At 68.6% G+C, this 56819-nt stretch carries 49 protein-coding genes (2 of these 49 only partly in view); 18 read left to right on the top strand and 31 right to left on the bottom strand.

The window, feature by feature from the left end:
- The 5 genes from ACSQ2B_RS14975 to ACSQ2B_RS14955 all read right to left on the bottom strand — a co-directional run.
- Positions 1-899, bottom strand: partial view of a hybrid sensor histidine kinase/response regulator gene (locus ACSQ2B_RS14975; RefSeq protein WP_436050976.1) — the 5' portion only. Its footprint begins 1747 nt before the window's first position; 899 of the gene's 2646 nt are visible here — the first part of the coding sequence; it begins with the start codon at positions 897-899; its stop codon lies beyond the left edge, outside the window.
- A gap of 149 nt (positions 900-1048) precedes the next feature.
- Complete coding sequence (locus tag ACSQ2B_RS14970; RefSeq protein ID WP_436050975.1) at positions 1049-1423, bottom strand: response regulator; 375 nt, start codon at positions 1421-1423, stop codon at positions 1049-1051.
- Positions 1420-2583, bottom strand: a complete 1164-nt coding sequence (locus ACSQ2B_RS14965) for a sensor histidine kinase (protein WP_436050973.1) — start codon at positions 2581-2583, stop codon at positions 1420-1422. Before ACSQ2B_RS14965 ends, ACSQ2B_RS14970 begins: the two co-directional genes overlap by 4 nt.
- A 129-nt stretch (positions 2584-2712) precedes the next feature.
- Positions 2713-2883, bottom strand: coding sequence for a hypothetical protein (locus ACSQ2B_RS14960; RefSeq protein ID WP_436050972.1), 171 nt, complete (start codon positions 2881-2883; stop codon positions 2713-2715).
- A gap of 48 nt (positions 2884-2931) precedes the next feature.
- Complete coding sequence (locus tag ACSQ2B_RS14955) at positions 2932-4329, bottom strand: MmgE/PrpD family protein (RefSeq protein ID WP_436050970.1); 1398 nt, start codon at positions 4327-4329, stop codon at positions 2932-2934.
- Positions 4330-4627: 298 nt separating this feature from the next.
- Between ACSQ2B_RS14955 and ACSQ2B_RS14950 the strand changes: the two genes are divergently transcribed.
- The gene (locus ACSQ2B_RS14950) at positions 4628-6106 is read left to right on the top strand and encodes an aldehyde dehydrogenase (RefSeq protein ID WP_436050969.1); all 1479 of its coding nucleotides are present in this window, start codon (positions 4628-4630) and stop codon (positions 6104-6106) included.
- Between the two features lie 247 nt (positions 6107-6353).
- Complete coding sequence (prpB, locus tag ACSQ2B_RS14945) at positions 6354-7283, top strand: methylisocitrate lyase (protein ID WP_436050967.1); 930 nt, start codon at positions 6354-6356, stop codon at positions 7281-7283.
- Between the two features lie 15 nt (positions 7284-7298).
- Here the strand turns inward: prpB and ACSQ2B_RS14940 are convergent, their stop codons facing one another.
- Together ACSQ2B_RS14940 and ACSQ2B_RS14935 are read right to left on the bottom strand one after the other, a co-directional pair.
- Complete coding sequence (locus ACSQ2B_RS14940) at positions 7299-12773, bottom strand: DUF4011 domain-containing protein (protein ID WP_436050966.1); 5475 nt, start codon at positions 12771-12773, stop codon at positions 7299-7301.
- Positions 12770-13957, bottom strand: coding sequence for a M48 family metallopeptidase (locus ACSQ2B_RS14935; RefSeq protein WP_436050964.1), 1188 nt, complete (start codon positions 13955-13957; stop codon positions 12770-12772). The genes ACSQ2B_RS14940 and ACSQ2B_RS14935 overlap by 4 nt, the downstream gene beginning before the upstream one ends.
- 264 nt (positions 13958-14221) lie before the next feature.
- On the opposite strand from ACSQ2B_RS14935, the gene ACSQ2B_RS14930 reads away from it, so the two are divergent.
- A complete protein-coding gene (locus ACSQ2B_RS14930) occupies positions 14222-14458 on the top strand; it encodes a hypothetical protein (RefSeq protein ID WP_436050962.1) in 237 nt (78 codons plus the stop codon).
- Between the two features lie 40 nt (positions 14459-14498).
- Here the strand turns inward: ACSQ2B_RS14930 and ACSQ2B_RS14925 are convergent, their stop codons facing one another.
- From ACSQ2B_RS14925 to ACSQ2B_RS14890, 8 genes are all read right to left on the bottom strand, one after another.
- Positions 14499-15263: a ParA family protein gene (locus ACSQ2B_RS14925; RefSeq protein ID WP_436050960.1), complete on the bottom strand. Its 765-nt coding sequence runs from the start codon at positions 15261-15263 to the stop codon at positions 14499-14501.
- 360 nt (positions 15264-15623) lie between these two features.
- The gene (locus ACSQ2B_RS14920; RefSeq protein ID WP_436050958.1) at positions 15624-16409 is read right to left on the bottom strand and encodes a GntR family transcriptional regulator; all 786 of its coding nucleotides are present in this window, start codon (positions 16407-16409) and stop codon (positions 15624-15626) included.
- 53 nt (positions 16410-16462) lie between these two features.
- Positions 16463-17965 carry an FAD-dependent tricarballylate dehydrogenase TcuA gene (tcuA, locus tag ACSQ2B_RS14915; RefSeq protein WP_436050956.1) on the bottom strand — a complete coding sequence of 501 codons (1503 nt, stop codon included), beginning with the start codon at positions 17963-17965 and terminating at the stop codon, positions 16463-16465.
- Between the two features lie 76 nt (positions 17966-18041).
- Entirely contained in the window at positions 18042-19184 is a 1143-nt protein-coding gene (locus ACSQ2B_RS14910; RefSeq protein WP_436050954.1) for a 2-methylaconitate cis-trans isomerase PrpF family protein, read from the bottom strand.
- A gap of 20 nt (positions 19185-19204) precedes the next feature.
- Positions 19205-20188 (bottom strand): NAD-dependent epimerase/dehydratase family protein, encoded by a 984-nt coding sequence (locus tag ACSQ2B_RS14905; RefSeq protein WP_436050953.1) that lies wholly within the window; start codon positions 20186-20188, stop codon positions 19205-19207.
- A gap of 97 nt (positions 20189-20285) precedes the next feature.
- A complete protein-coding gene (locus ACSQ2B_RS14900) occupies positions 20286-20552 on the bottom strand; it encodes a metal-sensing transcriptional repressor (RefSeq protein ID WP_436050951.1) in 267 nt (88 codons plus the stop codon).
- 12 nt (positions 20553-20564) lie between these two features.
- A complete protein-coding gene (locus ACSQ2B_RS14895) occupies positions 20565-21695 on the bottom strand; it encodes a nickel/cobalt efflux transporter (RefSeq protein WP_436050950.1) in 1131 nt (376 codons plus the stop codon).
- Between the two features lie 52 nt (positions 21696-21747).
- Positions 21748-22230: an Lrp/AsnC family transcriptional regulator gene (locus ACSQ2B_RS14890; RefSeq protein WP_436050949.1), complete on the bottom strand. Its 483-nt coding sequence runs from the start codon at positions 22228-22230 to the stop codon at positions 21748-21750.
- Between the two features lie 107 nt (positions 22231-22337).
- On the opposite strand from ACSQ2B_RS14890, the gene ACSQ2B_RS14885 reads away from it, so the two are divergent.
- The 3 genes from ACSQ2B_RS14885 (at position 22338) to ACSQ2B_RS14875 (ending at position 24514) form a co-directional block, all read left to right on the top strand.
- On the top strand, positions 22338-22595 hold the full coding sequence (locus tag ACSQ2B_RS14885; RefSeq protein WP_436050947.1) for a DUF6356 family protein: 258 nt from the start codon (positions 22338-22340) through the stop codon (positions 22593-22595).
- Positions 22582-23616 (top strand): YeiH family protein, encoded by a 1035-nt coding sequence (locus ACSQ2B_RS14880; RefSeq protein ID WP_436050945.1) that lies wholly within the window; start codon positions 22582-22584, stop codon positions 23614-23616. Before ACSQ2B_RS14885 ends, ACSQ2B_RS14880 begins: the two co-directional genes overlap by 14 nt.
- Positions 23617-23716: 100 nt before the next feature.
- Positions 23717-24514: a UTRA domain-containing protein gene (locus ACSQ2B_RS14875; protein ID WP_436050943.1), complete on the top strand. Its 798-nt coding sequence runs from the start codon at positions 23717-23719 to the stop codon at positions 24512-24514.
- A gap of 3 nt (positions 24515-24517) precedes the next feature.
- Here the strand turns inward: ACSQ2B_RS14875 and ACSQ2B_RS14870 are convergent, their stop codons facing one another.
- The 4 genes from ACSQ2B_RS14870 to ACSQ2B_RS14855 form a co-directional block, all read right to left on the bottom strand.
- Positions 24518-24862 (bottom strand): DUF3088 family protein, encoded by a 345-nt coding sequence (locus ACSQ2B_RS14870; RefSeq protein WP_436050942.1) that lies wholly within the window; start codon positions 24860-24862, stop codon positions 24518-24520.
- A 3-nt stretch (positions 24863-24865) separates the two neighbouring features.
- Entirely contained in the window at positions 24866-26344 is a 1479-nt protein-coding gene (locus ACSQ2B_RS14865; protein ID WP_436050940.1) for a PepSY domain-containing protein, read from the bottom strand.
- 10 nt (positions 26345-26354) lie between these two features.
- Entirely contained in the window at positions 26355-28517 is a 2163-nt protein-coding gene (locus tag ACSQ2B_RS14860; protein WP_436050938.1) for a TonB-dependent receptor, read from the bottom strand.
- 157 nt (positions 28518-28674) lie between these two features.
- Positions 28675-30042, bottom strand: a complete 1368-nt coding sequence (locus ACSQ2B_RS14855) for a formimidoylglutamate deiminase (protein ID WP_436050936.1) — start codon at positions 30040-30042, stop codon at positions 28675-28677.
- Between the two features lie 61 nt (positions 30043-30103).
- Here ACSQ2B_RS14855 and hutI point away from each other — a divergent pair, with 61 nt between their 5' ends.
- From hutI to hutU, 4 genes are read left to right on the top strand one after another with little or no spacing between them, the layout of a single operon-like run.
- Complete coding sequence (hutI, locus tag ACSQ2B_RS14850; protein ID WP_436050935.1) at positions 30104-31330, top strand: imidazolonepropionase; 1227 nt, start codon at positions 30104-30106, stop codon at positions 31328-31330.
- Positions 31315-32865, top strand: a complete 1551-nt coding sequence (gene hutH / locus ACSQ2B_RS14845; RefSeq protein ID WP_436051040.1) for a histidine ammonia-lyase — start codon at positions 31315-31317, stop codon at positions 32863-32865. Before hutI ends, hutH begins: the two co-directional genes overlap by 16 nt.
- On the top strand, positions 32858-33679 hold the full coding sequence (gene hutG, locus ACSQ2B_RS14840) for an N-formylglutamate deformylase (RefSeq protein WP_436050934.1): 822 nt from the start codon (positions 32858-32860) through the stop codon (positions 33677-33679). The genes hutH and hutG overlap by 8 nt, the downstream gene beginning before the upstream one ends.
- Positions 33676-35355: a urocanate hydratase gene (gene hutU / locus ACSQ2B_RS14835; RefSeq protein WP_436050932.1), complete on the top strand. Its 1680-nt coding sequence runs from the start codon at positions 33676-33678 to the stop codon at positions 35353-35355. The genes hutG and hutU overlap by 4 nt, the downstream gene beginning before the upstream one ends.
- A gap of 3 nt (positions 35356-35358) precedes the next feature.
- Here hutU and ACSQ2B_RS14830 read toward each other — a convergent pair whose 3' ends face one another.
- From ACSQ2B_RS14830 to ACSQ2B_RS14810, 5 genes are all read right to left on the bottom strand, one after another.
- Positions 35359-36171: an SDR family oxidoreductase gene (locus ACSQ2B_RS14830; RefSeq protein WP_436050931.1), complete on the bottom strand. Its 813-nt coding sequence runs from the start codon at positions 36169-36171 to the stop codon at positions 35359-35361.
- 97 nt (positions 36172-36268) lie between these two features.
- Complete coding sequence (locus ACSQ2B_RS14825) at positions 36269-37534, bottom strand: cytochrome P450 (protein ID WP_436050929.1); 1266 nt, start codon at positions 37532-37534, stop codon at positions 36269-36271.
- Between the two features lie 55 nt (positions 37535-37589).
- Positions 37590-38840: an MBL fold metallo-hydrolase gene (locus tag ACSQ2B_RS14820; protein WP_436050927.1), complete on the bottom strand. Its 1251-nt coding sequence runs from the start codon at positions 38838-38840 to the stop codon at positions 37590-37592.
- Positions 38837-39859 carry a zinc-dependent alcohol dehydrogenase gene (locus ACSQ2B_RS14815; RefSeq protein ID WP_436050926.1) on the bottom strand — a complete coding sequence of 341 codons (1023 nt, stop codon included), beginning with the start codon at positions 39857-39859 and terminating at the stop codon, positions 38837-38839. The genes ACSQ2B_RS14820 and ACSQ2B_RS14815 overlap by 4 nt, the downstream gene beginning before the upstream one ends.
- 28 nt (positions 39860-39887) lie before the next feature.
- Positions 39888-40682: an SDR family NAD(P)-dependent oxidoreductase gene (locus tag ACSQ2B_RS14810; protein ID WP_436050924.1), complete on the bottom strand. Its 795-nt coding sequence runs from the start codon at positions 40680-40682 to the stop codon at positions 39888-39890.
- 333 nt (positions 40683-41015) lie between these two features.
- Between ACSQ2B_RS14810 and ACSQ2B_RS14805 the strand changes: the two genes are divergently transcribed.
- The 8 genes from ACSQ2B_RS14805 to ACSQ2B_RS14770 all read left to right on the top strand — a co-directional run bounded on the left by ACSQ2B_RS14805 (position 41016) and on the right by ACSQ2B_RS14770 (position 50388).
- On the top strand, positions 41016-41906 hold the full coding sequence (locus tag ACSQ2B_RS14805; protein ID WP_436050923.1) for a helix-turn-helix domain-containing protein: 891 nt from the start codon (positions 41016-41018) through the stop codon (positions 41904-41906).
- 114 nt (positions 41907-42020) lie between these two features.
- Positions 42021-43163 (top strand): sulfotransferase family protein, encoded by a 1143-nt coding sequence (locus tag ACSQ2B_RS14800; RefSeq protein WP_436050922.1) that lies wholly within the window; start codon positions 42021-42023, stop codon positions 43161-43163.
- A 495-nt stretch (positions 43164-43658) separates the two neighbouring features.
- A complete protein-coding gene (locus ACSQ2B_RS14795; protein WP_436050920.1) occupies positions 43659-46013 on the top strand; it encodes a TonB-dependent receptor in 2355 nt (784 codons plus the stop codon).
- 248 nt (positions 46014-46261) lie between these two features.
- On the top strand, positions 46262-47311 hold the full coding sequence (locus tag ACSQ2B_RS14790; RefSeq protein WP_436050918.1) for a helix-turn-helix domain-containing protein: 1050 nt from the start codon (positions 46262-46264) through the stop codon (positions 47309-47311).
- A 24-nt stretch (positions 47312-47335) separates the two neighbouring features.
- On the top strand, positions 47336-48241 hold the full coding sequence (locus tag ACSQ2B_RS14785) for a dihydrodipicolinate synthase family protein (RefSeq protein ID WP_436050917.1): 906 nt from the start codon (positions 47336-47338) through the stop codon (positions 48239-48241).
- Between the two features lie 259 nt (positions 48242-48500).
- Complete coding sequence (locus ACSQ2B_RS14780; RefSeq protein WP_436050915.1) at positions 48501-49457, top strand: TauD/TfdA dioxygenase family protein; 957 nt, start codon at positions 48501-48503, stop codon at positions 49455-49457.
- Positions 49458-49484: 27 nt separating this feature from the next.
- Positions 49485-49838: a hypothetical protein gene (locus tag ACSQ2B_RS14775; protein ID WP_436050914.1), complete on the top strand. Its 354-nt coding sequence runs from the start codon at positions 49485-49487 to the stop codon at positions 49836-49838.
- Between the two features lie 115 nt (positions 49839-49953).
- Positions 49954-50388, top strand: a complete 435-nt coding sequence (locus tag ACSQ2B_RS14770) for a cupin domain-containing protein (RefSeq protein WP_436050913.1) — start codon at positions 49954-49956, stop codon at positions 50386-50388.
- 36 nt (positions 50389-50424) lie between these two features.
- Here the strand turns inward: ACSQ2B_RS14770 and ACSQ2B_RS14765 are convergent, their stop codons facing one another.
- From ACSQ2B_RS14765 to ACSQ2B_RS14735, 7 genes are all read right to left on the bottom strand, one after another.
- A complete protein-coding gene (locus ACSQ2B_RS14765; RefSeq protein WP_436050912.1) occupies positions 50425-50904 on the bottom strand; it encodes a DUF6644 family protein in 480 nt (159 codons plus the stop codon).
- 3 nt (positions 50905-50907) lie between these two features.
- Positions 50908-51258 carry a DUF6152 family protein gene (locus tag ACSQ2B_RS14760; RefSeq protein WP_436050910.1) on the bottom strand — a complete coding sequence of 117 codons (351 nt, stop codon included), beginning with the start codon at positions 51256-51258 and terminating at the stop codon, positions 50908-50910.
- 77 nt (positions 51259-51335) lie between these two features.
- On the bottom strand, positions 51336-52196 hold the full coding sequence (locus ACSQ2B_RS14755) for a TIGR03619 family F420-dependent LLM class oxidoreductase (RefSeq protein ID WP_436050909.1): 861 nt from the start codon (positions 52194-52196) through the stop codon (positions 51336-51338).
- On the bottom strand, positions 52193-53953 hold the full coding sequence (locus ACSQ2B_RS14750) for an FAD-binding protein (protein WP_436050907.1): 1761 nt from the start codon (positions 53951-53953) through the stop codon (positions 52193-52195). Before ACSQ2B_RS14750 ends, ACSQ2B_RS14755 begins: the two co-directional genes overlap by 4 nt.
- Positions 53950-54354 carry an EthD domain-containing protein gene (locus ACSQ2B_RS14745; RefSeq protein WP_436050906.1) on the bottom strand — a complete coding sequence of 135 codons (405 nt, stop codon included), beginning with the start codon at positions 54352-54354 and terminating at the stop codon, positions 53950-53952. The genes ACSQ2B_RS14750 and ACSQ2B_RS14745 overlap by 4 nt, the downstream gene beginning before the upstream one ends.
- Positions 54355-54392: 38 nt before the next feature.
- Positions 54393-56639, bottom strand: a complete 2247-nt coding sequence (locus tag ACSQ2B_RS14740; RefSeq protein WP_436050904.1) for a TonB-dependent receptor — start codon at positions 56637-56639, stop codon at positions 54393-54395.
- 108 nt (positions 56640-56747) lie between these two features.
- Positions 56748-56819: the end of an aromatic ring-hydroxylating oxygenase subunit alpha gene (locus ACSQ2B_RS14735; RefSeq protein ID WP_436050902.1), read on the bottom strand. The gene runs 1281 nt beyond the window's last position; the window shows 72 of its 1353 coding nt (coding positions 1282-1353); its start codon lies off the right edge, out of view; it ends in the stop codon at positions 56748-56750.

Raw genomic sequence — 56819 nt, 5'->3', positions numbered from 1 at the left:
ATCTCGCGCCCGAGGGACTCATTGGCCGCGGTCAATTCGGTGGTTCGCTCCAGGACGCGGCGATCGAGGTCGGCGTTCGCCTGGGCCAGCGCGGCCTCGGCGCGGATCCGCTGCAGCATGTCCCGCGAGGCGATCTGCGTCACCGACAGGAACAGGACGAGGAAGCCGCTGATCCGCCCCACGTGCGAGGCCATGGCGAGGCCGTCGGGCGGCGCCCGCGAATAGAGGATCACCAAATCGGCGATACACAGCACGGCGGCGGTCCAGGCGATCGGACGAAGCAGCCGGTCGCGGTCGCGCATCAGCCACGCTGGAATGGCGACGAGCCCCGAGAGCAGGGGCGCGGCGGCCAGCGCCGGCCGCGTGACGCCGACAAGCGTCGGCGCGGTGTAGGTCGGCGTAAGCTGGAAGAGAGCGAGCAGGCCGACGCCCAGCACAGCCATCAACAAGCTGAAGCTGAGCACGCCGGCGTCGCCGCGCAGCAGCCGCCAGAGGGACAGACCGAAGCCGAGGGACAGGACGTGGATGGACGGCGGCCAGGTCGCGGGGCGCAGAACGCCGCGCGTCTGGGCGATGCCCGAAAGCTGTCCCGACCATTCGACCGTCACCAGGACGTGGACCAGCGTCAGGACGAAGGTCACCGCGAAACACGTCGCCAGCCATTTGGGAAACGGATGCCCGATGTGCTGGCCCATATCCCAGAGCGCCAGGGCGAGCATGCCGGCCAGCAGCGCCACGCTGGTGTCCAGAATGGTGTGCAGATCGGGGAAATTCTTGTCGCCCATCGCCAGCAGCGGCCAGGAGATCAAGACGCCGAGAACCAGCACGCCCCAGGCCGCGCGAGGCAGGTTGGTTGTTTCGATCCCTAGGTTCGGATTGGCCGATTCCGCGGATACCACGGCACACGCCTTAGCTGTTGTGCTGGAAACACTACAACCTTCGCTAGCGGTGAGGAAGCCTTCGCCGACGCCGCCTCGCCGCGCTGGCTGCGGTCGCCCTCACTATCCCGCCGCATCCCTCCGCCGGCTTCTGCCACGCCCGCGCTCGACTAAGACGCGCCCGCCGCTTCGATGGCGGTCCGGAGCTGACGATCCGACACGGGCTTGAACAACACGCCGGCCGGGTGATCCAGCCCAATCCGGTTCAGGGTCGCAGGCTCCCGCGAACCGGTGAGGAAGATCACCTTCGAGCCGACCTGGTCGTGAATCGCCAGCGCGGCGTCGACGCCGTCCTCCAGGCCCTGCAGGCGGACGTCCATCAGCACGAACATCGGCCGATGCGCGAGCGCCGCGGCGACCGCGTCGTCGGCCGTCGCCGCCGTTCCGCAGACGGCGAGGCCGATGTCCTCCACCTGCAGGCAGAGGCCCTGGGCGATCAGGAACTCGTCTTCGACGACGAGGACGCAGGTTTGCAGGTCGTTCATGCAGTCACCGGGGCCGGGAGGTGAATCTCGCTGCGAGTGCCGTTCTCATGTCGCACGACCATGGTGCCCTTCAGCTGGGCCACCAGGCCGCGAATGATGCTGGTCCCCAGCGCCGGGCGGCCGTCGTTGGCGGGCGCCGCGGTCTTGCCGCCGCCGCCATTGTCGGCGACGACGAGCGCGACGGTGGCGTCGTCGTTGCGCTGCAGGAGGACGTCGATGGCGCCCTTCCCATCGGGGAAGGCGTGCTTGAGCGAGTTCGTCACCAGCTCGGTGACCAGCAGGCCCAACGGAATCGCGAAATCGAGGCCGACGTTCAGCGGTACGGCGTCCACGGAAAGGGTCACGTCGCTTCCCGCGCCGCCCTCGACGATATTCTCGGAGAGCTCCCGCAGGAAGGGCGCGAAATCGAAGGTCTTGAGGTCGTCTGACCCCATCAGCTGTTGATGGACGAGGCCCAGCGCGAAGATCCGGCTGCGCAGGTTCAGGAGCCCCTTCTTCGCCTCGGGATCCACAACTTGCCGCGCCTGCATGACGATTAGCCCGTCGACGGTCTGAAGATTGTTCTTCACGCGATGGTAGACCTCGCGGAGAAGAAGATCGCGCTGCGCGAGTGCATCGGTCAACTGTAGATTCGCCTCCAGCAACTCGGCGGTCCTCTCCGCAACCCGGCTTTCGAGCTCCAGGTTGGACTGACGGACCCTGGTCTCGCTTTCACGCAACAGGGCGGTGGTGCGCGCCTGCTCCTCGATCGTCGTCGTGAGCTGGGAATTGAGGCTCGCCAGCTGGGCGGCGGAGGGCAGGGCCACGGCCTTGGGGATCAACGGCCACAGGAGCGCGGCGGTGACGATCGACAGGACGGCGGTCAGCACCTTGATCAAGCCCTCGACGCCATAGGCCGGAACCCACAGGGTGAGGATCGCGAGCAGGTGGGTCGTGCCGCAGGCCATGATGAAGGCGACGAAGAGATAGGCTACCCAGCCGTATTGGATGTCCCGTCGTTGGCCGATGAACGAGGCCAGGGCCAGGGGGATCGAGAAATAGGCCAGGCCGATCACCGCGTCTGACGCGGCATGCAGCCCGACCAGGCCTGGCGCCCAACTCAAACAGAAGCCATGCGGCGTCAGGCCCGTTGGGTTCAACAACCAGTCGGTGATCGACATTCCGGGACCTCAAGGCTGAAGCCGAGAGTCAACACTACCTTGGGATGCTGTCGAGGAACATCGCGCTCGGCGCGAAGGACCCGTCGGGACGTTGCAGGACCTGAAACGAGGTCGGCCCATGTTGAAGGGTTACTTCTCGCCGTCGCGTTCCCGCTGGCGGAGCTCGTCCCACACGAGCGCGCCCATCAGGCCAAAGGCGCAGGACGTCGCCAGCGCCGGCTGGATCACGCCAAGCTGCTGCAGCAGGAACAGGTTCATGACGCCGCTGACGAACAGGGGAAGGCGAAGATGAATTCCCATGCCGGCTCCTCCCATTGGATGGCGTATCCGCCTTGATCGGCGGCGCGGTCAGTCGCCTCCGCGCAAGGTCGCCGCCAGCTCGCGCGCCGAGATCCGGTCGAGGTCGAGCACCGCCGCGCAGACCCGCTCGGCCTTGGCGGCGGGCAGGGTGAGGGTCGCCGATCCCATGAACTTCGCCACCACGGCCTCGGTCGTCAGCGACCGCTCGCCGGCGCCGCTGTTGACCCTGACGTGGCGCTTCACAACCCGTCCGTCGCGCAAGGTGACTTCGACGCCGCCGGAGAAGTAGGTTGGGAAGGCCGTCTCCGGATCCGCCGAACACTTCACCGTCGCCGTCAGCGCCCGGATCGCCGGATCGGCGAGGGCCTCCGGCAGGAGGTCGGCCATGCCGAACGCCCCCTTGAGCAGGCAGGTCGCGATCACGAACTGGGCGCTGAACTTGCCCTCGTAGTCAGTGGTCGGACGTTCCTTCTGCTCGGCGGGCTCGGCGACGATGTGCAGGGTCGGTTGCGGCAGGAAGGCGCGCACCGAGGCGATCTCAGCGCCGGCGATCTCGGCGTGCAGCTCGATCGCCGCATCGGCGCAGCCGTGGATGAAGTGGCAGACGGGATAGGGTTTGAGCGCGGTTTCGCCGAAGCGCCACAGTTCGCCGAGCTTCGCCGTCAGGGCCTCGGTCTTGGCGTGAGCCGCCTCCTGCTGAAGATGGGTCTCGAAGAGGCCGAAGCGGCCTTCATAGGGACGCGAAGGCCCCTTGAAGCCATGCTGCGCCAGGCGCGCGGCGGTGACGCCGGCCACGGCGCCCCAGCCCGGATGGAAGCGCTTGGTCCAGGCGCCTTCCTCGAGGAAGACCTGGATGCCCGAGGCGGTGCTTCCGGCGATGCCCTGGGCGGCGACGATCTCGTCCTCGCCGAGCCCCAGCAGTCGGCCCGCCGTGACCGCCGAGGCGAAGTGGGCCACGATGCCGGTTGCGTGAAATCCGACGTGATGCAGGCCGCCGTCGACGGCCGCGCCGATGCGGATACCGGTCTCGGCGCCGAGCAGGAAGGCGGCCAGCAGGTCCTCGCCGCTCACGTCAAGGAACTCGCCGAGGGACAGGGCGGTCGGCAGGCTGGTGGCGGTCGGATGGATGATGCTGGCCAGGTGTGTGTCGTCGAAGTCGAGGCCGTGGACGAGGATCCCGTTGAGCAGCGCCGCATCGCGCACCTCGAAACCCCGCGCCAGGCCCAGGACCGTGCAGGCGCCGCTGGCCCCGATGGCCTCGACCCCGGCGATCGAGCGGCTCGCGTAGTCGTAGGCGTGGGAGGCGAACCCCTGGCCGATCGCATCGAGAATGTGCAGCTTGGCGCGCTCGCGGACCGGATTGGGCACGTCGGCCAGGCGAAGGCCGACGGCGAGCCTGGCCAGGCTGCGGCTGGGGGAAACGGGCTCCGGGGCGACTGCGTTCAAACCGTTTCCTCCCGTCCGAAAGCCTGTGCTCCTGCGTATGCCGAACGCCCCCTCCGTCTCGCTGCGCGAGCCACCTCCCCCGCTGCGCGGTGGAGGATCTGGGCCGAAGATGCTCCACCGCGCAGCGGGGGAGCTGTCGCGAAGCGACTGAGGGGGCGCTCGGCGCATATGCAAGGCCCCTGCTTATGCAGGACGGCGACACCCTGAACGCCGGTTCGCAGATAGTCAACTGTTGACACTTTGGCCGCGGGTGCGAAAGATGCGGCTAGCCTCCAGACGTCCGACGGGAGCCTGTTCCTTGGCCGAAACCTATCAGCTGTTCATCGACGGCGCCTGGCGCGCCAGCTCGACCGGCGAGACCCTTTCGGCCGTCAATCCCTTCAACCAGGAGGTCTGGGCGCAGGTCCCGTCGGCCGGCGGGGCGGACGTCGACGCCGCCGTGGCCGCGGCGCGCCGGGCCTATGAGACCACCTGGCGGCGCACGACGGGCCTGGAGCGCGCGACGCTCCTCAACCGCCTGGCCGATCTGCTGGAGGCCGACGCCGAGCGGATGGGCCTTCTGGAGACCACCGACAACGGCAAGGTGATCCGCGAGACCCGCCCGCAGATGGTCTATGCCGCGCGGGTCTTCCGCTTCTTCGCCGGCTACGCCGACAAGATCTACGGCAGCGTCATCCCGCTCGATCAGCGCGGCATGCTGGATATGGCGCTGCGCGAGCCCTACGGCGTGATCGCCGCCATCACCGCCTGGAATTCGCCGATCGCCCTGATGGCCAACAAGGTTCCGGCCGCGCTCGCCGCCGGCAACTGCGTGGTCATCAAGCCGTCCGAACACGCCTCGGTCACGACGCTCGAGTTCTGCAGGCTGGTGGAGAAGGCGGGCTTCCCGCCTGGCGTCGTTAACGTCGTCACCGGCGACGCGCGGGTCGGCAAGGCTCTGGTGGCCTCACCCGGCGTCGACAAGGTGAGCTTCACCGGCAGCCCGGCGGTCGGGCGCGAGATCGCCGCCATGGCGGGCCGCAACCTTCGTCCGGTGACGCTGGAGCTCGGCGGCAAGTCGGCCAACATCGTCTTCGCCGACGCCGACATCGACAAGGCGGTGGTCGGCGCCCTGGCCGGCATCTTCGGCGCCACGGGCCAGACCTGCGTGGCGGGCTCGCGCCTCATGGTGCAGCGTCCGGTCTACGAGCAGATGGTCGACCGGCTGGCGGCGCGGGCGGAGAAGATCGTGCTGGGCGATCCGCGCGATCCGGCGACCGAGATGGGCACGGCGGCCAACGAGCCGCAGTTCCGGCGCATCCTGGACTTCATCGAAGGCGCCAAGACCGAGGGCGCGCGGCTCGTCGCCGGCGGCGGGGCGGCGCGCGACGGCGACCTCGCCAAGGGCTTCTTCATCAAGCCGACCATCTTCGCCGACGTGCGCAACGACATGCGCGTGGCCCAGGAGGAGATCTTCGGGCCGGTGCTCTCGATCATCCCCTTCGACGAGGAGGCCGAGGCGGTCGAGATGGGCAACGCCTCGCAATATGGCCTGGCCGCCGGCGTCTGGACCCGGGACATCTCCCGCGCCATGCGGATGATCCACGCCATGCGGACGGGCGTGGTCTGGGTGAACACCTACCGCGTGGTGGCCGCCCAGGCGCCGTTTGGCGGCATCAAGGACAGCGGGTTCGGGAGGGAGCGGGGCGAGCAGGGGCTCTTGGAGTTCACCACGGTCAAGAACGTGATGATCGACTTCTCCGACGAGGCCCGCGACCCGTTCGCGATCAAAACGTGAGCTGGGCGATGCACGAAACATCATTACGACTGTCATCCCGGTTTTTCGCGAAGCGAAAAGACCGGGACCCAAGAACACGGCGTTTCAAGACAGATCGCGGCCGCGTCGTACAAGCTCTCGCTCGCCGGTGTGCATGGGTCCCGGTCTTCGCTGCGCGAAACCGGGATGACAGTCGTAGGGGAAGCGCTCACCTGACCCGCCAACGGGCATCGCCTTACTTGCCCGGCCCAGACCTCTCGGAGCTGCGATGACCTACCTGGTCGCCGAAAACCTCGCTGTCGAGCCGGCGGGCCTGCGCCTGCGCGGCCTGCTCGAACGCCCCGGCATCCTGCAGATGCCCGGCGCCTACAACGGCCTGTCGGGGCTGCAGGCCAAGGCCGCGGGCTTCGAGGCGCTCTATCTGTCGGGCGCGGCGATGTCGGCCTCCATGGGCCTGCCGGACCTCGGCGTGGTGACGATCGACGACGTCTGCTTCTTCCTGCGCCAGATCGCCCGGGTGACGCAGCTGCCCATCCTGGTGGACGGCGACACCGGTTTCGGCGAGGCCCTGAACGTCATGCACATGGTCCGCGCCTTCGAGGAGGCGGGCGGCGCGGCGGTGCAGATCGAGGACCAGCTGCTGCCCAAGAAGTGCGGCCATCTCAACGACAAGAAGCTCGCGGCCCCGCAGGACATGGCCGCCAAGATCGCCGCCGCCGCCAAGGCGCGCCGGCATCTGCAGATCGTCGCCCGCACCGACGCGGTCGAGCGCGAGGGGCTGGACGGCGCGATCGCCCGGGCCAAGCTCTACGTCGAGGCCGGCGCCGACGCCATCTTCCCCGAGGCCCTGACCGACGCCGAGGCCTTCGAGAAGTTCCGCGCCGAGGTGAAGGTCCCGCTGCTGGCCAATATGACGGAGTTCGGCCGCACGCCCTTCATGACCGCCTCGGAGTTCGAGGCCCTCGGCTACAAGATGGTGATCTGGCCGGTCAGCGCGCTGCGGATCGCCGCCAAGGCCCAGGAGGGACTCTACGCCCATATCCGCGACGACGGCGGCGCCCATCGGCTGGTTGATCGCATGCAGACCCGCGCGGAGCTCTACGCGACCATCGGCTACCACGACTACGAGGCGCTGGACTCCTCGATCGTCCAGTCGGTCGTGCCGACGGGAAACCCGCAGGCGGCGGCGGAGGGGTAGACGGGCGCCTGGCCGCTACGACGGCTCCACCTCCACGTAGCCCTTGCGCAGCTTTTCCGCGATCAGCTTGTCCATCTCGCGCCGGGCGCGCTCGGCGGTGTCATAGGACTTCACCATCGCCTGGCCCTTGGTTCCGATGCGGCCGTAGGTGACCGTGACGTCCTGGTCCTGCAGCCCGATGCGCCAGAACTTGTTGGAGCCGCCCTGCTGGAAGCGGAACTCGCGCATGCCGGCCGGCAGCGCCGCAAGGGGGAGGGGCTGGGCCGCCATGTCGGGCCCGTCGAGGCGGGGGCCGGCGGCCTCGACCGGGGCGTCCAGGCCGGTGAGCAGGGGATCGTCCTCCTCATCCTCCTCGGCGTCAGCGCCCTTGGCGAGACAGGCCTCGATCCGCTCGACCACGCCCAAGGGGTCGCGCAGCCAGTCGGCGGAAAGCACGTCGACGACCCGCCAGCCGAAGCTGCGCAGCACGGTCGGCCGGAAGACGTAGCGTTCGCGCACCCGCGTCTCCTCGGCGTCGGGCGCGGGGTCGAGCAGGACGCCGAGCGTGTAGCTCTCCCCGTCGGCCCCGGCGATCGCCAGGTCGCAGCGAAACTGCGAGCGGCCGACGTGCTCGCGCACGACATGGCCGCGCGCCCGCAAGGCCTCGGCCAGCGACGCCCGCAGGGGATCGTTCGGCGGCGGCGCGGCGAAGGCCTGCCGCGCGCCCGGATTGAGCGCCCCCAGCACCGCCTGCGACCGCTCGCCCTCGCCCCGGGCGCTGGCTTCTGCGAACTGCAGGAAGGCCTTCAGGGCCGCCGCGCCGTCGTTGTGGGTGTTGGTGATGGCGTCGGCGCGGATCGTCGAGACGACCGCCATGCGATGCTTGGCGCGGCTGAAGATGACGTTCAGCCGCTTCTCGCCGCCGCGCTGGTTGATCGGCCCGAAGTTCATCAGCATCCGGCCGTCCGGTCCGGGCGCGTAGCAGATGCTGAGCAGGATGATGTCCCGCTCGTCGCCCTGGACGTTCTCGAGGTTCTTCACGAACAGGCCGTTGAACTGGTCCTCGTCCTCGCGGACGTATTCCTTTTCCAACCGCGTCGCGAAGGCCGCATCCTTGGCGGCCAGGGCGTCGAGAGCGCTCTCGATCTCGTCCTGCTGGGCTTCGGAGAAGGCGACCACGCCGAGGCTCATGCCGGTGTCGCGCAGCAGGAGCTCGCGCACCATGCCGGCGATGTGGCGCGCTTCCGGCAGGTTGCGGCGGGCGACGTAGACCCCGTCTTCCACCGGGTGGAAAGTGAGCGGCCGCTCCAAAAGCTCGTCCACCGCCTGGTGCGCGGCGTCCTCGGCGTCCGAGCGCAGGGCCGGGATCTCGCCGGCCTGGCCCTCGATCCGCAGGTCCGGGATGGTGATCAACCGGCCCTCGTAGAAGGCGGCGTTGGAGAAGCTGATCAGCGACTCATGCCGGCTGCGATAGTGCCAGGCCAGCAGCGTCGCCGGCAGATTGCGGGCGGCCTGGTTCAGCAGGCTGTCGGCGTCGAGGGTGATGGCGATGCGCTCGCCGTCCTCTTCGGCCATGACCGTGCTGTCCTCCTCGTCGACCGAGCTGGAGAAGAAGCTGGTCGGCGGCAGCTGCATCTCGTCGCCCACGACGACGACCTGTCGCGCGCGGCTGAGCGCGGGCACGGCCTCCTCGGTCGGGATCTGGCTGGCCTCGTCGAAAATCACCACGTCGAACAGGTCGCCCTGCAGCGGCAGGGTGTCGGACACCGACAGCGGGCTCATCAGCCAGATGGGCTTCAGGTCGTTGACCACCGCGCCCGTGTCGCCGCCGGCGATCTCGCGGATCGCCCGGTAGCGCATGGTCTTGCCGAACTCACGTTCCAGGTCGCGCCGGCCGGCGCCGTAGCGCTTGCGGAACTCGCGGCCGGCGTCGTCCAGCTGGGCGACCGACAGGGTGGAGCGGCGGACATTGTCGAGGAATTTGCGGTGCTGGGCGGCGCTGACCATGGCGGCGTTGCGCTCCAGTCCGGTCTTCTCCGCCTGGCCGACGCGGCGGGCGGCCTGGCCCAGGGCCTGACTGTCGAACTTCGCCAGTTCCGGGTCCTTGCGCATCAGCCGCGCGAGCGACTCGGCCGCTGCCAGCGCCTCCAGGCCGGCGGGCGGCAGGGCGATATCCTGCAGCATGCGGGCATAGGCCGGATCCGCCTCATGCGCCGCGCGCAGCAGCGGGATCAGGTCGGGCAGATCGTCCATGGCCTCGCGCATGTCGCGCAGCCATTCCTGCAGCTGGTCCAGCGTGCAGCCGGCCGGCATGTGGAGGTCGCGGCCGACGGTCTCCGCCAGTCGCGCGATCGCATCGGCCGCCGCGCCGTCGGCGCGGGCGGTGTCCGGCGTGCGGCGCACAGCCTCGACCATTCGGCGCAGCAGGGCGCTGGTGCGCAGGTCCGCGGTCAGGCTGTCGACCGTCTCGACGAAGGCGGCGAAGTCGGGGACCGCGTAGCGGGTCCGCAGCGTCTGCTCGGCGACGGCGCGGGCGGTCTCCGCCTCGTACTCGGTGGCCAGATCCGTCAGGAGCGTCGTCAGTCGAGGCTTCACCGCGTGTTTGGCGAAGTCGTAGCGGCGGTGCAGCTCCTTGCCGAGCCGCCACCAGGACGGCTTCAGCAGGCGCATGAACGAGGTTTCGTCCCGCCGCGCGATCTCCAAGGCCGCGGCGGCGTCCTGTGGCGACAGCTTGTCGAGCCAATGGACGGTGGCCTTGGCGGCCTGGGCGTGTCGCTCGCTCAGCTGCGCCAGGTCGGCGCGGGCGGCCTGCAGGTCGCGGGCGGTCTGGGCGCCGGGCTCCAGCAGATCCAGCCGGTCCGCCAGATCGAAAGCTGCGATGCGCGCCGCCGCGCGGGTCAGGGCGACGGCCTCGGCCAGCGTCAGGTCTGGCGACAGCAGCTGGTCCTGGTTCTCGAACGCAGCGTCCAACTCGTCCAGCGCGGCGTCACAGGCGTCGAGCCGGGCCTGCACCTCGGCATAGGCCTGAGGCTGGGTCAGCAACGAGCCGGACAGGGCGGCGAAGGGATGGCTCGCCAGATTGTCGAGGCCGAAGCGATCGCGCAGCGTGCGGATCAGCCGGCCGGTCAGGTCGCGATGCGTCACCCAGACGGCGTAGTCGGGCAGGCGTTCGCGCTGGGCTGGGCCGACGTCGGGATCGGCCGCCGGCAGCTCGATCGTCCGCCGGATCAGCGCCCGCACCGAGCAGGCGAGGCTCTCGGGCGCCGAAACCATCGCCGCCTCGAACCGCTCCAGCCGCGCCAGCTGTTCGTCGGCCAGGGTCACTGCGGCGGTGCGGGCGGCGGCGAGCCTTTCCAGGTTGTCGCCTTGCGCGACCCACTGCTCGTAGCCCTGGCGCAGGTTCTGCACAAAGGCCTTCTTGTCGGTTTGGGAGTCGTGGATCAGGCAGCAGAGGTCCTCCAGCCCGCTCTGCTTGAGGCGGTGGAAGACGACGTCGAGCGCGGCGCGCTTCTCGCAGACGAACAGCACGCGCTTCCCGCGCCCGGCGTAGTCGGCGATCAGGTTGGTGATGGTCTGCGACTCTCCGGTGCCCGGCGGGCCCTGGATGATGAAGCTCCGGCCGCTGCGCGCGACGCCGACGGCGGCGTTCTGGGTGGCGTCGGCGGGGACGACGTTCCACTGCTCGCCCAGCGGGATCGGCGGCGGCGGCGCGACCTCGACCTCGCGGGGCTCGATCGAGAAGATGCGGTCGAACGCCGGATTGGGCGACGGCTCGTCGATGAGCTGGGTGTAGTCACGCACGAGCGACATCTTCTTGTAGTTGAAGTTCGCCAGCGTCACCTGGGTCAGGTCGAGGTCCCAGGCGAACTTGTGCCCCTCGTCTTCGGGCAGGGAGAAGGTGAGGTTCTCCGCCTCGAGGCTCGAGGGCGCCATGTGCACCGGCGTCGCCGGCGCCCGCCCGCCCACGGCGCCCCGTAGGGGCAGGGCGCTGGGCTTCACCTGTTGCTCGAAGATCGCCAGGCCCAGCGGACGGTAGTCGTCCCGGTCGTAGCTGAAGTCCGGCCGCCCCACGGTCGCGCGGCGCAGGTCGCGGCCGCGGCGACGCTGGAACTGCTGGAGCCGCTGGACGGCCTTCTGGTGGATCAGCTTGATCGAGGGCCTGGTGTGCAGCCGCAGATCCACGCCGGGCTCCGAGGCCTGGATCTGGGCGAGCAGGTCGGCATGGATCTGCTGGATCGAAACCTGCCCAAGGTCGATGGTCTCGGGGAGGCGGATGTCGTGCAGCTGCCTCAGGTGGTGGCGCAGCGCCGGGTTGAACTCCGCCTCGTCGTCGGTCGCCTGCAGCACGTACTGGTCGGTGACGCCCTTCTTCTTGACGAGCTCGACCGGCAGCCAGAGCAGCGGCGAGGTGATCCGCTCCTCGGGCGCTTCCTTCAGATTGTTCCAGCGCAGGAAGGCGATGACCAGCCGCAGGTGGCTGAAGCCATATTCGGCCCGGTCGCGTCGGGTCTCCTGGATCAGCCGATCGAGCGAGCCTGGCAGGTAGGTCTGGTCCTCGAAGCGCAGCCAGCGGCGCAGGTTGACCGCCTTGCCGGCCGCGACCTCGGCGGCGAACTCGCCGCCCCAGGTGCAGATGTGGTCGGGCTCGATGCTCTCCAGCCGCAACACCAGGGGCACGCTGGCGACGGTCAGGTTCACGCTCGACTGGGTCGGGCGGAAGTAGAGCAGGCGGTTGCGGCGCGACAGGTCGAACAGTCGGTCTCGCAGGTGCGACAGCACCGCCGTCCGCCGGGGCGCGGCGCCGTCGGTCGTCGCCAGCACGCGCTCGACATTCAGTCCTTGCGGCTGGTCACGCCAGGTCTCCAGTCGCCGCATGAGCACGGCGAGGTCGGTGGCCCGGTCGTGGCGGTTCAGCGCGGTCATCTCGACGATGACGTTGGCCAGAACCGGGTTCAGGCGGGGGACGATGGCGAACAGGTTCTGGTGATGCGTGGCGAAGCGGTCGAGATCGTCGGCGTCGTTGAAATCCAGCCCGCACGCCAGGCAGGCGAGGATCTGGCCCAGGCTGAAGATGTCGGTGATCTCGTCATGGTGGCCGAGCCGCAGCTCCCAGGCGTCGAAGCCCGGCAGATAGACCGGCTTGGTGATCGGCCGGTCGGGATCGCGCTCGGCGCGCAGGGTCTCCACCGCCACGCCGATCTCGGAGTCGCGCGTGAGCCGAACCTCGTCGATGATGTTCAGGGCCGAGCTCGGCGGCGGCTGCACCGCCTTCACCGCGTCCAGCCGGTAGCGTGGCGGCAGGCCGTCGGGACGCCGAAGCCGCAGCACGCCATTGGCGGCCTGAACGATGTCGCCGGCGCCCAGGTCGGCGACGCGGCCGCGCGCGTGCAGGTCGCTCACCGTCCGCAGCAGCGGCAGGACGGCGAACAGCACGTCGTCCATGGAGAGGGCCACGCCATGGACGTCGGCCAGGGCCTCGGCGAGGCCGATCTCGGCGGCATCCTGCGTCATGCGGCCGCCTTCAGCTTGCGCGCCAGGGCGTCGACGTCACGCCTGGGCAGGCCGCTCTCCCGCTTGAGGGCGTCGAGAAAGGCCTCCGACCGGCCGAGCGTTCGGGCGGTTCGCGCCGCCTCCAGCAGCGCATGGTCGCGCAGATCGGGATCGGCCAGCGCGAGGTCGAGCATGACGAAACCCAGGTAGTCGCGCACGCTGTCGTCGGCGGCGTCGGGCGCGATCGCCTCCAGCTCCGCCATCGGTTCGCCGCCGGTCCAGTTGGGGAAGTAGCGCTTGACCAGCGAGACCACCAGGTCGCTGCGCATCGGCTCCTGCTCGACGAAACGGGCGACGAAGCGTCGGGTCAGGGCCTCCAACTGCTCCTGGTCGATCAGGTCCAGCTTGGCCATCGACAGCGGCCCCTGCAGGCGTTTGCGGAGCCAGTCGTCGAGGCGTTCGTCGCCCCGCGCCCATTTGTCGACGGCCTGGGCGCGCAGGTAGGTCTCCGGATGGGAGTAGGCCTGGGAAAGGCGTGCATCCCCGGCCTCCAGCTCCTCGGCCTGTGCGAGGTAGGCGGCGGGGTCGACGTTGATGATGCCGGTCTGGATTTTGACCAGGGTGGAAATGGACGGGCCAGGCGCGCCGGTCACGAAGGCTGCGCCGCGGTCGGCATAGACCTCCGTATAGAGGCCATACAGCCGGGCGGTGTTCATGTGGCTGGCGGCGGCGTTCGGGTCGGCCAGGGTGTGGTCAAGGATCCGCGAGGCGGTGTGGTAGTCGCCGCCGTCCATCGACCACAGGCGATAGTGCGAGAGCTCATGGCCGAGAAGGGCCGCGAACTCCTCCCCATTCAATCGCTCCAGCACGGGGCCGTAGAGCACCACATGCACCTCGCCCGGCAGGTAGACGAGGGCGGCGTTCATCGCTTCGGCGCCCGCCTGGTACAGCGTCACCGGCGCCTCGATCTCCAGCCGGGACATGACGGCCGCGCAGGCTTCGTAGGCCGCTGGGTGCCCGTCGGGCGTCAGGCGATAGGTCTCCCGCAGCAGGCTGGCGCGCGTGTCCTGCAGGTGTTGTTCCTGGACGGCGAAGGAGGAGCCCCAGCCCCAGACGTCCGGCTCGGCGCGCTTCAGATATTCGACCAGTCGAAGATGATAGGGGAGCGGCCGGAGCGCGTCCGCCAGACCCAGACCGATGCTCATCCTCGCCCCGCCGTGCGTGAACCTGTGCGACGCTGCAACCTAGCCTGCTGGCCGACGTCGGCAAGGTCGCCGGCGTGGTGTCGTCGGGGCGGCGAGCGAAGAGCATCACAACTTCTGCGTCGTCTCGCCACAAAGGTGACGCTTTCGGGTCAGATGCGTGGGGGGGGCGGGCCAACTGGCCCCTAGGATGAGATGTTCAGGGGTCACGCCCTCAGTTCCGTGCATACCGGTGAGGCGCCTTCCCCCAGCTCATGAGGACGTAAGATGGCCGCGACCCAACCGCATCGGGCGAAGGCTAAGGAAAGCCCTTGGAGCGTCAAGCGCACCCAGGACGCCGCCGCCCTGGTCGAGCGGTTTGGCCCGGACGCCGTGGAATGGCTCGATCTCTTTCTGGCGGACTATGTCTTCGCCGGCGAACCGCTCGACCAGGTGATGACGGAAGCTCGTCGGTTGGGTGAGCTGCCCGCTCGGCCCGTGCGCAGCTGGTTTAACGACGATTGACGCTGGCCGAGGCGCCGCCTCGAGCGGGCCGCGCACCAGACTATCTGGCTGCGCGATCCGCGATTTGGCGTTCGCTTTCGATGGCGATCAGGCGTTGTTCGACCTCAGTCCAGACCTCTGCGAACGCCCTCGTGGCGGGGTGTCGAGGAGCGAAGGCGGCGAGTGGCGCCCGTTCCGCGGACATGCGCTCCACCACGCTCGCATAGGGGATGACGCGCCAGTCGGGATGCGTCGAGACCATCTCCCGATGCAGCTTGCGCCGCATGTCGACCATCGACAGCAACGGAAGAACCGGCGGCCCGTTGCGGTGCTTGTCACGGATGTGAGCGACCGCCTCCTCGAAAACGCGCATGCCGAGCGCCGACGGGGTCACGGGGATGACGACCAGATCGACCGCGCGGAAGATCTGCTCGCTGATCTCGGTGACCCCGGGCGGGCAGTCCAGGATGATGCGCTCGAATTTCCGTTCCAGGGTGCGGATGAGTTTGCGGACGCGCTTGCGGGCATCCTCTTCGACGAGCTGAACATCCAGCCGCCTCAGAGAGGTGTCGGCGGCGAGCATGCTGAGTTGCAGGTAGGGAGTCGTCCTGGCGAGCTCGACCGGATCGGCGTCCTTCGAGAAGATCTTGTGCGCTTCTTCACGCTGGCGATGCGCGCCCAGCAGATAGCCGGCGGCCCCCTGAGCGTCGATGTCCCATAGGAGCGTTCGCCGTGTGGAGGTCGTCGCGGACAGATAGGCCAGATTTACGGCGCAGGTCGATTTACCGACCCCGCCCTTCGGGCTGTAGACTGCAACCGAGGACATCTTATTCGCCTGCTTGAGCGCGTTGCGCCGTCATGCCTTGGATTCTGGCGACCTTCTGTCGGCGGCCACGAAGTGGCGGGGTTCCTGTTCGATCTGCTTCAGCAGCGCCTTCTGGGACTTCGCGTCCACGTCCAGAAAGGCTTTCAGGCTGCGCTTGTAGTGCTTCTGGCCAGGCTTCCACTTTCGGAGATCCGCAAGCCTCTCGGCCTTCTCCGTCAGCAGGCGCTCATACTCGACGCTCGGGGGTGTGTGACCGATGGCTCGCTCCTCCTCGCTAGAGGGGCATGATACGAGCCCGGAAGCGCGTTAGCGACACCGGCTTGCCAAATAGCTGCAAAGATCGGCGGTCGCCCCTACGGCTTAGCGCCGTCGCGCCGCGGCCGGGGCGTCCAGCGAGCGGACGCGGGGGCTGGCCGGGCCCGGCTTGGAGGCTGCGTTCGGCTTCGGCGACGTCGGGGCCGAGGCGACCGCAGCTTCCGCCGCCAGCTGCTCCTCCACATAGAGCCGCGCATTGCGCAGGTGCTCGCGCATCTTCTGCTCGGCGGCGGCCGGATCGCGCCTGGCGATGGCGGCGACGATCTCGTCGTGTTCCTGCAGGGCCTTCTTGGCCCGTCCGGGCTTGGTGCTGGACTTGTACCGGTAGATCCGCAGCAGGTGGTAGAGATCGCCCATCAGCATCTCGCGAAGCCGCTCGTTGCGGCTGCCGGTGACGATCCGGAAGTGGAAGTCGAAGTCCTTCGATTCCTGGTAGTAGCCCTTGCCCTCCTGCACGCTCTTCTGCTGTCCATGTTTCTCCAGCAGGCCCTGCAGGGCGGCGATCTCGGCGTCGGTCATGTTCTTGGCCGCAAGCGCGCAGGCCATGCCTTCCAGCGCCTCGCGGACCTGGAGGAGCTCGTGCAGGTCCTTCAGCGAGAGGGCCGCCACGCGCACGCCGATATTGGGCGTGCGCTGCAGGAGCTTGCGGCCTTCCAGCCGGCGGATGGCTTCGCGCAAGGGGCCGCGGCTGACGCCCAGGGATGCGGCCAGGGCCTGTTCGCTGAGCCGGCTGCCGGGCTCGAGCGCTCCGCTGATGATGGCCGCCTCGATCCTCTCCGTGACCGCGTCGACGAGGGACTGCGCCTGCACCTTGTTGTCCAAACCGCTCATGGCGCGCAGATCTTCCCCTTCGCCGCGCGGGAGTCGCGGCGCATCCCCGGCTGCTATGTAGAATGACGTCCCGCGCTCTGGCCAGCCAAGCGGCCGAACACCGCACCGTTCATCAGCCCGGTGCCGCCGGGATAGTTCTGGTAGAACAGGCCGCCGACCAGCTCGCCGGCGGCGAACAGGCCCGGGATCGGCTTGTCGACTAGGTCCAGCACATTGCCCTGGTTGTTGATCTTCAACCCGCCGAACGTGAAGGTGATGCCGCAGGTGACGACGAAGCCGGAGTAGGGCGGGGTGTCGATCGGCAGCGCCCAGTTGGACTTGGGGGGCTTGATGCCCTTGGTCGAGACGCCGTCGAGGATCGACGGATTGTACTCGCCCGGCTGGCAGGCGGCGTTGAACTCGGCGATCGTCTTCTTCAGCCCCTCGACGTCGATCTCCAGCGCCTCGGCCAGTTCTTCGAGGGTGTTGGCTTCCGCCTTGGTCACCTGCTTGATGCGGTATTCGTCGCGGACGTTGCCGATGGTCTTGGCGTCGAAGATCTGCACGGCGGCGCGCTGCGGCTGCTTCATCACCTCGCGCCCATACTTGGCGTAGGTGTAGTTGCGCATGTCGGCGCCCTCGTCGAGGAAGCGCTCGCCGTTCAGGTTCACGACGACGCCGATCGGGTAGGAGTGCTTCTGGTAGTTGTCGAGGACGACGCGGTCGCCGAACGGCGGGGCGCTGATGTCCCACTGCACCGCGTGGCAGGTCGACCAGCCGCCGAAGGGCTGGGCGCCGATGGCCAGCGCCGCGTTGATGCCATCGCCAGTGTTGTAGCGGGTGCCGCGCACCCGGCAGAGCTCCCAGCCGGGGCCGAGATAGCGCACGCGCATTTCCGGATTGGCCTGGAAGCCGCCGCAGGCCAGCACCACCGACTTGGCGGCGAGGTCGACGAAGCCGTCCGGGCCCTTGGCGCGCACGCCGACCACATGACCCTTCTGGTTCTGGATCAGGCCGGTGAGCGCGGTCTCGTAGCGGATCTCGATCTTCGCCCGCTCGGCCGCCTGCATCAGCTGGTCGACCAGGCCCCAGCCCCCGCCGATCGCCTCGATGTTCACCCCGCCGTAGAAGTGGTGCTTGCCCTCGATCTTGAAGGATTGCCGGCCGAACATCGGGATGAAGCGGATCTTGTGCTTGCGCATCCAGCGCATGGTGTCGCGCGACTGGCCGGCGAGGATTTCGGCGAGCTCCTCGTCGGCGAGGTTCTCGGTCACGCGCATGATGTCGTCGATATACTTCTGCTTCGAGTGCGGCGGCAGATTGCCGATCTGGTCGACCTCGCCCTGCGTCAGGTCGTCGAGAATGTCGGTCCGAAGGTCGTCGAGGCCGTCGTGCACGAAGCGGAAGCCGCCGGCGGTGAACAGGGAGTTGCCGCCCCGTTCGTCATAGGGGGCCTTCTCGAGCATCAGCACCTTCGCGCCCTGCTCGCTGGCGGAGAGCGCAGCGCAGGTCGCCGCATTGCCCGCGCCCACCACGATCACGTCCCAAGTCTCGGTGTCGGCCCCAGTCTCGGTCATGTCGTGCTCCTTATATTCGCTGTCGCGAGCCGTACAAGCGGCCCCGTAAACTGTCAACAGTTGACGATGTTCCGCATCAGTCGGCGCGGTAGAGGACGGCGCCTTCGAACAGTCGGCGCGCAGTGCGATAGACCGCGCCGTGCAGCGCCCGCAGGTCGTCGCCTTCGCCAGTGACCGCGGCGTCGACCAGGGTCGTGCCGGACGGGTGGCCGATGCGGGTCGGGCCGTCGGCGGCGCGGCGCAGGCGCTGGGGGATCGAGCCCGGGATGCGCGCGGCGATGGCCAGACAGATGGCGCCGGTGATCGGCGTCGCCTTGTGCGGCTGCCGCATGGAGAGCATCCGCACGCAGATGTCGGCGTCGTTCGGCGAAAGTGTGCGCCCGGACAGCGTCGGCGCCGTCTGCGGCGCGCTGACCATCGCCACCATCGGCACGCTCGCCGTCCGTGCGGCGGCCTCCAGGTCGGCGGTGATCCCCATCCGCACGGACGCCGCCCGTCGGATCGCCTCCATTCGCTCCAGAAAGGTCGCGTCGCCCTCCAGCTCGTCCGGCAGCTCGACGCCGGTCTTGCCGAGGTCTTCGGCCGCCACGAAGACGCAAGGGTTGGCCGCGTCGACCAGGGTGGCGGCGATCCGGCCGAGGCCTGGGACGTCGAGCTCGTCGCAGGCCTGGCCGGTGGGCAGCAGCCGGCCGGTCTTGGCGCCGCCCGGATCGAGGAACTCCAGCCGGATCGGCGCGGCCTGGCCGGCGACGCCGTCGATCTCCAGGTCGCCATCCGCCGCCAGGGCGCCCTCCAGGACGGGAAAACGCGCGACGATGATCTTGCCGGTGTTGGTGTTGTGGATGCGCACCACGGCGTCGCCGGTCTCCGGCGCCGGGACAATGCGCTCCTCGACGGCGAACGGCCCGATGGCGGAGGACATGTTCCCGCAGTTGCCGCTGTAGTCGACGTGGGCCTCGCGCACCGAGACCTGGGCGAAGGTGTAGTCGACGTCGGCGTCCGGCCGGCTGGGCGGCCCCACCACACAGACCTTGGACAGGGAGGAGACGCCGCCGCCCATGCCGTCGAGCTGGCGGCCGTTGGGATCCGGCGAGCCCATGAGCTGCAGGAAGATGGCGTCCCAGGCGCTGCGGTCGGCCGGCAGGTCCTCAGCCCGGAACATCACCGCCTTCGAGGTGCCGCCGCGCATGAAGACGGCGGGCAGGCGCAGGTTGCGCATCTCAGGGTTCCTCGCGCCGCTCAGTCCGGCTGGCTCTTGCGCCACTCGATCAGCCGCCGAAGCCCGGCCTCGATTCCGACCTCCGGGCGCCAGCCCAGCATGCGCTCGATCTTCGCGCGGCTGAGGTCGAGCACCGTTCCGCTGGTCGACTTCACCGCCCCGCCGGCGCTCGCATGTTCCGGCTCAAGCTTGCTGCCGGTGATGTCGAGCAGGATCTCGACGATGCGCTTCACGGTGGTCTGCTCGCCGGTGACGACGTTGAACACCTCGCCGGAGACGTCCGAGGCCATGGCCATCACATTGGCGCGGGCGACGTCGGCGACGTGGATGTAGTCGTGCACCTCGCTGCCGTCGCCGGGCAGGGTGGGCCGCTCGCCGCGCACGATGCGGTCATAGTTCTCGATGATGTAGAGGGCGTTGACGCCGCGGTAGTGCTGGCGTTCGCCGTAGACGGTGGAATAGCGCAGGGCGACGGCGTGAACTCCGTGCTTGGCCGCATAGAGCTTGCAGAGCGCCTCGCCGATCAGCTTGGTGCAGGAATAGAGCACCGCGCCCGGCTGGAAGGGCGCGAGGTTCGAAGGCGAATCCTCGTCGATAAGGCCCGGGCCCGGCTCGCCGTAGGCGGCGATCGAGGAGGAGAAGACCACCTTCCCCACGCCCTGGTAGCGGCAGGCCTCGAACACGTTGACCTGGCCCTCGACGTTGACGGCCAGCCCCAGCGGCGGGTTCTGCGTCAGCGGCAGGGTGAGGAAGCCGGCGATGGCGAAAACCCCGTCGGCGCCCTGGAAGGCGTCATAGAGCTCGTTGATCCGCAGGATGTCGCCGCGCACCAGCTTCACCCGCTCGTCGCCCAGCAGGTGGCGCGCGGCCTCGGGCGTTCCCAGCGCGAAATTGTCCAGCAAGACCACCTCGCGCGCGCCCTGGGCGAGCAACTCCTCGGCCACGTGCGAGCCGATCAGGCTCGCGCCGCCCGTGATGACGAACCGTCCGCCGGCGATGTTCATGAGGCGCCTCTTGCAGCTGCCGGACGACTGTGTCGGCGCGGCCGACAACTGTCAACAGTTGACGATGCCTCGCGTGGGCGGCCGCAGGCCCCGCCGCTCAGAGGTACTTCGCCAGGTCCGTCAGGCGTCCAAGCTTCTCGCGCGCTTCGCGGGACAAGGGTCCGACCACGTCCTCGAGGTGATGCTCGATATGGTCGGTGACCAGCAGGGTCTTGGCCTTGTCGAGCGCATTGATCACGGCCAGCAGCTGTTGCGCCGTCTCCAGTCCGTCGCGCTCGTCCTCGATCATCTTGATGATGGTCGCCAGGTGGCCTTTGGCGCGCTTCAGCCGGTTCAGCAGGTCCGGGTTGGTGGCGTGGCTCATGAGCGAAACCTATCAGGCTGGTGAAAGATGCAGCCACCCGCTCACGCCGAGATAGAGGCCGATGAGCAGGATCACGCCGCCGGAGACATAGGGCGCACGTCGCACCAGGTCGCCGAAGCCGCTGAAGCGCTTGGAGACATGTTTGACGCTGAGGGCGGCGAGGACGCCGGAGGCGACCATGGTCAGCGCCAGGCCGACGCTGAACGCCAGCACCAGGGCCGCGCCCAGGGTGAAGGCCTTCAGCTGCAGGCAGAGCAGCAGGACGGTGATAGCGCCGGGGCAGGGGATCAGGCCGCCCGTCAGACCGAAGATCGCGATCTGGGCCGTGGTCACCTGCCGATCGGAGAACCGGCGGCGGATGTCGTTGGCGTGCGCGAGCTCATGGGCGTCCTGGTAGCCGCCGGCGAAGGCGAGGCCCGCGAGCTCCGGCGGCTCGTGGCCAGCTTCCGCAAACACGACGTCGAAGGCGTGGACGTGGTCGCCATGGCCCGTCGACAGCCGCGCGATGAAGTCGTGCGGCTCCGGGATCTCTTCGACCGACTCCAGCCCGCCTTCGATGGCGCGGAAGGTGAAGCCCTGACGGGCGCCGTCGGGGCGCTCCGTTTCAAGCGCTATCGCGTCCGCGGGCCAGCCGTGGCCCCGCTCGGCGCTGACGCGGAACCGCGGCGGCGCGCCGGTCTCGTGGATCTCCAGGCGCAGCACGCCGTGACCGGTGTCGATCCGGCGGACCTCGTCCTCGTGGTCATGATGGTGGTGGTCATGGCCATGGGGGTGGTGATGGCCCGTTGCGGCGAGCTGCTGCTCGCGGCGGGTGCGCCAGAGCATCCAGGCGCCCATCAGGATGATCATCGCCCCGGAGGCCAGCTGCAGGTAGGGCTCGATCGTCTCCGGCGCGAGATCCCGCCACAGGTAGAGGCCCCCCAGGGCGATGACCCAGACGATCAGGGTGTGCGACAGGGTCGCGCAGAGCCCGAGCAGCACCGCCTGTTTCACCGTCCCGCGGACGGCGATGATGAAGGCCGCCATCATCGTCTTCGAGTGACCCGGCTCGAGGCCGTGCAGCGCGCCCAGAAGCACCGCGCTGGGAATGAACAGCCAGGCGTGGGCGACGCCCTGCTGGATGAGGTCGGTGAAGGTCGGCATGACGCGACCTCCTATCCCCCAGGAGGGGATAAGTCCACTGTGACGCCTGAGATCACCGCGCGGTCGTAACGTCCAGCTGGGTCACCTGCTTCATCCGTTCCATCGAGAAACTGGCGCTGACGTCGACCAGGCCGGGGACGCGCGCGATGAGACGTTTGTAGACGTCGTCGTAGTGCTCGATGTCGCGCACGATGCACTTGAGCAGGTAGTCGATGTTGCCGCTCAGCCGGTGACATTCGACGATCTCCGGAAGCTCCAGGATCGCGCGCGAGAACCGTTCGAGCCATCCGGCTTCGTGCTGGTTCGTGCGGACAAAGACGAAGGCGGTTCCATGAAGGCCCAGGGCCGCGGGGTTGAGGATGGCGACGCGGCGATCGATGACGCCCGCCGCCTCCAGGGCCTTGATGCGACGCCAGCATGGCGTGGCCGACAGGCCGACGCTGTCGCCGATCTGCTGGACCGTCAGGGTCGCGTCCTGCTGGAGCAAACCAAGGATCCGTTCATCGATAGGATCTAATTTCACAGTTCTCTTCATGCGTAGGATGAAACTACAGATCCGACGAAAACGGTAGTAGACTTTGGGAGCACATTTCAGCGCGGGGCAGGCACTCTCGGGGGACCGGAATCTTGGAGCCCGCGCCAATGCCGCTGTTGAGACGCGCCTTCCTCGACCATCCCGCCTCGGTGAACGAAACCTACCTCGAACACCTCGCAGCGGCCTCGGTCTTCGGCCTGCGAATGGTGGCCGGCGGGCTGGCCTGCCTGGTCCACGCGCTGCTGCCGTGTTGTTTCGAGCGGACGGGAAGCGATCAGGTCCGCCGGCTTCACGAGCGCATGGTGTCGAACCGCCAGCGCCATCTCCCACGTCAGGCGGAGCAGCCGGCCAGTGGCGGTCGCTAGCGACCTCGTCCGGCCGGGCGCCAGACTTGGCGGCGGCTGGCTCGGCGGCCTGCTGCTGTGCGGCGCCCTGGCGCTCGCCGCGACCCTGGCGGCGCCGCGCCTCCACCTGCCGGCGATGCTGCTGGTGCTTCTCCTCGGCGCCGGGGTGCGTGGCGCAGCCCCTGGGCTGGCCGACCGCTGCGCGCCCGGAATAGGCTTCTGCGCCCGGGTGCTCCTGCGATGGGGCGTGGCCTTGCTCGGTCTGCGGATCGTCGCCGGCGACCTGGCGGCCTTGGGCTGGCGTACGATCGCGCTGGTCTTCGTGTCGCTCCTGGCGACCCTCGTCGGCGGATATGCGATCGCGCGGCGTGCGGGGGCGTTGTCGGACACGGCTGCGGTCTGCGCCACCTCGGTCGCCGTTTGCGGCGCCTCGGCGGCGGTCGCCGCAGCGGCCATGGCGCCGCGGCGCGAGGGGATCGAGCGAGACACGGCGGTGGTGATCCTGGTGGTGTCGCTCCTCAGCACGGCCGTCATGGTGCTCTATCCGCCGCTGTGCCACCTGCTGGGCTACGACGCCCGCAGGACGAGCCTGGTGCTGGGCGCTGCGATCCATGACGTGGCCCAGGTGGTCGGCGCGGGCTTCGCCGTGTCGCCCGATGTCGGCCTCGCGGCGGTGACGATCAAACTGGTGCGGGTGGCCTGCCTCATGCCGGTGTGCCTCGTCTGGGGATCGGCCCTGGCCCACCGCCGCCCGAGCGCGGGCGTCCGAGCGCGCGAGCGCCTCCCCGCGCCGCCAATGTTCCTGATGGGATTCTTCGTGCTGGCCGCGGCGGCGTCGCTCGGCTGGACCCCCGCAGGCTCCGCGCAACTTGGCGCCGACGTGGCCGCCTGGTGCCTCGCCGCAGCCGTCGCAGCGATCGGGCTGAAGACCTCGGCGAGCGAGGTCAGGAATGCGCCGAAGGCGCTGATCTGGACGCTGGTCGCAACGACCCTTCTGCAACTGACCGTCGTGATCGCGCTGACGACTCTGCTTTTCCCATAGGCGCCGCCGTCGGATTAGCCCGGTGCGGGCCCGACTTCGCGCGCGGCGGTTTCAACTCCAGCCTGAACGCACTACCTTCCAGGCGTGCAGGAGCCGTGATTTGTACGCCGCTCGTCCCAACGATCGCCTCGACGTCGCCGAGGCAGAGCCGCCGACCGAGCGTTCGCAGCTTGCCGCGCTGAAGCTGGATGGCAGCGGCCCGGTCTGGCTGCAGATCCGGCGGGCGCTCGCCCAGCCGATCCTCGACGGGCAGTGGGCCCCCGGGACGCGCATTCCCGGCGAAATCGTCCTCAAGGACCACTTCCACACCTCGCGGATGACGGTCAGCAAGGCCATCCAAAGCCTGGCCGCGGACGGACTGGTGCAGCGCCGCCGAAAGGTCGGGACGGTCGTCTCCGAGCGTGCGCAAGACCGGCCGGTTCTGGAGATCTGGAACACCGCCGACGTGATCGAAAGATCAGGGGCGGAATACGCCTATCGATTGCTGAAGTGCGAGTTCGTCAAGGAGGACCCGGACAAGCGGCGCCTGCTGCACGTTCGCCAGTCGACCCAGCTGCTGTCGATCCGCTGCCTTCACCTGTCGAACGGCGCGCCCTTCCAGCTGGAGGAGCGGTTGGTCAACGTCGACGCCGCGCCCGGCATCACCTGTCAGCCGCTCGAGACCGAGCCGCCGGGGCCGTGGCTGTTGGCGCACGTTCCCTGGACGGAAGCCGAGCACACGATCGCCGCCTGCGAGGCTGGGCCCGCCGAAGCCGAAGCGCTCGGCGTGCCCGTTGGCGCCGCCTGTCTGGTGGTGGAGCGCAAGACCTGGAACGGCGACATTCCCGTCACCGTCGCCCGTCTCTGGCACTCCGGGGCGCAGCACCGGCTCGTCGGGCGGTTCGAGCCGGCGCGCTGAGGCTCAGCCGGCGAGCGGCTGATCGTACTGCGTTGAGAGATACCGGCGGATCATGGCCTGATCGGCGATGTAGCGGCGGCCGTTGGCCTCTTCGACCGCAATGGTCGGGTCGGCGATCGTCGTCTCGTCGGCGAGGATGATCACGGGAACCGACTGCAGGCCTTCCCCCAGCGTCTCGACCAGCGGCGTTCGCGGGCGCGGGAACGCCAGATAGTGCACGTCGACCTGGGCGCGCAGATCCGGACAGAAGCTCAGCAGGCCTTCGACGGAAACCGAGTCGCCGCAGTAGAGCGGCCCCAGGCCGGCGTTGAAGAAGCCGGGCTTCAGCAGGAACAGCTGGTCTTTCATGGGTCAGGACACTCTTGGCCGGGGCGTCGGCTTGGCGACGGGGGTGAAGGCGCGAAGCCGGCGAACGCCGACCAACACGCCGGTGATCGAGAAGACGAAGCCCAGGGTCAGCGGGATCAACAGCAGGGTCGTGCGCAGCGCCGGCCGGTCCGACAAGCCTGGGAAATTGTAGGTGTGGAGCATGTAGTAGACCCAGGCGTAGGCCTCGCGGCTGCGGTCCATCACCACCAGCAGTTGGCCGCTGACTGGATCGACGAACAGGCGAAGCGCCTGGGCGCCGGCCAGCTGGACCTGCATGGCGCCGTCGGGGACGCCCTCGGCCTTGGCGTAGGGACTGTCGCCGCGCACCGCCGCGGCCGATACGATGTGTTCGCCCGGCCAGGCCGCGCGGACCGCGCTCAGCACCAGGCCGTCGGGAACCCCCGCGCCGAGCCGCCGCATTTGCGGACAAAGTGTGAGCGCCCGCGGGCCCGACGGGCTGCGCGCGGCTGCAATGCTGCAGCCGTTCAGCTGGCCGAAGTCGATCGCCGTCGCGCCGGCGCCGAGGCTGCGCAGGTCCGCGGCCGTGAGAGCGGGCGGCGTCTGCGTCCCGCCGCCGCCGCGATAGGCCTGGGCGGCCTCGGCGGTCGGTGCGCCGTCGGAGAACAGCCGGCCATGATCCATGGACAGCCATCCGCTGGAGATCCAGCACAGCACGAAGCCGCCGGCCGCCAATCCGATCACGTGATGCCAGCGCAGCAGGCCGCGATAGGGCGAGACGCCGGGACGTTTGCTGCGCATCTTCCGCGAGGTGCGGGTCACGCCGAGCCAGACGCCGGCGACGGCCGTCGCAACTCCGGTCAGCGCCAGCGACCAGACCGTCCAGTCCCAGGCGGCGAAGCTTCGGCGAAGCGGCGTGAAATAGATCCAGTGGACGACGGAGCCGACCCAGTTGGCGGTCCGTTGCAGCCGAGTGGTCTTCTGCCGGACTTCGCCGGTCGCGGCGGAGACGTAGATCTCGGTCGCGGCCGGGTCCGCCAATCGCACGCGGTAGAAGGGCCGCCAGGGGTTGAGCGCCTGGTGCACGACCCATTGGTCATAGTCGATCGGCGCTGAGACGCGCGCGGCGGGCGCCCCGCCAAAGCGGGCGGCGACAGCTTCGGCCTGCCGGGCGGTCAGCGCGGGCAGGGGCCGGCCGTCGGCGGCGGCGATCGCCGCCATGTGCGCGTCCTGCCGCCCGACGTAAGCCGGCGCGCCGGCCCGACCGACGAGCCGCAGATCGGCAGGCCGGCCCAGCCGGGCCGCCGCCTCGCCGGGGGCGAGGGCCACCGCTGTGAGGTCGACCGGCTCGCTGCGGGCGGCCGCCTCCGACGCGGACACGGCGGGGAAGGCCACGAAGACCATCATCGCGCCTGTGGCGAACCAGGTCGCGAACATCAGGCACAGAACGACCCCGACCCAGCGATGGAAGCTGGCGAGGCCTTTCAGGACTGCTGCGTACACGCTGGCGACCTCAGAACTTCGCGGAGACGTCGACTTGCCAGTATCGGGGGCGGCCAAGGATCACTTCCGTCGGATAGAAGATGTCGGCGGCCTGGGCGAAGACCTTGTCGGTGAGGTTCTCGACCCGCAGCGACACGGCGACGTTCGGGCTTACCCGGTAGGTCACATAGGCGTTGAGCGTAGTGTACGCCTCGAGCATCAGGCTGTTGGCGTCGTCGCCCGCCCGCTTGCCGACATGGCGTACGCCGCCGCCGACATCAACCGGCAGGCCGAGCACGTCGGTGTAGCTTGCCCAGACATTGGCCAGCCATTTCGGCGAGTTCGGGATCCGGTTGCCCGAGGCGTCCACCAGGGTCCCCGAGCCGTCGACGAAGCTGAAGTTACGATAGGTGGCGTCGGTATAGGCGAGGTTGGCGTCGATGATCAGGTGGTCGGTCGCCTTGACGTCGCCGGAGAACTCGAAGCCGCGTGACCGTTGGCTGCCGACCGGCACCACCTCCTCCTGGGAGATCGCCTGCAGGACGTCGTTGCGGCGGATGTCGTAGGCGGCGAGCGTCATCGAGGCGCGGTTGCCGGGCGTGTTGGCCTTCACGCCGACTTCGTACTGGCGCGACTTCCCCAGCGCGAAATTCTGCCCCGCATTGACGATGAAGATGTTCGATCCGACAGGGTCCTGGCCCGTCGTGTAGGAGGCGTAGGGCGTGATGTAGGGATTGATGTCGTAGACCAGGCCCAGCCGATAGGTCACCGGCTGGAAGGTGCGCGAGAAGCTCGATCCGGCGTTGAAGCTGCCGTCCGCGTTGAAGTTCTTGCGGTCGAGATCGAGGTGGTCATAGCGGCCGCCGACGACGAGCTTCAGCTTGTCAGTGATGCTGAGGATGTCCTCGAAGAAGAGGGCGAGGTCGTCCCACTTGGTCGGGCTCACGCGCGGAACGACCGGGCCGAACAGGCCGGGGTTCGGATTGAACGGATCGACGCTGTCGCCGTCGGGGAAGCCGCGGCTGCGGACGAAATCGAGGTGGCTATAGTCGAAGCCCACCACCAGCTGGTTCTTCATGCCGAAGACCGGATAGGTCAGGCTGACGCTGCCCTGGTCGCCCCACAGTTTTTGTTTGTGGAAGACGAAGAAGCGGTCGCGGTCGATGAGCTGGGTGGTCGGGTTGAAGGCGTAAGCCTCCGAATTCAACCACTTCCGGTCGGCGTGATAGTAGTAAAGATAGTTCTCGAAGCTGATGTTTTCGTTCGGACGCCACTTCACGAGAAGCTGGGGCCAGTATTGGGTCGCCTTGATGAAGGCGTCGGAGACGTTGTAGTTGACGAACCGCATCCGCTTGTCGATCGTGTAGCCGGCCTTCGACACAACCCCGTTCAGGGGATTGGTGGCGAAATCCGTGGTCACGAGCGGCGTGCCCCAGTAGCTCGATGGGTGGTCCGACAGGACGTCGAGCGAGAACTGTACGTCCAGCCGATCGGTGGGCTTCCAGACCAGCGAGACGGTGGCGTTGGTGGAATCGCCGTCTGTGTCGTGCACATAGCCGTTCGTGCCGGTCCGGCTGACGTCGATGCGGACGGCCAGTTCGTCGCGCAGCTTGGTCGTGCCGCCGACGCCCAGGGCGTAGGTCCCGTAGCTGCCCGTCGCCGCATAAGCGTTCATGGAGGTCGCGCCAAAGCTGGGCGCCTTGTTGACGACATTGATGGCCCCGCCGATCGCGCCCTGGCCGTAGAGCACCGAGGAGGGGCCCTTCAGGATCTCGACGCTCTCGACGTTGAAGCTGTTCTGCGGCCGGATCACCATGTCGGAGGGGCCGACGTAGATCCCGTTGTGCAGGATGGTGATCTGGGTCCCGGAGAAGCCGCGAATGTGGAAGTTTCCGAGATCGCCCGGCGCGCCGCCGGAGGTCACCCCGGGCATGCTGTTGGCGGCTTCCTCGACGTTGAGAAAGCCCCGCGTGGTCATGGTCGCGCTGTTGATCACGTCCAGCGTCGCCGGCGTCTCCCGGGCCGAAAGATTGAGCCGGCTGCCCGTCGGGGTGAACTGCTCCAGCGAGCGCACCTGCTCGCCGGTGACGATCAGTTCGGAGACCGCCGGGTCGTCGGACGCCGACTGCGCCTGAGCGGCGGACGCCAGCGCGACAGACAACGCCAGGATCGATACGCTGGTGACCGTTCGCATTGTCGATGCCCCTTTGTTTGTTCGAATTTATGTCTAGTCAAAACAGGATCGCGATCGCGGGCGGGTCAAGTCGAAATCCGCAGCGTCAGCCGTCGGCCGGTCGACGTCGACGCGGCGCCTCGACGGTGGCCAGGACTGTCAAAAAATCGGGCGTGTCTTACGCGGAGTCGGCCCGGAGGCGACCGATGGCGGCGCGATAGTCGCTGACTATCTGCGTCCACCGCAGATGGCGGCCTTCGGCGACAAGCTGGCGGCCGCCGACCCAGACGCCGTCCACCGCCGCGCGGCCGGCGGCGAAGATCCAGCGGCTGAGGTATTCGTCGGGCGGGGCGTCGGCGAGCGCCGGATGCTCGGCGTCGAGGCTGATGAAGCTGGCCGGCGCGCCTGGCCGGAGCGCAGGCGGATCGCAGCCCAGCGCCTGGCCGCCGCCGGCGAGCGCGGCGCGATACAGCCGGTCTGCGGTGGGCTCATCGGCGCTCTCCGCCAGGACGTTGCGCCGGCGCTGGGTCAGGCGCTGGCCATATTCGAGCAGCCGCAGCTCCTCTGTCGCGTCGATCCGCACATTGGCGTCCGAGCCCACGCCGATCTGGCCGCCGGCGGCCAGGAAGGGCTCCGCCGGGAAGATCCCGTCGCCCAGGTTCGCCTCGGTGATCGGACAGAGGCCCGCGATCGCGCCGCTGGCCGCCAGGGCGAGGGTTTCCGCCGCGTCCATGTGGGTGGCGTGCACCAGGCACCAGCGCCGGTCGATCTGGGCGTGGGCGAGCAGCCAGTCGACAGGCCGCCGGCCGGACCAGGCGAAACAGTCCTCGACCTCCCGGGTCTGTTCGGCGACGTGGATGTGGACCGGGGCGGCGGGCAGCAGGCGCGTCAGCTCGGCCAAATGTTCGGGCGTGACCGCGCGCAGGCTGTGCGGGGCGACGCCCAGGACTGCGCCCTCCAGGCCGGAGATGGCGCGGCCGGAGCCCTCCAGCAGGCGGCCATAGCCGTCCAGGCTGTTGACGAAGCGGGCCTGGCCGTCGGTCGGCGCGGCGGCGCCGAAGCCGGAATGGGCATAGAAAACCGGCAGCAGGGTGAGCGCGATCCCGCTGTCGGCCGCGGCGGCGGCGAGGCTGATCGCCATCTCGCCAGGGTCGGCGTACGGTCGGCCGTCTGGCGCATTGTGCAGATAATGAAACTCGCCGACCCGCACGAATCCGGCCTGCAGCATCTCGGCGTAGGCGAGCGCGGCGATCGCGCGCAGGTCCTCCGGCTGCACCGCCTGGGCCAGTTGGTACATGCGCTCGCGCCAGAGCCAGAAATCGTCGGCCCCGGCCACACGCCGCTCGGCTCGACCGGCCATGGCGCGCTGGAAGGCGTGGCTGTGCAGGTTCGGCAGGCCGGGCAGGCCGATCGCGTGCCGCTGGTCGCCGGCCCGCGGCGGCGCTCCCGGCTCGACCGTCGCCAGCCGCCCGCCCGAGATCGCGACCCGGACCGAAGCGGTCCAGCCCTCTGGCAGCAGCGCCTGCCGGAACCACAGTCCGGTCATGATCACCTCCGACGACCATATTATGACTAGACAAATACATCAGCCGTCCGAAAATGCCCACATGCAGGCTCGTCCGGACCTCCATCATTGCGACCGCCTCTGGCGAAACGCGAGGCTTGCGACGCTCGCCCCCGACAAACCGGGTCTGGGCGAGATCGAGGCGGGCGTCGTGGCGGCGGCGGGCGGGCGCATCGTCTACGCCGGCCCGGAGGCCGAGGCGCCGGCCCTGGAGGCCGAGGTCGTCGAGGACTGCCAGGGCCGTTGGATCCTGCCGGGGCTGATCGATCCGCACACCCATCTGGTCTATGCCGGCGACCGGTCGCGCGAATTCGAAATGCGGCTGGAGGGCGCCAGCTATGAAGAGATCGCCCGCGAAGGCGGCGGCATCGTCTCGACCATGCGAGCGACCCGCGCGGCCAGCGAGGCGGACCTCACGGACGCCGCCTTGCCGCGGCTCGACGCCTTGCTGGCCGAGGGCGTCACCACGGTGGAGATCAAGTCCGGCTATGGCCTGAGCCTGGACGCCGAGCTGAAGCAGCTGCGCGCGGCCCGCGCCCTGGAGGGCCGGCGGGGGGTGTCGGTCGTCACCACCTTCCTCGGCGCCCACGCCTTGCCGCCGGAGTTTCGCGAGGACCGGAAGGCCTATCTCGACCTGGTCTGCGACGAGATGATCCCGGCTGTGTCCGCGGCGGGACTGGCCGAGGCGGTCGACGGCTTCTGCGAGAGCATCGCCTTCACGCCGAGCGAGATGCGACGGGTGTTCGAGGCGGCGCGCGGTTGCGGGCTGAAGGTCAAGCTGCACGCCGAGCAGCTGTCCAACCAGGGCGGGGCGGCGCTGGCGGCGGAGTTCGCCGCCCTGTCGGCCGACCACCTCGAGCATCTGGACGCCGGCGACGCCGCGTGCCTGGCCGCGGCGGGGACGACGGCGGTGCTGTTGCCGGGCGCCTTCTACTTCATGCGCGAGACAAAGCTTCCGCTGATCGAAGCGCTGCGGGCGAACCGCGTGCCGATGGCGATCGCCACCGACTGCAATCCCGGCACCTCGCCGCTCACCTCGCCCCTGCTGGCGATGAACATGGCCGCGACTCTTTTTCGCCTGACCGTCGTCGAGTGCCTGGCGGGGATGACCCGCGAGGCCGCCCGGGCGCTGGGACGGCTGGACGACGTCGGGACCCTGGAAGCCGGCAAGCGCTGCGACCTGACCATCTGGGACATCGAGCGCCCGGCCGAGCTGGTCTACCGGATCGGCTTCAACCCCCTGCACATGCGCGTCTGGAGCGGCCGATGAGCGAAGTCCTGCGGCCCGGCGAGGCGACGCTCGCCCAATGGCGGTCGGTCTATCGTGGCGCGGCCGCGACGCTGCATCCGTCCGCAGCGCCGGCCGTCATCGCCAGCGCCGCCGCCGTCGAGCGGATCCTCGCAGCCCATACGCCAGTCTATGGGGTGAACACCGGCTTCGGCAAGCTCGCCAGCATCCGCATTCCCGACGGCGATCTCGAGACCCTGCAACGGAACATCGTGCTGTCCCACGCCGCCGGCGTCGGCGCGCCCACGCCGACCGTCATCGTGCGGCTGATGATGGCGCTGAAGCTGGCCAGCCTGGGGCAGGGGGCCTCGGGCGTTCGGCCGGCGACGCTGGCCATGCTCGAAGCCCTGCTGGCGAAGGGACTGACCCCCGTCGTCCCGTGCCAGGGCTCCGTCGGCGCGTCCGGCGATCTCGCCCCGCTTGCGCACATGGCCGCGGCGATGATCGGCGTCGGCGAGATCGAAATCGAGGGCAGGACGCGTCCGGCCGCCGAGGCTCTGGCGGAAGCCGAGCTCGCGCCCCTGGTCCTCGGCCCCAAGGAAGGGCTCGCCCTGCTGAACGGCACCCAGTTCAGCGCGGCCTGGGCGCTGGCGGCGCTGTTCGAGGCCGAGCGGCTGTTCCAGACGGCGCTGGTGTCCGGGGCCCTCTCGACCGAGGCGGCCAAGGGGTCCGATACGCCGTTCGATCCCCGCATCCATGCGTTGCGCCGGCACGAGGCGCAGATCGAGGCGGCGGCGGCGCTCAGGGATCTCATGACCGGCTCGGCGATCCGCGCCTCGCACCTGGTCGCCGACGAACGGGTGCAGGATCCCTATTGCTTGCGCTGCCAGCCGCAGGTGATGGGGGCGGCGCTGCAGGTCTTGCGTCAGGCGGCCGACACCCTCGCCGTCGAGGCCAACGGCGTGACGGACAACCCGCTGATCTTCGCCGACACGGGAGAGGCGCTGTCCGGCGGCAACTTCCACGCCGAGCCGATCGCCTTCGCCGCCGACATGATGGCCCTGGCGATCTGCGAGATCGGCTCGCTGGCCGAGCGGCGGATCGCCATGCTGGTCGACCCGACGCTTTCTGGCCTGCCGGCCTTCCTGACGCCGAAGCCGGGGCTCAACTCCGGCTTCATGATCCCGCAGGTGACGGCCGCCGCCCTGGTCTCGGAGAACAAGCAGAAGGCCTACCCGGCCTCGGTCGACTCCATCCCGACCTCGGCCAACCAGGAAGACCACGTCTCCATGGCGCCGCACGCGGCGCGCCGGCTCTTGCCCATGATCGAGAACGCCGACGCGGTGGTGGCGATCGAGCTGCTGGCCGCCGCCCAGGGCTGCGACTTTCATGCCCCGCTCGCCTCCAGCGACCGGCTTGAGGCCGTGCGGCGGCGCGTGCGCGCCGTCGCGCCCAGCCTGACCGACGACAGGCACATGCATCCGGACATCGCCGCGGTGATCGCCCTGGTGCGCTCCGGAGAAATCCTCGCCGCCGGCGGGGCCGAGCAAATGCCGAGGGTCGCCCGCGATGGCTGACTGGCTCGAGGTGACCGAGGGCGAGGCGCCGCTCATCGTCGCCTTCCCGCACACCGGAACCGAGATCGACCCGCAGATCGAGGCGCGCCTCGCCTCGCCCTGGCTCGCCCGCAAGGACGCCGACTGGCGGATCGAGCAGCTCTACGACTTCGCCGGCGACCTCGGCGCGACGACGATCCGTACACGGATCTCCCGCACGGTGATCGACGTGAACCGCGACCCGAGCGGCGCCTCCCTCTATCCGGGGCAGGCCGTGACCGAGCTCTGCCCGACGACGACCTTCGACGGCGAGCCGCTCTACCGGCCCGGCGCGGAGCCGGACGCGACCGAGATCGCCGAGCGCCGCACGCGTTGGTTCGCGCCCTATTACACAGCCCTCGAGGCGCAGATCCGGCGGCTTCGGGCGCGCCACCCAGCCGTCGTGCTCTACGACGCCCACGCCATCCGCTCGCGCATTCCGCGGCTGTTCGAAGGCGAGCTGCCGCACTTCAACATCGGGACCAACAGCGGCGCGAGCTGCGCCGCGGAGCTGGCTGGAGCGGTCTTCGAGGCCTGCGACGCGGAGGGCTTCAGCCGCATCCTGGACGGCCGCTTCAAGGGCGGTTGGACGACGCGCCGCTACGGCCAGCCGGCGGACGGCGTGCACGCCGTCCAGATGGAGCTCGCCTGCCGCGCCTATCTCGACGAGCCCGAAAGCCCGCTCTCCGACGACGCCTGGCCGGCGCCATGGGACGGGGCTCGCGCTGAACCCTGCCGGACGGTGCTTCGGCGCGTCCTCGCCAGCTGTCTCCAGTTCGCGGAAGGCGAAGCATGAACACGCCCACCTCCCCCCGTCACGATCCCTCGCGGGTCATCCGCGCCCCGCGCGGAACCCAGCTTCGCGCCCGCAGCTGGCTCACCGAAGCGCCGCTGCGGATGCTGATGAACAACCTCGATCCGGAGGTGGCGGAGCGGCCGGAGGACCTGGTGGTCTACGGCGGCATCGGCCGGGCGGCGCGCGACTGGGAAAGCTATGACCGGATCGTCGCGGTCCTGGAGCGGCTGGCGGACGACGAGACCTTGCTGGTGCAGTCGGGCAGGCCGGTCGGCGTCTTTCGCACCCACGCCGATGCACCCCGCGTGCTGATCGCCAACTCCAACCTCGTGCCGCACTGGGCGACCTGGGACCATTTCAACGCGCTCGATCGCAAGGGGCTCATGATGTACGGCCAGATGACGGCCGGCTCCTGGATCTACATCGGGACCCAGGGGATCGTTCAGGGCACCTACGAAACCTTCGTCGAGATGGGCCGCCAGCATTATGACGGCGATCTCTCCGGCCGCTGGCTGCTGACGGCGGGGCTCGGCGGCATGGGCGGCGCCCAGCCGCTGGCGGCGGTGATGGCGGGCGCTTCATGCCTGGCCGTCGAGTGCCAGCCCTCCCGTATCGAGATGCGTCTCAGGACCGGCTACCTGGACCGCGCCACGGAGAGCCTGGACGAGGCGCTCGAGATCATCGCGCAGGCCTGCGCCGCCGGACAGCCGGTCTCGGTGGGCCTGCTGGGCAACGCCTGCGAGGTCCTGCCGGAGATCCTGCGCCGCGGCGTACGGCCCGACCTCCTGACCGACCAGACCTCCGCCCACGACCCGGTCAACGGCTACCTGCCGAAGGGCTGGAGCCTGGAGCGCTGGGCGGGCATGCGCGAGCAGGATCCCAAACAGGTCGAAGAGGCCGCGCGCGCCTCCATGGCCGAGCACGTCCAGGCGATGCTGGCGTTCAGGGCGGCCGGGACGCCCACGGTCGACTACGGCAACAACATCCGCCAGGTCGCCAAGGACGCGGGCGTCCTCGACGCCTTCGACATTCCCGGCTTCGTGCCGGCCTACATCCGCCCGCTGTTCTGCCGCGGCGTGGGGCCGTTCCGCTGGGTCGCCCTGTCGGGGGATCCGGAGGACATCCGGCGCACCGACGCCAAGGTGAAGGAGCTGATCCCCGACGACCGCCACCTGCACGCCTGGCTGGACATGGCCCAGCAGAAGATCCGCTTCCAGGGCCTGCCCGCCCGCATCTGCTGGGTGGGGCTGGGCGACCGGCATCGGCTGGGCCTGGCCTTCAACAAGATGGTCGCCAAGGGCGAGCTCAAGGCGCCTGTCGTCATCGGCCGCGACCACCTGGATTCCGGTTCGGTCGCCTCGCCCAACCGCGAGACCGAGGCCATGCGCGACGGCTCCGACGCGGTCTCCGACTGGCCCCTGCTCAACGCCCTGCTCAACTGCGCCTCGGGCGCCACCTGGGTGTCGCTGCACCACGGCGGCGGCGTCGGCATGGGCTTCTCCCAGCACGCCGGGATGGTGGTGGTCTGCGATGGCACCGACGCCGCCGCCAGACGCCTCGAGCGGGTGCTCTGGAACGACCCGGCGACGGGGGTGATGCGCCACGCCGACGCCGGCTACGAGATCGCCCGCGACTGCGCCCGCGAGAGCGGCCTCGACCTGCCCAGCCTGGCGTAGGGGTTAGGCCTGGGCTGCAAACGGCATGGCCAAGGATCCGCCGTCCACCAGGATGTCCGTGCCGGTCACGAAGCTGGCTGCAGGTGTGCAGAGGAAGACGGCGACCGCCGCCACTTCCTCCGACCGGGCGGGGCGGCCCAGGGCCGAACGGTCCACCAAGGTCTGCATGATCGGCTGCAACGCCATCTCGGCGCGCCCCATCGGGGTGTCGATGATGCCCGGCGAGATCGAGGCGATCCGCGCGCCGCGCTGACCGAAGGCGGCGGCCTCCCGCCGAACCAGCAGCATGACGCCGCGCTTGGAGATCGAATAGGCCGCGCCAGACTCCGGCGCATAGGCCGCCAGGGAGGCCACCGCCTCCGGCGTGGTGACCTTGGAGATTTCGGCGTCGAGCGTCGCGCCCTGCATATGCGCCGCCGAAGAGGCGAACAGCACCGCCGCGGCGTCTTGCGCCATCCGCGGCCGCACGACGTCGAGCAGCCGCATGGTGGCGGCGAGGTTGACCTCCAGGATCCGCGCCGGGTCCGCCATCGTCGGCGAAAGGCCGGCGCAATGGATGAGCGCGCCGACCGCCCGGCCGGCGAGGGCGGAGGCCAGCCTGTCCGGGAAGCCGGCGTCGGCGATGTCGCCGGCCAGGGTGTCGGCCTGGCCGCCGGCCCGCAGCCGGTCGGCGGCGTCGTCGAGGCGTTCGGCGTTCAGGTCGCAAAGCAGCAGCGGCCAGCCCGCCTCGCTCATCAGGCGCGCGGCGGCCTCGCCCATTCCCGACGCCGCGCCGGTGACGATCGCCACCCCGGCGGGCCGTTCTGAAAGCGACATGAGTTCCTCCCTTGTGGTCCGCCCCTTGGTCTTGGCGCCGGGGACGGCCTTCGTTCTTTTCAATCCCAGCGCAGCGGCTGGGAGTCGAGCTGCGAGATCAGCCTTTCACATCCCAGACGATAGGGAGGCGCGGCGTCGCGATCAGGCCGGGGACGACGGTCCGGTCGGCGCCCGGCTTCAGGCGGAAGGACGGGATGCGCCGCAGGAACTCGCCCAGCGCGATGCGCAGTTCCCGGCGCGCGAGATGGGAGCCGAGGCAGCGATGCGGGCCGGCGACGAAGGTCAGATGCCGGTTGGGCGCGCGATCGGCGCGGAAGCTGAGCGGATCGTCGAATTCGGCCGGATCGTAATTGCCCGCGGCGGCGAGACAGAGCACGCGGTCACCCCGCTTGATCTGCACGCCATGGAGTTCGTGGTCGACCTTGGCGATGCGCGCCGAGTTCACCGTCGGGTTGGTGCGCAGGAACTCCTCGATCGCCTCGGGGAGAAGCTCAGGCTGCGCGCGCAGCTTCTGCTGCAGCTCGGGGTCGAGGGCGAGCCGGCGGAACGTCAGGGCGCTGGTCGCCGCGACGGTGTCGAGGCCGCCGGTCCACAGGAAGAAGACGATGCCGATGATCTCATCCTCGGTCAGCGGACGCCCGTCGACCTCGCCGTGGACGATGCGGCTGGTGAGGTTGTCGCCGGGGGTTGCGCGCACCTCCTCGATGAAGCTGCGCAGATAGACGAGGGCGCTTCGGGCGCCCCATTGCACCCGCTCCAGGTTGGCCATGTCGTGGAGCATGGCGTAGCCCCAGGACAGGAAATCCTCGAACTTCTCGTCCGGGAAGCCCATCAGCCCCATGAAGACCTTGACCGGGTAGATGCGGCCGAAGTCGTAGGAGACGTCGCACTCGCCCTTGTCGGCGAAGCCGTCGATCAGCGCGTTGACGATCGCGTAGATCTTGGATTCCAGCGCGGCCACGGCCTTCGGCGAGAACCAGGGATTGAGCAGCACGCGGTATTTGTTGTGCTCGGGAGGGTCGAGGGCGATCGGGATCGCCTGGAAGGACTCGCCCACCATGTCGGCGAAGGGAAATATGCCGACGGAGGAGTAGCGCTCGGTGTTCTGGTAGACTTCCCGGATGTCCTCGTAGCGGCTGCAGACCCAGGTCCCCGGTCCGGTGGTCATGCCGTTGGCCGAGCGCGAGTAGAAGACCGGCGGCAGGGTCTCGAACACCTGCCGAGCCGGAGCATAGGGATCCTCCAGCGCGGTCGGGCCCAGGGCGGCTTCGTAGTCGAACACCAATTCCGGCGGAACATGCGGGGGCGGCGGCGCACCCGCCGCGGCTGTCGCACTCGATGCCGGGGGCCGGTTCGCGTCCATGATCTTGTCTCCTTCGCTTCCGTCCCGCGCCATGGCCGCCTGACCTTCTGGAGGGTCAGGTCTGGTTCAGGGCGGCGTCCGCGGCCGAGATCTCGGATCTCAGCCACATGGTCTCGCTGAGGTTCTGGCCGCCGGAGTCGGCCAGCATGCGCTCGAGCGCATCCCGCTTCACCCGCAGGGCGGGGGTGTTCGCCGGATCCGCGCCCAGCGCCACGTCGAGGAGGTGCAAGGCCGCCAAGGGCCGACCGTCCTCCAGCTTCTCCCGCGCCCGCCTGGCGAGCGCCTCGGCGCCGCCGGCGAGCTCGACGAGGTCCGCGTCGACGTCGGAGCGCGGCGCGCCATAGAGCGAGGTCGTGGCGTCGTAGAGGAACCAGCCGGAATACTCGTGCCAGATGGCCCGCACGGCCCACGGCACATTGCCGTGGAGTTCGCCGATCTGCAACTCATCGGGCAGCCGGATCTCGCGCATCAGGGTCCACAGGTCCTTGCCGGCGTTCATCCCCGCCTTGGTCTGCTCATTCACGTAGGAGACGGCCGCGTGCAGCTTGTCGAGGGCGGCGCGGATCTGGTCGGCGCCACGGATCGGATCGCCGTGCCCGGTGATCAACAGCCTCGCGCCCAGGGTCCGCACGCGCTCCAGGGAGGCCAGATAGCGCGTGACCGACCGGGGCTTGTCGCCCCGCACGGTGTTGAGGAAGGGCATCGACATGAACACCGGTCCGAACAGATTGCCGATGAAGGCGATCTTCTCGTCGGGAAGCCAGACGGTGAGCGAATCCAGGGTTTCCCCGCCTGGCGTCGAGAGGATCTCGAACCGGCGGCCGCCAAGCTCGAAGGAGTAGCTCCGGTCCACGACGATGTCCGGCTCGATGCGCTTGGGAAGCACGACGTCCTGATCGGAAGCGACGGTCGTCCCCCAAAGCTTGCCCGTCCGCCGACTGAAGTAGGGCGCGAGCTCCCGATAGAAGGCCAGGGTCTCCGCGAAGCGCCGCTCGGCGATCAGCCGGGTTCCCGCCTCCCAGAAGGCGTTCAGCCCGCCGAAGTGGTCGGAGTGGCTCTGGGTCAGAACGATGTAGCGCAAGGGTCCGGTGCGCACGGGCGCGAACAAGGCCGCGTTGCGATCCGCGCTGGTCGCAAACCCGGTGTTGATCAGCAGGTCGCCTTCGGCGGTCGTCACCAGGTAGGCGTTCGAGACGTCCCTCGCCATGAAGATGAAGTCGGTGATCGGCGCCGCTTCGGTCTGCTGCTCGCCGGCCAGGACCAGCTCGGCCAGCGGCGGGTTTCTCCTCCGGTCCGCGCCGCTCATGGCGTCGCATCCTCGAACTGGATCATCACCTTGGCCGACTGCGGCCGACCGGCGACGGCGAATGCTTCGAGCACGTCGTCGAAGCGGTAGCGATGGCTGATGATCGAGGCCGCCTTGTCCTTCACCCGTGGCAGGGCGGCGACCACATCGGGCATTTCCGTGGGATAGCCGACGGCGGTGGTGATCGACATTTCGTTCAGCAGGAAGGCGTTCATGTCGAGCGCCTGGGGCTTCATGTAGACGGCCGTGACGACCAGGCGGGCGTGCTGCTTGCCCATGCCGATGATGTCGCTGATGAGGTTGGGCGCGCCGGCCGCGTCCATGAAGACGTCCGTGCCGACCACCGGCGCGCCGAGCAGGTTGTGGGTCGCGCCGTGCAGTTCCGCGAGCCGGGCCCGCACGTCCTCCTTGCCGGGGTTGACGACTGCGCGGGCGCCGAGCGCCTTGGCGCATTCCAGCCGCTCCGGCGCGAGGTCGAGGGCCACGACGTCGGTCACTCCGCGGTCGACCAGCCACAGCACCATGCCGAGCCCAATCGGCCCGCAGCCGAAGACGGCCACCTTGTCGCCCGGCCTGGCCTGGGTGCGGTTGACGCCGTGCAGCGCGACGGCCAGCGGCTCGGCGAGGGCCGCGACCTCATAGGGAAGGTCGTCGGGGATCGGCAGCAAGGTGACGCCGGGCTGCACGTCGCCCACCAGCACCGCCTCGGTGAAGGCGCCTTCGGGGCCGCCGCTGCCGATGAAGGTCGAGGTCTGCATCGGGTTGATGACGACCCGCTGGCCGACCTGGACGCCCTGGACCGAGCGGCCGACCGCGGCGACCTCGCCGGCGGCCTCGTGCCCGATCGGCGTCACCCCGCCCTCGGCGCGATTGATGCCGCCATGCTTGATGTAGGTGAGATCGCTGCCGCAGATTCCGCAGGCCTTGACGTTCACCACCACGTCGTTGTCGCCGACCTGCGGCGGGGGCTTGGGGTCCAGCCGCACGTCGCCGGCCCCGTGAATGTTCAGACTGCGCATGGCGTGGCTCCGGAACGGGTGAGCGGGGTCAGAAGGCGTAGGGCGGATAGACGAGGCTGGCGCCGTCGATGACGATGGTGTCGCCGCTGTGGAATCTGGAGGCGTCGCTGGCTAGGTAGGCGGCGATCCCTTCCAGGTCCGAGGGCTCCCCGGGGCGCGGGATCGGCGTCTTCGCGGCGAAGAACTGGTCCACCTGAGTGGAGTCCTGGCCGCCGCCGAGGTCCGTCTTGATGTAGCCGGGGGCCACGGTGTTGGCCCGGATGCCGTACCTGCCCAGCTCCGAGGCCATGGTGCGGACCAGCGCCCCCATGCCGCCCTTCGACGCCGCATAGTTTCCGACGCCAGGAACCCCGTGGAACATCGACAGGCTGCCGCAGAAGATCAGCGAGCCGCCGGGCCGGCCCGCCTCGGCCTGTCTGACCATCCGCCGCGCGCCCTCGCGCAGGGTGTAGAAGGCGCCGTGCAGGTTGACGCCCAGCAGCTCGTGCCAGGCCTCGCTGGACAGGTCGACGACGCTGGCCATGGCGGGCGGCGCGCCGGAGTTGGCGATCACGCAGTCCAGTCGGCCGAAGTCCTGCATCGTCGCGTCGAAGGCCTCGGTCACGGCCTGTTCGGAGGAGACGTCGACCTGGCGTGCGATCACGCGCGCGCCGTAGCCTTCCAGCTCCGCCTTGGCCTTGGCGTTCTTCTCCGCCGATCGGGCCCAGATCTCCAGGTCGCCGCCCTGCTTGGCGATCCCGCGGGCGAAGCCCAGACCGATGCCGCTATTGCCGCCGGTGACGACGGCGACCTTGCCGGTCAGATCGAACAGGTCCGCGGCCATCGCCTTCTCCCCATGTCTCGCCGGTCTGAGGCGCCGGCCGTGGGAGACTTGATCGCCCGCCCGGGCCGACACGCAACGGCGCGTGCCGCCATCGGTCGGCCAGGCTGACACCGGCGGGCCGCAAAACGCCCGGAGCGGGCGGCTGCGTGACACGAGCTGGGCCGACCGGTCCGCAGGCAAGGCCGTTCGACGTCGCCGGCGAGCCCTAATGACATCCGCCGGCCGCAAAGCGCCTGGGTCGCCGGCGGCGCCATCCGGGTTCGCGTTGCGCGCCCGGCAAGCACGCGACATCATGAGAAAAAAGATCCAGGGCGGAAAATTCGGAGCAGCCACATGCAGGCTTCAGGCGTGGCGGAGATGATCGTCGTCGAAGCCGAGGTGCGCGTCCCGATCGCGACGGCTCAGCTCATTCGTTACAACGTCCCCACCCTGGATTTCAGCTTCCTCGACGAGAGGTCCGACCACATCGATCTCTGCCTGACCCCGCGCCCCAGGAATACGTGCGCGCGCTTTCAGGATCGATGGAGCCCGCAGAGGTTCGAGAAGCTCGGCTCCGTCTTCCTCATGCCGCGCGGCGAGGCCGTACAGTTCAGGACCGACGGCGGATCCCAGGCCTCGATCGTCTGTCAGTTGCACGCCGAGGCCATCGGCGAATGGCTCCAGCAGAGCGTGGATTGGACAGACGGGCGGATCGGCGGCTTCCTGCTCGATATCCCGAACAGCGCGGTCCGCACCTTGCTGCGGCGCCTGGCCGATGAACTCCGCGCGCCGGGCTTCGCCAGTCAGATCCTGGTCGAATTGATCACGGGCCAGCTGGTGATCGAGCTCTCCCGGTTCTGCCGGGAGATCGAAAGCGCCCCCGAGACGGGCGGTCTCTCCGGCTGGCGGCTGCGCCGGATCGACGAACGGCTGGCGGAGGTTCGTGAGCCGCCGACGCTCACGGAGCTTGCGGCGGCCTGCGGCATGTCCGTCCGCCAGCTCACACGCTCGTTTCGGGCGAGCCGCGGCTGCTCCATCGGCGACTACGTCGATCGGTTCCGCATCGAGACGGCGATGCGGCTGCTCGCCGGCGACGAGAGCATCAAGTCGATCGCAAGCCGCATGGGGTTCTCCTCGCCCTCGCACTTCAGCCTGGCCTTTCGCCGCGCCACGGGCATGACCCCGCGCGGGTTCCGGCACGGGCGCGGGCCTAAGGGTCACCCGGGCTTCGCGGCCCGGAGCTGACAGTCTGACCCGTCCCTGGCCTTGATTGGCGTTGTCAGCCGCCGGCGGCGCGACGACAGAATGCGCCAAGGTCGTCCGCCCAGAGGCGACGCGGGTTCGGGAGGAGACGGTCGAATGGCCGCGCCATTGGTTGCAGACGAGCTGGTCGAGCGCGCTCAGCGTCTGACGGGGCTGGAACGTTTCGACTCCGACTCCTTCCGGGAAGGTCTCGAGATTTTCCTCTCGGATTTCAACAAGCTGGACGCCCCGCTGCCGTGGACCGAGGGGGCTGTGGTCGAGGCCCTGGCGGTCCGGCTCAAGGTCGCCGGCTATCTCGACAGTCGTCCGGAGCTGAGCCAGCGCCCGATCGAGCGGCCGGTCTTCGTCTTCGGCATCCCGCGGACCGGCACCACCCTGCTGAGCAATCTGCTGGCCGCGGATCCGGCGCGTCGTTCGCCGCTCACCTGGGAGATCGACGATCCGGTCCCGCCGCCCACGGCAAGGACACTCTACGACGATCCGCGCGCGCTCGCCCGGCTGGAGCAGGAGCGACAGCTGCTCGCCGCCTATCCGGAGGCGGGGAAGCTCTATCGCGGCTCGGCCATCTATCCCTACGAATGCCTCGGGTTCACACACAGCGACTTCAAGTCGATCGACTGGGAGTCGGGCGGCCGGTATCCCAACTATCGCGACTGGGTGTTCTCAGCGGACGTGAGCTCCAGTTACGCCTACCACAGGCGCTTTCTGCAGGTGCTGCAGGCCGACGCGCCGGGCGTCTGGAACCTGAAGATGCCCTCTCACGCGCTCTGGCTCGAGACCCTGCTCAAGACCTATCCCGACGCGCGCCTGCTCTGGACGCACCGCGATCCGCTGACCGCCACCAGCTCGTTCTGCAGCATCATCAAGGCGGGGCACATGCGCTCGATGGGCCGGCCGGACCTCGAGTGGATCGGCGAGAACGTGCCCTGGCAGGCGGTCCAGCACGCCGAGCGGATCATGGATGCGCGTGACCGCCTGGGCGAAGGCCGCGTCATCGATGTCCATTATGCAGATCTGGTCGGCGAGCCGCTTGCGGCGATGCGCCAGCTCTACCGGGCGCTGGGCGATGAATTCACGCCGGAGGCCGAAGCCGGCATGCGCGCGTGGCTCGACGACAACCCGCAAGGCAAGTTCGGTCGCCACGAATACCGGCTCGCCGAGTACGGCCTGACGGCGGACGGGGTGCGCAAGACGTTCGACAGGTACCTGTCGCGCTACGACATCGAGCCGGAAGGTTAGGAGAGGCGTCGATGCTGGACGGCTGCCGGCGGCCGCTGAGCCGCCGGCATGAAGGTTCCGCGAGGCACGACCTGCCTTGTCGATTGCGCAAGCTGTCGAGATTCCGGCGGGGACCACATGATAATCTTCGACCAATCAGCTGAATAAGCCGGATCTGGAAGCCGGTCACGGCTTCTGCAGGACGCTCTTCAGTGTGAGGAACGGACGGAGAGATTGCAGTTGAGTCGGCCATCGAAGACCCACGGAGACTCGGGCGAAGCGATCTTACGGACGACTATTCGCCAATCGAATTCCCGGACGCCTGACATCGTCACCGATCTTGATTTCGCTCGGAGCCCGTCGGGCCCGACCTGAAAGTTCCATCGAGTTCCGGCGCTGGCGATTTGGGGGCCAGAACCGCCGGGTCGCTACGGCTGCGCGTGTTCGGCGCGGCAAATCAAAAACAAAAGGCCGTGCCTGTCGCGGCCAACAATAAAAGTCATAAGGAGGGAACACGTGACCTATCGAGCCGCCGCCGCTCTGGCGGGCGCCAGCCTTTTCGCGCTCGGATCTGCCGCCCAGGCCCAGACAGCCTCCGTTGCGACGGCCGAATCCGACCCAGTCGCCGCGCGCGCCAATCCGGCCAGCGCCGTCCTCGGCGAAATCATCGTGACGGCTCAGAAGCGTGAGCAGCGCCTGCAGGACGTGCCGGTGTCGATCACCGCGCTCACCGCGACAGCGCTGGCGGCGAACCGCATCCAGAATGTCGGTGATCTCAATGCGATCGCGCCCAACCTCACGGTCCGTGAGACGTCGGGGGGCGCGGGCATTCCCGGCATCACCATGCGCGGCGCGCTCAGCTACGGCGTCGGACCCGGGGCCGACCGCGAGGTCGGCTTCTATGTCGACGGCGTCTACATCGGCCATGCACAGGGCTCGATCTTCGACCTGGCCGACATCGAGCGCATCGAGGTGCTGCGGGGCCCGCAGGGCACGCTGTTCGGTCGCAATGCGACGGCGGGCGCGATCAGCATCGTCACCAAGAATCCGAAGGGCGAGTTCGCTCTCAACCAGGAAGTGACCGTCGGCAATTACGACCAGTTTCGCAGCAAGACGCGCATCGACTTCCCGGCCCTCGGTCCGCTCAGCGCGGCCCTCACCTACTCGCACTCCGAGCGGCGCGGCGATGTCCGCAATCTCGGTGCGGGGACGGTCTGGGACTATTCCGCCGCCGGCAAGGGCCTGCGGACCTCGCCGAAATGGCTTGGCAGCCAGAACACGGAGTCCGTCGCCGCAGCCGTGAAGTACGAGCCGACCGACACCCTGAAATTCACCTACAAGTTCGACTGGACGGACGCCCATAACACGCCGCTCGCCATCGGCTTTCCGGGCTTCGGCCCGCCTGTCGACGGGGGACTCGTCGCCACGATCCATGCTCTGCAGCCCGATCCCTCGATCCTGACCCCGATCACGACGAAGCGGCCGAAGGCGGTGAACAATGGCTTCACCACGGCGGCGGATCTGCGTGTCTACGGGCACAATCTGACGGCGGATTGGCAGATCGCCGACGGCGTCGGCGTCAAGAACGTGGTCGCCTACCGCAAGGTCAGGGATTTCGCGACCCAGGAGCTCGGCGCCCTCGGCGGCGAGGTGGTTCCTGCCGCCCTCGCCGGCGTCTTCCAGGTCCCGGCCGGAACGCCGTTCACCGTCTATGGCAATGCGTCCGAGTTCCGCCACGAGCAGATCAGCGACGAGCTGCAGCTGAACGTCGACCACAAATGGGCCACCGTCACGGCCGGCCTGCTTTACTATCATCAGAAGCAGGCCAGCGGCGGTCCGCTCGGCTTGTCGAACCAGTTCCTCTTCACGCCGACGCCCGGACACGTGCTGAGCTGCGCCGACCCGGCCACCTGCCAGGGCCCGAACCCCACCAAGGGAACCTCCAAGGCGGCCTATATCCAGGTGGAGGGCCACCTCACATCCCAGCTTGACCTCATCGGCGGTTACCGGGTCACCCGCGACAGCAAGTCGGGCCGTTCGCCGTTCGGAAGCTTCGACGTCAAGGAGACCAATTCGAGCTATCTCCTCGGCGCCAACTACCGGCCGACCGACGAGATCCTGCTGTACGGAAAGTATTCCACCGCCTTCATGAGCGGCGGCGGCAATACCGGGCGCTTCTTCCCCAATCTCCTGACCTATGCGCCGGAGAAGGCCGGATCCTGGGAAGGAGGCGTCAAGTCCGACTGGTTCGATCGCCGGCTGCGGCTGAACCTCTCGCTGTTCACGGTCAAGTATACCGACCTCCAGTTCATCATCGGCGGCATCTTCTGCGGCGACGGCGTGTCGGGGGTCTGCGTGTTCACGGCCGGCGACGCCCGGGCGAAGGGGGCCGAGCTCGAGGTGACCGCCGTGCCGGTCGACCGGCTGACCTTGTCGGCAGGGGTCGGCTACACCGACTTCAAATATCTGAACCTGAGCCCCATCGCGACGGCGGCGACAGGTTTCTTCAGCAAGACCTATCGGCCGAAGTGGACCACCAACCTGTCGGCGCAGTACGACACCGAGCCGCTGTTCGACGACGCGCACCTGAGCTTCCGCGTCGATGCGAACTTCCGCTCCAGCTCGCTGCTGGCGGCAGATGCGCCGCCCCAGTTCCAGCCGATCGTCACAATACCCTCGATCTGGATCGTCAACGGCCGCGTCGCCCTGGCCGATCTCAACATCGCCGGCCACACGGGCGAGATCGCGCTCTGGGGCAAGAACCTGACCAACGACAAGCATATGGCGATGTCGAGCAGCTTCACCTTCATGTACCCGACGACCTATGAGCGGGCGCGCACCTTCGGCGTCGACCTCAAGTTCGACTGGTGAAGACTCAGCTGTGACGGCACGTCGCCGCTGACCTGAGGCGGATCAAACCTTCCCCAAACTCGCCGGGCGGCGCGATCCGCCCGGCGCTTTTTTATGCGCGACGGCCTTCGACGCGGGCCTTCGCCACCGGGCCTGCGCGCACGCCCAGTGAGATCTTTGAGTAGGCAAGGGCCGAAGAGCGAGCAATAGTCTCGGGGTGGGAGGAGCGGCTTGTGAATTCGACCCTTGAGTCGGACCAGGAACGCCAAATGCGCGGGGACGAAGTCTTCTTCAACCTGACGGGGCCGATCGAACTGTCGCCCGGCCCGGGGCGGACGCGCGCGGCGAGTCTTCAGATGTTCGGCGAGCTCGTGAAGGAGCTCGGCGGCGAGCCGCGGTCGATCCTGGAACGCCATGATATCGATCCGGCGAGGATCGCCGACCCGGAGCATCACATCGAATGCCGATCGATGGTGGACGCCTTCCAGTACTGTGCGTCCTATCTGGATTCCCCGCTCTTCGGATTTCATCTGGCCGGGCTGCAAGGGCCGGACGTGTTCGGCTGCGTGACGACCCTGTGTCGCGCGGCGCCGGACCTGCGCACGGCGACCCAATGCTTCATCGACTATCTGCCGGTGGTGCATTCGCCCGCCTATGAGATGAGCGTCGTGGAGTGCGACAGGTCCGTGGAGCTGCGCTGGTTCAGGCACTCGGAAGATTACGAGGGCTATGATCAGGTCAATCACCACGCCCTGCTGCGGGTGGTGAACCTGTTCAGGTCGCTGATGCCGCAAAACCTCCGGCTCAACTACGCAAACATCTCCACTTCCATTCCCCAGGGCGCGCGGGACGAGATGGAAGCCAAGGTCGGCTGCCCGGTGCACGACCGGCAGGGGATCGATTCCATCGGCTTCTCGCCGTTCGCCTTCTCCAGCCCGCTGATGACGTCGAACAAGCTCGTCTATCAGCTGCTCGGCGCCTATCTCCAGAAGGTCAAGGCGGCGGAACAGATGTCGCTCTGCGACCGGGTCGAAGCCTATGTCCGCGGCGCGATCCCGAGCGGCAACTGCACGCTGCCGCGTTGCGCCGACAAGCTCGGGATTTCGGCGCGGACCCTGCAGCACCAGCTGAGAAGCGCCGATGTGAGCTTCTCCGAGATTGTGACCAAGCAGCGGATGGAGCTGGCGCGGACCTACCTCGCCGAAGGCGCGCTCTCGGTCACCGAGATCGCCCTCATGCTGGGCTATGCGGAGCAGACCAGCTTCGGCCGCGCCTTCAAGAAATGGACCGGCGCGAGCCCCAGTCACTTCCGGCGCTGAGGCCGCCTCCTGTACTCACACCTCATGAGCTCAGCCATCTTCCAAGGCCTCTCGGCCTTCCCCTTGACCCCGGCAAGCCCCGAAGGCCGGGTGGACGCCGACGCGCTTGGCCGACTGCTGGAACGGCTCGTCGCAGCTGGGGTGGATTCCATAGGTCTGCTGGGCAGCACAGGCATCTATGCCTACCTGGAACATTCGGAGCGGCGCCGCGCCCTGGCCGCCGCGGCGGAGGCTGTGGCCGGCCGCACGCCCCTGATCGTCGGGATCGGCGCTCTTCGGACGGACTGGACGCAGGAGCTTGCCCGCGACGCCGAGATGCGCGGGGCCGACGCCCTGCTGCTGGCGCCTGTCTCCTATACGCCTCCCACGGAAGAGGAGGTGGTCGCCCACTATGAGGCCGTCGCCGAAGCTACGGGTCTGCCGATCTGCGTCTACAACAACCCCGGGACCACGCATGTCGTCTTTTCAGAAGACCTGCTTGGACGGCTCTCGCGCGTCGCCCGCATCGCCGCGGTGAAGATGCCGCTTCCTCGGGACGGCGACCTCAAAGGGGAGCTGGCCCGGCTGCGCGCCTTGGCGCCGGGAGATTTCCAGATCGGCTACAGCGGTGACTGGGGCGTGGCGCCCGCCCTGCTTGCGGGGGCTGACGCTTTCTACAGCGCGATCGCCGGCATATTGCCGGAGCCAATGCTCGCCCTGGCCCGCGCTGCGCAGGGTGGCCGCGCGGACGAGGCCGCCGCTCTCGATCTGGCCTTTCAGCCGCTTTGGGCCCTGTGCCGGGCGCACGGCGGTTTGCGCGTCAGTTACGCCATCAGCCGGCTGCTGGAACTTGAGGCCGGCGAGCCACCGCGCCCCTTGCGGCCGCTTTCGGCCAGTGTGACGGACGAGGTGGCTCGGGCCATTGGGCAGCTGACGGGCGGCCGAGCCTAGCCAGGCGTCGTGGGGCCGCCAGGTCCCCAGGCACGACCTGCCTTGTCGATTGCGCGGTCTGTCGAGATTTCGGCCGACGCCGCATGCGACCTTTCCCGACAGAATATGGGATCGCGGGCCAAGCGCTGTCCGCGCCTCCGGAACAGCGCCTACGGCGGAGGTGGAGCGGTCGCGGCGACGAACCCTCGTCGAGCGCAATCCGACCTCACCGTCCGTCGTCGGCCCCCAATCGATCGCGCTTCTGTCAGGAGAGTTTGTGATGTCGGAGATCCGTGTGACGCCGCTGGACCGAGATCTTTCGTTCGGCTCGCGGATCGCCGGGGTGACGCGGGCGACGCTCGAGGACGAGGCCGTCCGCAAGCAGATCAACGAGGTCTTCGAGGCGCGCGGCCTGATCGTCTTCGAGGACGTCGAGCCGACCGGCGAGATGCAGCTGGCGATCAGCAATGTCTTCGGGCCGCTCAAGGACCATCCGGTCGGCGCGGTGGCGCGCGTCGACCAGAACCGGATGCCGGGCGTGATCGAGCTCAAGCACGATCCGGCCCAGGCGGCGATCGTGGAGATCGAGGGCCGGCGGCTGTCCGAATGGCTGCCATGGCACTTCGACCATTGCTACAACAACGAGCTGAACCGCGCCGGGGTGTTGCGCGCGATCGAAGTCCCGGTGGAAGGCGGCCTGACCGGGTTCGCCGACGGCATGGAGCTCTACGAGGCGCTGTCGCCCGAACTCCGCGAGCGGATCGACGCACTCAATGTCATCTACACTCTGGACATGCGCTTCACGCACATGAGGTTCGGCAAGCCCGAGACCCTGCGCGAGATCACGCCGAAGAAGGTCCTCTACGATTCACTGGAACTGGTGAAGACGCTTCCGCGTGCGATCCATCCGGCGGTGTGGACGCGCAAGACCGGCGAGAAGGTCCTTCACGTCTCGCCCTGGATGGCCGTCGGCCTAGAGGATCACGAGGACCCGGAGGGCGACGCCCTGCTCTCGGCGGTGTGCGACGAGATCATCGCCAAGATGAGGCCCTACTATCACCAGTGGAAGCCCACCGACATGCTGGTCTGGGACAACTGGCGGCTGCTGCACTGCGCGACCGGCTGCGACCCGAAATATACGCGCTGCATGCACCGCACGACGGTGAAGGGCGACTACGGCCTCGGCTATTTCGAGAACGGCGGGGCCGGCCACGCGATCCTCGAGACCACCGTCTGACGCATCTCGCACCGACCGGAGATAAGGATGGGCCAATACACCTGGATCGTCTTCACCAACTGCAACGACCCGGAGCATGAGGCCGAGTTCATCCAGTGGTACGACGACGTCCACCTGGCCGATCTGCTGAATGTGCCGGGCATCGTCGGCGCCCGCCGCCTGAAGCTCTCGGATGTCCAGGTCACCCGGGAGAACGAGCAGATCATGATCTGCGACATCGAACGGAGCGGCGCCAAATACCAGAACGTCGCCTTCTACGAGATCGAGGCGGAGGCCGTGCGGCCCGTCCTCGACGAGATCGTGCGCCGCGCCGGCGGCCCCCAGATGGCGCTTTCGCCCTACCTCGGCGAGGTGAACATGATCATGTACGAGCGGCGATAGCGAAGAGCGTCAGGCAAGGTCGTTGAGGATGGCCGTCGCCCTCATGTGCTGACGGAACCTTGTTCTTCACGGGGTGATTAGTCGCAGCGTCACCGAAGACATGGGAGACCCGGAAATGAAGACTTTCGTCTCTGCGCTCGCTCTTTCATGGCTGCTGAACGGCGCCGCAATGGCCGTCGCCGCCCAGCCAGCGCAGACCGGCCCGGTCGGACTGAAGCTCACGCCGATCGTGGAGACCGCCACCACGATCACCGGCCAGCCGATCCGCTTTCCGCAAGGCGACAACCAGTTCACCGCCGCGCTGGTGGACGTCGCGCCGGGTGGTCAGGTCGGCCGCCACATGCATCCGGTCCCGCTATTCGTCTACATGCTCGAAGGAACGCTCTCCATCGAGATGGAGGGGCACCCCACCCACACCTTCAGCGCCGGCCAGGGCTTCGCCGAGGTGACCAACATCTGGCACAACGGTCGCAATCTCACCGATAAGCCGGTGCGCTTCCTGGTCGTGTTCTCCGGGCAGAAGGGCGTGCCGAACCTCATCCGTCCGTGAGCCGCGTCACGCGCCCGCCCGAAGGCCGCCGGGGCGCTAAGCATAGGCGATGAGCCGTCCGAGCGCGGCGGCTGAAAGCCACAGCGCCAGCGAGACGGCCGCCAGGACCCGCGCGGCCGCGGGGATGCGTTCGTTCCACGCCTCGAGCCCACGCCGCCACCGCAAATGGATGGCGACGACGTTCACGAGAGCGGCGGCGATCACGGCCAGCTTCCAGCGGAACACCGTGGACCGCATCAGCGGAGCCGCGTCCGCGGAGAACATGATGAAGCCGCTGATCACCTGGAGCGTCAGCCCGGCCGCAGCCAAGGCGATCAGATTCGGCGCGAGAGCCGACAGTGGCGATCGCCGGAACAGGCCGAGCAACCGAAGGTCCAGCAGGCCGATCGAGCCGACGAGCATCACCAGGCCCAGCAGATGCGCCAGGTTCGCGAGCGGATAGCCGAACTCGGAGCCGCGCGCCCAAACGCCCAGGGCGGAGGTTTCGAGCCGGAGAGCAAGCGCCTCTGGCTCCATGAATCAGCGGAGCTCGACCGTCTTGCCCTTCACCGTAATGCGCTCGATGCGCATCTCCGTCGTTCCGTCGCGGCGGGGATAGCCTTCGAGCGTCACCGTCTCGCCCGGTTTCAGCATCGCCTCGGTCAGGCCCCGCGCCTCCATCCGTGCGACCGGCGCCAGGATCACGGTCCAATTCTGCTTCTGATAGGCCACCTGCGCCGCGCCATGCGGATTGCGCCATGACACGGCGGTGAGCGGGGCGGTGAACTTGATCACCTTCTCGGCGTCATAGGAGCTCCAGCCGTGATGGGCGAAGCCGGCCGTGGGCGCCAGCAAGCCGAAGACGGTGGCGGCGATGGCCAAGGACCTCATGGGGCGGCCTCCGGGCTGCGGAGCCAGGAGGATAGCACGCGCCCGCAACCCTCGCCACGCAGGCGGACGGCCCAGCCCTAGGCCGCCCGCAGGCTCTGTGCGGCGGCGTAAAAGCGGCCGGCGTTGCGATCGAAGTCGGCGAAGCTTGCGGAGCTGCTGATGAAGGAGCAGGCCGCCTGGACGCAGCCGGCCTCGGCGAACCGGTGCAGCCGGTCGATCACGCGCGCGGGCTCGCCGTCGCATTTGATGCGCAGGGTGCGCGGGATCCGGCGGCCCGCCATCTCGTCCAGCCGCTCGCCGGCTTCGCGGAATTCCTCCGGCGTCAGGTGGCCGCCGGAGGTGTCGAGTTCGCTGGGATGCCAGTAGTCGGCGTACTTCGCCGCCCGGCGGATCGGCGCTCCCGTCGCCTTCAGGCTGCCGATCCACAGCGGCACCCGCGCGCCCTGGAACGGCGGCGGGTCGAAGACGACGCCGCCGAAGTCGAACCATCTGCCGTGGAACTCGACCTCGCCGCCCTTCCAGCAGGCCAGGATGGCGTCCAGCGTCTCGTCGGTGAACGCGCCGCGCTGGTCGAAGACGTCGCCGCGTCCCAGGGCCTGGTATTCGCCCCTCAGCCAGCCGACGCCGACGCCGAAGTCGATGCGGCCGCCGGACAGGTGGTCGAGGCTGGCGATCATCTTGGCGGTCAGCACCGGGTCGCGATAGGGCAGCACCAGGACGCCGGAGCCGATGCGCGCCCGCCGGGTCTGGGCCGCCAGGTGCGCCATCGCCACCATGACCTCGGTCCAGCTCTGCTTGTGCAGGTGATCTTCCGCCAGGCCCAGCAGGTGGTCGGAGAGCCAGAAGCCGTCCCAGCCCATGGCCTCGAAGTGAGGCCCGGAATTCAGCGCCTCCAGCATGTAGTCGCCCTCGTTGGGCAGCACGAGATCGAGCCTCATGCTTCGCCCCCGGCCCCGGCGCAGTGGCGGGCGGCGATATAGCCGAAGGTGAAGGAGGCGGCGATGCTGGCGCCGGCGCCCGGGTAGGTCCGGCCGAACACCGGCGCCGTGAAGTTGCCGCAGGCGTAGAGGCCGGGAATCGCCGAGCCGTCCTTGCGCAGAACCCTGGCATGTTCGTCGGTGATGACGCCGCCCGCGGTGCCGACGTCCCCGGGATAGATGGCGACGGCGTAGAACGGGCCCTGTTCGATCGCGCCCAGGCAGGGGTTGGGCTTCACCGTCGGATCGCCGTGCGAGCGGTCGAAGGCGCGGCCGCCGCGATTGTAGTCCAGGTCCACGCCGGTCCTGGCGAAGCCGCTGAACCGCTGCGCCTCGGCCTTCAGCCCTGCGGGGTCGACGCCGCAAAGCTGCGCCAGTTCATCGAGGGTGTCGGCCTTCTTCATGTAGCCGCTGTCGATCCACTGTTGCGGCGTCGTCCCGGGCAGCAGCGGCCCCCAGGCATAGCGCTGACGATGGCGGGCGTCGAAGATGGCCCAGGCGGGGATGGCGCGGCCGGTCTCGGCGTGGCGGGCGTACATCCGCTCGCCGATGTCCATGTAGGAACCGGATTCGTCGCAGAACCGCTTGCCGTCCTGATCCACCAGCATGACGTGCGGCAGGCTCAGGTCGAGGTGATGCTGGAACGGGAAGAGATCGCCGTCCGGGGTGCGCGTCTCCGGCGGCCATTCGCCGTTGGTGTTGTGGGAGGTGACCACCCACCAGGCCGTATCGAGCTCGGCTGACGCCGCGTCGAGGTTCAGCAGGACCTCGAGCAGATCGCCGGTGTCGCCGCGATTGGCGCTGGTCCAGCGGTCGGAGATCGGCCCGCGGGCGTATTTCCGGCGCAGGTCCGCATTGCGCGAGAAGCCGCCGGCGTCGATCAGCACGCCGCAGCGGGCGCGCACCTCGACCCGCCGCCCCTCATGCTCGGCCACCACGCCGGTGACCCGCCCACCCTCGACAATCAGATCCTTCACCGGGGTCTCGGCGTAGGGCGCCAGGCCTTGCCGTAACGCGATCTCCAGCATCCGCCCCTGCAGGGCCGAGCCGCATCCGGAGACCTGCTCGCCGAGGAATTTCGCGCGCAAGCCGAGCCACACCAGCTTCAGCGCCTTCAGCTTGCCCGCGAGGGTGCGCTTCAGGAGCAGCAGGGTGCCGAACTCGTCGGAGCCAAGCGGGATCGGGATGACCGGCGTGTAGACGGCGATCCGCGGATACCAGGCGCCGAGCTTCTTCACGTCGAAGGGGACGGGCATCACCGAACGGCCCTCGGGCAGGCCCCCGGGCAGGTCGTCGCGATAGTCCGGCCAGACGTGCAGGGGACGCCGCAGCTTCAGGCCGAGCCGCATGAGGAAACGGAGCATCTGCGGCGCAGTCCGCAGGAAGGCCTCGCGGCGCTGCGGCGTGGAGCCGGGGCTGTCTGCGCCCACGACATGGTCAAGGTAGAGCCTGGCCTCGTCGATGTCGTCATGGACGCCCGCCTTGGCGAGCAGCGGGTGGTTGGGGACCCAGAGCACACCCCCGGACAGGCTCGTCGAGCCGCCGACCTTGGCTCTCTTCTCCAGGATCACGGCGCTCTTGCCGGCCTGCTGGGCGGCCAGCGCCGCGCACATCGAGCCGCCGCCCGAGCCGACGATCACCAGGTCGTATTCGGTCTGCAGCGGGCCCTGGCCGGAAGGCGCTGTCGTCGCGGTCTCGCTCTTGCTCAAGGCGTTCATGCCGGCGCCCCTCGCCGCGCGCTGAGGTCCTCTTCGAGCGTTTCGCACGCCACCATCCAGCAGTGCGGCCGGTCGAAGTACCGCTCTTCGTCCTGCTTCAGCTGATCGTGATGCTCGAGCGCCAGGCGGTTCATCTCGTCGAGCGCTGCGCGGTCGGGGAAGACGAGTTCGGAGACCACGTCATAGCCGACGCCGGCGTCGGCGGCCTGCTCGCCATCCGTCGGCCCGCCGCCTTCGACGAAACTGTGCGCCGCGCGAAGGTAGTTGCGGCGATACTCGGTCCACAGGTGGCCGAACAGCTCTACGGCCAGCCGGGCGTGGCCGTTCTCGTAACCCTCTCGAAACGCCTCGGGCGACAGGCCGGGCTTTCGCTTGACCATGACCAACAGTTTGATCGGCATGTCTGGCCTTTGCTTGTAAGAGCTCGCGCGACGACGTCTCAGAACCGGTATTCGACCTGGACGCCGTATTGGCGCGGGGCGGCGTAGGAGACCGCGTCCGAGACCGTGCTTTCGAGCACGCTCGCCAGGTAGTCCTTGTTGGTCAGGTTCTTGCCGTAGACCGACAGCCTCACGCCCCTCAGCCCAGCCGGCTCCACGAACAGCTGGGCGTTCAGGAGCGTGTACCTGCCCTGTTTGATGTCCTCGACCGGGTCGAAGTAGAACCCCGAATTATACTTCAGGTTGGCGGACGCCCCGATCCTGCCCCACGCGAGCTGGTGCTCGTAGTCGACATTGGCGGTGAGCGTCAGCTTCGGCGCCCGCATCATGCGGGCGCCGCTGGCGTCCACCGAGACCGAACAGTTGCCGCCCGGGAAGGAGTCCGCGCAGGTGAGGGGAACGCCGTCGATGAGCGTGCCGTAAGGCACGAACGCCTGGGCGTTCGCGAAGCGCTTGTACTTGGCGTCCAGGACTACGGCGCCCAGGCCCAGTGTCAGATCCGGCGAGACCTTGAAGGAGGAATCGAAGTCGACGCCGTCGATCTTCGCCTTGGCGGCGTTGAGATATTGGCTGCCGGTCGAGGGCCGGTAGACGAAGACCTGGATGTTCTTGTAGTCGTCGTGGAAGACGGCCACGCTGAAGCTGAATGCATCCGACAGCCGCCCCTTGTAGCCGACCTCGTAGGCCGTAACGACCTCCGGACGCACCGGATCGGTGGGCGGAATGCACTGGGTGGCGCGCCCCAGCGTGGCGTCGTAGCAGGGGTGGACCGCATTGGCGTCGACGAAGCCGCTCTTGAAGCCCTGCGAGACGCTTGCGTAGACGGTGGCGTCCTCGTTCGGCTTGTAGCGGACCACGCCGCGGGGCGTGAACTTGTTGAAGGTGAAGCCGCCGCGCGGGTCCGGGTACATGTTCGGGTCGGGAAGCGCGGCGCCGTAGACCTTCTGCCGTTCGGAACTGTAGCGGCCGCCGAGCGTGAGCGTCAGCGCATCCGTGAGCTCGTAATTGCCCTCGATGTAGCCGGCGTAATAGTTGCGCTTGTTCTGGGTGTGGTTGCCGAAGGTGGCGACCGGCGGCGGGGTCGCCGGGTAGGGCGCGCCGCCGTAGAAGGTGAAGGTATAGGGGTCATACTTCTCGGCGTTGAACATGTAGAACAGGCCGGCCGAAACCGTCAGTCCGCCGAACTTCCTGGAGAGGAAATTCACCTCCTGGATGATGTCGTGCTGCTTGACGACGAAGTCGGACAGGGCCGCGAGATTGACGCCCGTCTCGTCGCTGTCCTGGAAGTCCGTCACCTTAACCTTGCCGTAGGCGGTGACGGTGCTGACCGTCCCGATATCGGCGACCGGGATCTTGCCCAGCAGGCTCACGCCGGCGGTGCGGATCCGCACGTCCGGTTGAAGGTTGTGAGCGAACTGGTGCGGCTCGGTGGGCAGCGGCGTTCCGAAGAAGGCCGCGACAGGCGTGGCGATCGAGACGTTGTTGTAGGCCTGGCCCGCGTAAGGCGTGGAATCGTAGCGCTTGGTGGCGAAGGCGTTCAGCGTGAAAGAGGTCTCGCCGACCGGAGTCCACAGCAGTTTGCCGCGGACCTGATGTGACCTGAGGCCCTTGTCGCGGCCGCCGCGCAGAAGGTCGCGATTGAAGCCGTCGCGGTCCTCGAAGGCCGCGGCGAGGGCGCCGGCGAGCTGTGAGGTGATCGGCCCGGTGACCCATCCGCGAACGGCCTTGTCATCGTAGTTGCCATAGCTGGCGCTCAGCAGGCCCTTGGGCGTGAACGAGGGCTGGATGGTGTTGATGATGATGGCCCCGCCGGTGGCGTTCTGGCCATAGAGCGCCCCCTGCGGCCCCTTGAGGACCTGCACGCTCTCGACGTTCGGCAGGTCGGCCAGCTGCCCCGATTGGGACGGCTGGTAGACCCCGTCGACGTAGGTCGCCACGTTGCTGCTGTCGGCCAGGCCCGAGCCGGCCGACGAGATGCCGCGGATGGAGGGCTGGGTGTAGGCGCCGTACATCGGCAGCTCCAGCCCCGGCGTGACCTGGGCCAGCTCCAGGGTGTTGGTGACGCCGGCTTTCGCCAGCGTCTCGCCGCTCAGTGCGGCGACCGACATCGGGACGTCGACGAGACGTTCCGACCGGCGCTGGGCGGTGACGATGATCTCGCCGGCCAGGTTGACGCCGGCCTCCGCCGTCGCCGGCGCGGGTAGGCTGGTTGCGGCTGTCTGCCCCAGGGCCGGGCTGACCAACACGGCAAGCTGGGACGCGCCGGCAAACAGGTAGACGCAAGCGCGATGACGCTGTGTCAGGTCTTCCTCCCACGTATTTTTATATTGGCGGCGCGAGTCTAGTCGCGCTCGCTAGTCTTCCATGTAGCTCCGCAAGACCCGGTGGAAGTTGGCGATCGCCTGTTCCTTCTTCGGATTGGGCCG

The sequence above is a fragment of the Phenylobacterium sp. LjRoot225 genome, from assembly GCF_964252855.1.
Taxonomy (GTDB): domain Bacteria; phylum Pseudomonadota; class Alphaproteobacteria; order Caulobacterales; family Caulobacteraceae; genus Phenylobacterium.
The sequence above is the reverse complement of the archived record's forward strand: the minus strand, read 5'-3'. Positions and strand labels throughout refer to the sequence as shown.

Bases quoted from the DNA above. Each gene is read 5' to 3' on its own strand.
- ACSQ2B_RS14970 (WP_436050975.1), bottom strand. From the start codon at position 1,423: ATGAACGACCTGCAAACCTGCGTCCTCGTCGTCGAAGACGAGTTCCTG.
- ACSQ2B_RS14965 (WP_436050973.1), bottom strand. From the start codon at position 2,583: ATGTCGATCACCGACTGGTTGTTGAACCCAACGGGCCTGACGCCGCAT.
- ACSQ2B_RS14960 (WP_436050972.1), bottom strand. From the start codon at position 2,883: ATGGGAATTCATCTTCGCCTTCCCCTGTTCGTCAGCGGCGTCATGAAC.
- prpB (WP_436050967.1), top strand. From the start codon at position 6,354: ATGACCTACCTGGTCGCCGAAAACCTCGCTGTCGAGCCGGCGGGCCTG.
- ACSQ2B_RS14940 (WP_436050966.1), bottom strand. From the start codon at position 12,773: ATGACGCAGGATGCCGCCGAGATCGGCCTCGCCGAGGCCCTGGCCGAC.
- ACSQ2B_RS14935 (WP_436050964.1), bottom strand. From the start codon at position 13,957: ATGAGCATCGGTCTGGGTCTGGCGGACGCGCTCCGGCCGCTCCCCTAT.
- ACSQ2B_RS14930 (WP_436050962.1), top strand. From the start codon at position 14,222: ATGGCCGCGACCCAACCGCATCGGGCGAAGGCTAAGGAAAGCCCTTGG.
- ACSQ2B_RS14925 (WP_436050960.1), bottom strand. From the start codon at position 15,263: ATGTCCTCGGTTGCAGTCTACAGCCCGAAGGGCGGGGTCGGTAAATCG.
- ACSQ2B_RS14920 (WP_436050958.1), bottom strand. From the start codon at position 16,409: ATGAGCGGTTTGGACAACAAGGTGCAGGCGCAGTCCCTCGTCGACGCG.
- tcuA (WP_436050956.1), bottom strand. From the start codon at position 17,965: ATGACCGAGACTGGGGCCGACACCGAGACTTGGGACGTGATCGTGGTG.
- ACSQ2B_RS14910 (WP_436050954.1), bottom strand. From the start codon at position 19,184: ATGCGCAACCTGCGCCTGCCCGCCGTCTTCATGCGCGGCGGCACCTCG.
- ACSQ2B_RS14905 (WP_436050953.1), bottom strand. From the start codon at position 20,188: ATGAACATCGCCGGCGGACGGTTCGTCATCACGGGCGGCGCGAGCCTG.
- ACSQ2B_RS14900 (WP_436050951.1), bottom strand. From the start codon at position 20,552: ATGAGCCACGCCACCAACCCGGACCTGCTGAACCGGCTGAAGCGCGCC.
- ACSQ2B_RS14895 (WP_436050950.1), bottom strand. From the start codon at position 21,695: ATGCCGACCTTCACCGACCTCATCCAGCAGGGCGTCGCCCACGCCTGG.
- ACSQ2B_RS14890 (WP_436050949.1), bottom strand. From the start codon at position 22,230: ATGAAGAGAACTGTGAAATTAGATCCTATCGATGAACGGATCCTTGGT.
- ACSQ2B_RS14885 (WP_436050947.1), top strand. From the start codon at position 22,338: ATGCCGCTGTTGAGACGCGCCTTCCTCGACCATCCCGCCTCGGTGAAC.
- ACSQ2B_RS14870 (WP_436050942.1), bottom strand. From the start codon at position 24,862: ATGAAAGACCAGCTGTTCCTGCTGAAGCCCGGCTTCTTCAACGCCGGC.
- ACSQ2B_RS14860 (WP_436050938.1), bottom strand. From the start codon at position 28,517: ATGCGAACGGTCACCAGCGTATCGATCCTGGCGTTGTCTGTCGCGCTG.
- ACSQ2B_RS14855 (WP_436050936.1), bottom strand. From the start codon at position 30,042: ATGACCGGACTGTGGTTCCGGCAGGCGCTGCTGCCAGAGGGCTGGACC.
- hutI (WP_436050935.1), top strand. From the start codon at position 30,104: ATGCAGGCTCGTCCGGACCTCCATCATTGCGACCGCCTCTGGCGAAAC.
- hutG (WP_436050934.1), top strand. From the start codon at position 32,858: ATGGCTGACTGGCTCGAGGTGACCGAGGGCGAGGCGCCGCTCATCGTC.
- hutU (WP_436050932.1), top strand. From the start codon at position 33,676: ATGAACACGCCCACCTCCCCCCGTCACGATCCCTCGCGGGTCATCCGC.
- ACSQ2B_RS14830 (WP_436050931.1), bottom strand. From the start codon at position 36,171: ATGTCGCTTTCAGAACGGCCCGCCGGGGTGGCGATCGTCACCGGCGCG.
- ACSQ2B_RS14825 (WP_436050929.1), bottom strand. From the start codon at position 37,534: ATGGACGCGAACCGGCCCCCGGCATCGAGTGCGACAGCCGCGGCGGGT.
- ACSQ2B_RS14820 (WP_436050927.1), bottom strand. From the start codon at position 38,840: ATGAGCGGCGCGGACCGGAGGAGAAACCCGCCGCTGGCCGAGCTGGTC.
- ACSQ2B_RS14815 (WP_436050926.1), bottom strand. From the start codon at position 39,859: ATGCGCAGTCTGAACATTCACGGGGCCGGCGACGTGCGGCTGGACCCC.
- ACSQ2B_RS14810 (WP_436050924.1), bottom strand. From the start codon at position 40,682: ATGGCCGCGGACCTGTTCGATCTGACCGGCAAGGTCGCCGTCGTCACC.
- ACSQ2B_RS14805 (WP_436050923.1), top strand. From the start codon at position 41,016: ATGCAGGCTTCAGGCGTGGCGGAGATGATCGTCGTCGAAGCCGAGGTG.
- ACSQ2B_RS14800 (WP_436050922.1), top strand. From the start codon at position 42,021: ATGGCCGCGCCATTGGTTGCAGACGAGCTGGTCGAGCGCGCTCAGCGT.
- ACSQ2B_RS14790 (WP_436050918.1), top strand. From the start codon at position 46,262: ATGCGCGGGGACGAAGTCTTCTTCAACCTGACGGGGCCGATCGAACTG.
- ACSQ2B_RS14785 (WP_436050917.1), top strand. From the start codon at position 47,336: ATGAGCTCAGCCATCTTCCAAGGCCTCTCGGCCTTCCCCTTGACCCCG.
- ACSQ2B_RS14780 (WP_436050915.1), top strand. From the start codon at position 48,501: ATGTCGGAGATCCGTGTGACGCCGCTGGACCGAGATCTTTCGTTCGGC.
- ACSQ2B_RS14775 (WP_436050914.1), top strand. From the start codon at position 49,485: ATGGGCCAATACACCTGGATCGTCTTCACCAACTGCAACGACCCGGAG.
- ACSQ2B_RS14770 (WP_436050913.1), top strand. From the start codon at position 49,954: ATGAAGACTTTCGTCTCTGCGCTCGCTCTTTCATGGCTGCTGAACGGC.
- ACSQ2B_RS14765 (WP_436050912.1), bottom strand. From the start codon at position 50,904: ATGGAGCCAGAGGCGCTTGCTCTCCGGCTCGAAACCTCCGCCCTGGGC.
- ACSQ2B_RS14760 (WP_436050910.1), bottom strand. From the start codon at position 51,258: ATGAGGTCCTTGGCCATCGCCGCCACCGTCTTCGGCTTGCTGGCGCCC.
- ACSQ2B_RS14755 (WP_436050909.1), bottom strand. From the start codon at position 52,196: ATGAGGCTCGATCTCGTGCTGCCCAACGAGGGCGACTACATGCTGGAG.
- ACSQ2B_RS14750 (WP_436050907.1), bottom strand. From the start codon at position 53,953: ATGAACGCCTTGAGCAAGAGCGAGACCGCGACGACAGCGCCTTCCGGC.
- ACSQ2B_RS14745 (WP_436050906.1), bottom strand. From the start codon at position 54,354: ATGCCGATCAAACTGTTGGTCATGGTCAAGCGAAAGCCCGGCCTGTCG.